Below are 55,648 nucleotides of genomic sequence, written 5' to 3' on the forward strand. Positions count from 1 at the left end.
AGAAGCGGGGGAATTGCGGATTAAACGTTTTTACGTTCGATGGTCTGTTCGCCCCAAAAAAGCGAATCTTTATCGGTTTTGGCAAAGGCTTTGACTAACACTTCATCGCTACCTTCTTCCCAAATTTTTTCCGCCATTTTTTCGTCATACCCGGCGACTTCAAAAATGGCCTCGGCTATTTCCGGCGACGTATTGCGCAGAGATGCCCATTCACCCACGTGATGGGCTTTCGCTTCTTGAGTTGGCATGCGTATCCTCCTGTTGAAGATTAGCCATTAAGTTTGACTGCCAGACCAGCAACATATTCCCCCTGGTAACGTGCGATAGACAACTCTTCCTGGCTGGGCTGGCGCGAACCGTCACCGCCTGCAATGGTGGTAGCGCCGTAAGGCGTTCCGCCGCGAACCTGCGAGACGTCAAATAATTCCTGCGCTGCGTAGCCAATGGGGACAATCACCATGCCGTGATGCGCAAGGGTCGTCCAGGTGGAAGTAATGGTTTGTTCCTGACCGCCGCCAGTTCCGGTAGAGCTAAAGACGCTCGCCAGTTTGCCGTACAGCGCACCGGAAGCCCACAGGCCGCCAGTCTGATCCAGGAAGGTACGCATCTGCCCTGACATATTGCCAAAGCGGGTCGGCGTACCAAAAATGATGGCGTCGTAATCGGCCAGTTCTTGCGGGGTTGCAACGGGCGCAGTTTGCGGTTTACCGCCTGCTTTTTCGAATAATTGCGGCTGCATGGTTTCCGGTACACGCTTAACGACAACTTCTGCGCCATCGACTTTGCTTGCGCCTTCTGCGACTGCACGCGCCATCGTTTCAATATGTCCGTACATGGAATAATAAAGCACCAGAACTTTAGCCATTTCTAACCACTCCTCGTGTTATCTCTATTCCGTAGCGATTCGCTACCACTCATTTAAAGATAAGACGTCCTTTTCAGAGTGCAAATTTCACAACCACTTATTTGATTTATAACAACTTTCACAAGCCTGTAATTTTGTCGCAAAATGATACATTTTTATCTCATAGCGTTTTTTTAATCATAAGAGCGGCTTATGGCTGATTATCAGAAATGATATCTATTCTCGCTAAGAAGCTGTTGCAGGATATTACCAAACGCAGGCTTACCCGCGTCAGTTCACTAAGCTTAGTCCCACGTAGCGAAAATATGGCATCCGCCATACGCCGCGTTAATCCTGGGCACTATGATGACGGAGGTCAGTAATGGCAAACCATCGAGGCGGTTCCGGCAATTTTGCAGAAGACCGCGAAAGAGCATCAGAAGCAGGTAAAAAAGGTGGACAGCACAGCGGGGGGAATTTCAAAAATGACCCGCAGCGCGCATCTGAAGCAGGAAAAAAAGGTGGTAAAAGCAGTCACGGCAAAAGCGACAAATAGCCGGGCTTAATCAATGACGAATGCGTTTTTGTCTGACGCGCGTCATTAGCCACCACCGCCGGAAACCCCGGCGGTTTTTTCGTTCTGGTGTTCTCCTTTATATCCTCACGTTAATACCTTCTCGCTTATTCCATTCATATTGCGAATGTTGATGGTCGAGGCATTGTGCTGATTTTGCTATCCTGTTGCCCATCGACAAGAGGGGAGAGTGCATGACGCAAGGTGCAGTGAAAACAACGGGTAAACGTTCGCGCGCAGTGAGCGCGAAGAAAAAAGCGATTCTTAGCGCGGCACTGGACACTTTTTCACAATTCGGTTTTCACGGCACAAGACTGGAGCAAATTGCAGAGTTGGCGGGCGTTTCAAAAACCAATCTGCTGTATTACTTCCCGTCGAAAGAGGCACTGTATATTGCCGTGCTGCGGCAAATTCTGGATATCTGGCTGGCACCGTTAAAGGCGTTTCGTGAAGATTTCGCTCCGCTGGCGGCGATCAAAGAGTACATCCGGCTGAAGCTGGAAGTTTCCCGTGATTATCCGCAGGCTTCGCGCCTGTTCTGTATGGAGATGCTGGCTGGCGCGCCGCTGTTGATGGATGAACTGACCGGCGACCTGAAGGCGTTAATTGATGAGAAATCGGCGCTGATTGCCGGTTGGGTCAAAAGCGGCAAACTCGCACCGATTGACCCGCAGCATCTGATTTTTATGATTTGGGCTTCCACCCAACATTACGCTGATTTCGCTCCCCAGGTGGAGGCGGTAACGGGTGCGACATTGCGCGATGAGGTGTTTTTCAATCAAACGGTTGAAAACGTGCAGCGGATCATTATTGAAGGGATCCGACCACGTTAATGATGCCGGAGGAGGTTGCGACATCCTCCGGCTACCTGTTTAACCGATCGTCATCAAACTGGCGTTACCTCCGGCGGCAGCGGTATTCACACTCAGCGAGCGTTCAATATACAGTCGTTCCAGCAGGATATTGCTTTCGCCACGGGCAAACCCCTGCACTGAAACAATCGCACCGTCCCGTGCGGCAACCGCTTCACACAACGCCCGAAGCTGATCCGAATCACCGTGGAAGATCACCGCATCAAACGGTTGAGCGGTAATATTTTCCGCTTTCGCCAGTTGAATACGTTCGCTGACTGCCGATGGCAATGCCTTCACTAACTGACGATGCAGCGCGTCATCCGGCCACAGCACCTGGCTGCCCACAGCCAGCACGGCGGCAAGCTGGGTTAATGCATCCTGTTCATCATCCGCAATACACAGCACGCGCTCACGCGGCAGCAGCGTCCAGGTATTACGTTCACCCGTCGGTCCTGGCAGTAATCGCTGTGTTCCTGCCTGTGCCAGCTCGCCATATTGCGTACATAACGCCTGCAATTCTGTTCGGTTTGATGCCCATTCCCGCAGCGCATTCAGTGGCTGAATTAATGCTGCTTTCAGTTGGGCATCAACCGGATACTCTGCATCCTGACGTGCGAGCGTCACCGCCAGTGCACTTTCCGGGCGATTCGCCAGCAGACGGTAGAGATAGAGCGGACCACCCGCTTTCGGGCCTGTACCGGACAACCCTTCGCCGCCGAACGGCTGCACACCAACTACTGCGCCAACCATATTACGGTTAACATAAAGGTTGCCGACATGTGCCGAGCCAGTGACCTGGGCGATAGTTTCATCAATACGCGTATGGACACCGAGCGTCAGGCCATAGCCGGAAGCGTTAATCTGCTCGATCAGCTCCGGTAATTGATTACGGTTGTAGCGCACTACATGTAGCACCGGGCCAAAGACTTCTTTTTGCAATTCAGCAAAGCTATCCAGTTCGATCAGCGTCGGCGCGACAAAAGTGCCGCTTTGCCATTCACGGGCATCTTCACTGTTTTCCCGCACTGTCTGAAACACCGGACGGCCTTTGCTGCGCATGGTCTGAATATGACGCTCAATATTCGCTTTCGCTTCGCTATCGATCACCGGCCCGATATCGGTGGTCAGGCGACCCGGATTGCCCATTCGGCACTCGGCCATTGCGCCGCGCAGCATTTTCAACGTGTGATCGGCAATCTCATCTTGCAAACACAGCACGCGTAGCGCCGAACAACGCTGGCCTGCGCTGTCGAACGCCGAGGCCAGTACATCTATTACTACTTGTTCAGTCAGTGCTGAAGAATCGACAATCATCGCGTTCATCCCACCGGTTTCAGCGATAAGCGGAATAGGGCGACCCTGAGCGTCCAGACGGCTGGCGATATTGCGTTGTAGCAAGGTAGCGACTTCGGTTGAACCGGTGAACATCACCCCGCGCACACGATCATCCCCCGTCAGTTGTGCGCCCACGGTTTCACCCTGACCTGGCAGCAATTGTACTACGCCTGGCGGCACACCCGCTTCCAGCAAAATGGCGATCCCTTGCGCTGCAATCAGCGGCGTTTGCTCCGCCGGTTTTGCCAGTACGCTGTTACCTGCCGCCAGCGCGGCAGCAATTTGCCCGGTGAAAATGGCCAGCGGGAAGTTCCACGGGCTGATACATACCACGGGGCCTAAAGGACGATGCGTTTCGTTAGCGAAATCATCACGTACCTGTCCGGCGTAGTAGTGGAGAAAATCAACGGCTTCACGCACTTCGGCAATGGCGTTACTGAACGTTTTTCCGGCTTCACGCACCAGAATACCAATCAGTTGTTGCATCTGACTTTCCATTAGCACGGCAGCGCGATGCAAAATCGCTGCGCGTTCAGCCGGAGGGGTGGCAAACCAGATAGGCGCATTGTTGACGGCATTTTCCAGTGCCTGGTCCACTTCACGTGGCGTGGCTTCACGCACATAGCCCACAATATCTTTCGGTTCCGCCGGGTTGATAACGGGCGACATTTCGCCTGCCGCAACCGGTTGTTCCAGCATTGGCAAGGCCTGCCACTTTTGCAGCGCACTGTTGAGCAGAGCAGAGGAGAGTGACGCCAGACGGTGTTCGTTGGCGAGATCTAACCCTGCCGAGTTGTCGCGCCCGTGACCGTAGAGATCGCGCGGCAGGGGAATTTTCGGATGCGGTAATCCGGTTTGCCCTTCCTGCTGCGCTATTTTTTCTACGGCAGCGACCGGATCGGCAACCAGTTCATCCAGTGGCAGAGAGGTGTCGGCAATGCGGTTAACGAACGAGGTGTTAGCACCGTTTTCCAGCAGACGACGCACCAGATACGCCAGCAGCGTCTCATGTGTGCCAACCGGCGCATAAATACGACACGGACGGTTAAGTTTGCCGTCGGCAACTTTCCCGGTGACCTGCTCATACAGCGGCTCGCCCATACCATGCAGGCACTGGAACTCATACTGACCCGGATAGTAGTTCTGTCCCGCCAGTTGATAAATCGCCGCCAGCGTGTGGGCGTTGTGTGTCGCGAACTGCGGGTAGATTAAATTCGGCACCGCCAGCAGCTTTTTCGCACAGGCGAGATAAGAAACATCGGTGTACACCTTGCGGGTATAAACCGGATAGCCTTCAAGGCCATCCATCTGTGCTCGCTTGATTTCACTGTCCCAGTACGCGCCTTTCACCAGACGAATCATCAGGCGGCGACGGCTACGGGTCGCCAGATCAATCAGGTAATCAATTACCATCGGGCAGCGTTTCTGATAAGCCTGAATAACAAAACCGATGCCGTTCCAGCCTGCCAGTTCTGGCTCGAAACAGAGTTTTTCCAGCAGATCGAGGGAGATCTCCAGACGATCGGCCTCTTCGGCATCGATGTTAATACCAATATCGTACTGGCGTGCCAGCAGCGTCAGGGATTTCAGGCGCGGGTAAAGTTCGTCCATCACGCGGTCATACTGCGCGCGGCTGTAACGCGGGTGTAGGGCGGAGAGCTTAATTGAGATCCCCGGGCCTTCGTAGATACCGCGTCCGTTAGAGGCTTTACCAATCGCGTGGATAGCCTGCTGATAAGAGACCATATACGCCTGCGCGTCCGCTGCGGTTAGCGCGGCTTCGCCCAGCATATCGTATGAGTAACGGAAACCTTTCTCTTCCAGCTTACGGGCATTGGCTAACGCCTCCGCGATGGTTTCGCCGGTGACGAACTGTTCACCCATCAGACGCATCGCCATATCCACACCTTTGCGGATCAGTGGTTCACCGCTCTTACCGATAATGCGGTTCAGCGAACGGGAGAGGCTGGCTTCGTTATGGGTAGAAACCAGTTTACCGGTAAAAAGTAGCCCCCAGGTGGCGGCATTAACAAACAGCGACGGGCTACGACCAATATGTGACTGCCAGTTACCATTGCTGATTTTGTCGCGAATTAAGGCGTCACGGGTGGCTTTATCGGGGATACGCAGTAACGCTTCTGCCAGACACATCAGCGCTACACCTTCCTGTGATGACAGCGAAAACTCCTGCAATAGTCCCTGAACCATGCCTGCGCGACCACTGGCGTTTTTTTGGTTACGCAGTTTATCCGCCAGTTGATATGCCAGTTTATGCGCCTGTTCAGCAACCGGCTGTGGCAGACGAGCTTGTTCCAGTAACATGGAAACAGCTTCTGTTTCCGGGCGGCGATACGCGGCGGTGATGGCGGCGCGGGAAACCGACTGCGGCAAAATTTGCTCGGCAAAATCGAGGAAAGGCTGGTGTGGTTCATCTGCCGGATTCGGTGCTTCATCGCTCTCATTGGCCGCGCCAGAAAGCAGCGCAGGTAGCTCCGGCAAGGTATCGCTGTTTTCAAGTTGTTCGAGATAAGAAAAAATCGCCTGCTTAATTAACCAGTGTGGTGTGCGATCGATACGTGTCGCGGCAGACTTAATACGCTCACGCGTCGCGTCGTCCAGCTTAACCCCCATAGTGGTGGTTCCCATGCCATTACTCCTGTTGTTCTGAAAGGTGCAACTTAACGTTATCGTGAAATATCCATTATGTTGCAACTTTGTGCAACTGCGTTAAATGTGACCTGCGTAGCAAGCTTAAAAATGAATGAAATGTTAATAAAAGTAATCGTTATGACAGGAATTAAAAAAGTAACGCAGACTTTTTCTCTGCGGCAGTTAACATTTTTGAAAGGTGCAACCGCAAAAAATGTGAGGGAGTGCAACCTGATGGAAAATAGTATCGCTGGGTAATAAAAATTGATGTAAATGATGTGTTAAATCGATTGTGAATAACCAGCGCTTACGGCAGGATACGGTCGCCCTGGTAAACATAAACTCTGTTACCCCGTTCCGGTGGCAGATATAACGGCAAGTTTCGACATTGCCGATAATATTTTTTTGGAGACTTTAGATGGCTATTAGCACACCGATGTTGGTGACGTTTTGTGTCTATATCTTTGGCATGATATTGATTGGGTTTATCGCCTGGCGATCAACCAAAAACTTTGACGATTATATTTTGGGTGGCCGCAGTCTTGGCCCATTTGTAACGGCATTATCGGCGGGTGCGTCGGATATGAGCGGCTGGTTATTAATGGGGTTGCCGGGCGCGGTATTTCTTTCCGGGATTTCAGAAAGCTGGATCGCCATTGGCCTGACATTAGGCGCGTGGATCAACTGGAAACTGGTGGCCGGGCGGTTGCGTGTTCATACCGAATACAACAATAACGCCTTAACTCTGCCGGACTATTTCACCGGGCGCTTTGAAGATAAAAGCCGTATTTTGCGTATTATCTCCGCGCTGGTTATTTTACTGTTTTTCACTATTTATTGTGCTTCGGGCATTGTGGCTGGCGCACGTCTGTTTGAAAGCACCTTCGGCATGAGTTACGAAACGGCTCTGTGGGCAGGTGCGGCGGCGACCATCCTTTATACCTTTATTGGCGGTTTCCTCGCGGTGAGCTGGACCGATACCGTGCAGGCCAGCCTGATGATTTTTGCGCTGATCCTCACTCCGGTGATCGTGATTATCAGCGTCGGTGGTTTTGGTGACTCGCTGGAAGTGATCAAACAAAAGAGCATTGAAAACGTTGATATGCTCAAAGGCCTGAACTTTGTCGCCATTATCTCGCTGATGGGGTGGGGGCTGGGCTACTTCGGGCAGCCGCATATTCTGGCGCGTTTTATGGCAGCGGATTCCCACCATAGCATCGTCCATGCGCGTCGTATCAGCATGACCTGGATGATCCTCTGCCTGGCCGGAGCGGTGGCTGTCGGCTTCTTTGGTATTGCTTACTTTAATGATCATCCGGCGGTAGCGGGTGCGGTAAACCAGAATGCTGAACGCGTATTTATCGAACTGGCGCAAATTCTGTTTAATCCGTGGATTGCCGGAATTCTGTTGTCAGCGATTCTGGCAGCGGTGATGTCAACATTAAGCTGTCAGTTGCTGGTATGTTCCAGTGCGATTACCGAAGATCTGTACAAAGCGTTTCTGCGTAAACATGCCAGCCAGAAAGAACTGGTGTGGGTTGGGCGCGTGATGGTGCTGGTGGTGGCGCTGGTGGCCATTGCGTTGGCGGCAAACCCGGAAAACCGCGTGCTGGGTCTGGTGAGCTACGCGTGGGCAGGTTTTGGTGCGGCGTTTGGTCCGGTCGTGCTGTTCTCGGTAATGTGGTCACGCATGACGCGCAACGGTGCGCTGGCGGGGATGATTATTGGCGCGCTTACGGTTATCGTCTGGAAACAGTTCGGCTGGCTGGGGCTGTACGAAATTATTCCGGGCTTTATCTTCGGCAGCATTGGGATTGTGGTGTTCAGTTTGCTGGGTAAAGCACCGTCAGCGGCGATGCAAAAACGTTTTGCTGAAGCGGATGCGCATTATCATTCGGCGCCACCGTCACGGTTGCAGGAAAGCTAAGGGAAGGCGTTTTACCGAAACATAACAGGCAGCAGGCAGAGGGCAATCAGTGATTGCCCTCTGTGTTTTCTTTCAAAGTATTTTTACATTTCATCATCATTATCACTACATTTCGCTTGTGTTTTCCTTCGCCGTAATGATAATCGCTATCACTGCGATTTACTTTTCTTTGCATAGATTGACTCAGAAAAACGTTTAAGGGTGGGTGGCATGTTTGTTCCGTTTCTCATTATGTTGCGCGAAGGACTTGAAGCCGCGCTGATTGTTAGTTTGATTGCCAGCTATCTTAAGCGTACCCAGCGGGGCCGATGGATTGGTGTGATGTGGATTGGCGTGTTGCTTGCCGCCGCGTTGTGCCTGGGACTGGGCATCTTCATTAATGAAACCACCGGCGAATTCCCACAAAAAGAACAAGAACTGTTTGAAGGTATCGTGGCGGTGATTGCCGTGGTGATCCTCACCTGGATGGTTTTCTGGATGCGCAAAGTGTCGCGCAACGTCAAAGTGCAACTGGAACAGGCGGTCGATAGCGCATTGCAGCGCGGAAACCATCACGGCTGGGCGCTGGTGATGATGGTCTTTTTTGCCGTTGCAAGGGAAGGGCTGGAGTCGGTCTTTTTCTTGCTGGCGGCATTTCAACAGGATGTCGGGATTTGGCCGCCGCTGGGCGCAATGCTTGGTCTCGCTACTGCCGTAGTGCTCGGTTTCTTGCTCTACTGGGGGGGGATTCGCCTGAACCTTGGCGCATTTTTCAAATGGACGAGCCTGTTTATCCTCTTCGTCGCCGCAGGGCTGGCCGCTGGTGCCATTCGCGCATTTCATGAAGCCGGACTGTGGAACCACTTCCAGGAAATCGCCTTCGATATGAGCGCGGTGCTCTCAACTCACTCTCTGTTCGGTACGCTGATGGAAGGTATTTTTGGTTATCAGGAAGCGCCCAGCGTCAGCGAAGTGGCCGTCTGGTTTATTTATCTCATCCCGGCGCTGGTGGCGTTTGCTCTGCCGCCACGTACCGGTACGACAGCGTCTCGCTCCGTGTAACGAATACGACGCAAACTCTTACTTAGTTACAACATACTTTAAAGGGATAGTCTCGTCATGACCATTAACTTCCGCCGTAGCGCACTGTACCTGAGCGTGGCTGCGCTTTTCTCCACCGCTTTTATGGCTAACGCTGCTGATGTTCCGCAGGTCAAAGTGACTGTGACGGATAAACAGTGCGAACCGATGACCATTACGGTCAACGCCGGTAAAACGCAGTTCATTATTCAGAATCACAGCCAGAAGGCACTGGAGTGGGAGATCCTCAAAGGTGTGATGGTGGTGGAAGAGCGGGAAAATATCGCCCCTGGTTTTAGCCAGAAAATGACGGCGAATTTACAGCCAGGTGAATACGATATGACCTGCGGTCTGCTGACTAACCCGAAAGGGAAGTTGATCGTCAAAGGCGAGGCGACGGCGGATGCGGCGCAAAGCGATGCGCTGTTAAGTCTTGGCGGTGCAATTACCGAATATAAAGCGTATGTCATGGCGGAAACCGCGCAACTGGTTACCGATACCAAAGCCTTTACCGACGCCATCAAAGCAGGTGATATCGAAAAAGCCAAAGCACTGTATGCCCCGACGCGCCAGCACTATGAGCGCATTGAACCAATCGCTGAACTGTTCTCTGATCTGGATGGCAGCATTGACGCGCGTGAGGATGATTACGAACAAAAAGCGGCTGACCCGAAATTCACCGGTTTCCACCGTCTGGAAAAAGCGCTGTTTGGCGACAACACCACCAAAGGGATGGATAAGTACGCTGACCAGCTTTATACCGATGTGGTCGATTTGCAAAAACGTATCAGTGAACTGGCTTTCCCGCCATCAAAAGTCGTTGGTGGCGCAGCCGGGCTGATCGAAGAAGTGGCAGCCAGCAAAATCAGTGGTGAAGAAGATCGCTACAGCCATACCGATCTGTGGGACTTCCAGGCAAACATTGAAGGCTCTCAGAAAATTGTCGATCTGCTGCGTCCACAATTACAAAAAGCTAATCCAGAACTGCTGGCGAAAGTTGACGCCAACTTCAAAAAAGTCGATACCATTCTGGCGAAATATCGAACTAAAGACGGTTTTGAAACCTACGATAAGCTGACCGATGCCGACCGTAACGCGCTGAAAGGGCCGATTACTGCGCTGGCAGAAGATCTGGCGCAACTTCGCGGTGTGCTGGGACTGGATTAAGCGTTATGCAGTACAAAAATGAAAACGGCGTGAATGAACCGTCACGCCGACGTTTACTGAAAGGGATTGGCGCGCTGGCGCTGGCAGGGAGTTGCCCGGTCGCTCATGCGCAAAAAGTGCAAAGTGCGCCGGGTACGCTTTCGCCAGAAGCGCGCAATGAGAAACAACCTTTTTATGGTGAGCATCAGGCGGGCATTCTGACACCACAGCAAGCTGCAATGATGCTGGTGGCGTTTGATGTGCTGGCCAGCGATAAAGCCGATCTTGAGCGGCTGTTTCGTTTGCTGACTCAGCGGTTTGCTTTTCTGACTCAGGGCGGAGTGGCACCAGAAACGCCCAATCCTCGCTTGCCGCCACTCGATTCCGGCATTCTCGGCGGATACATTGCGCCTGATAATCTCACTATTACACTGTCTGTGGGGCATTCGTTGTTTGATGAGCGGTTTGGCCTTGCGTCGCAGATGCCGAAAAAGTTGCAGAAGATGACGCGTTTCCCTAACGACTCGCTGGATGCAGCATTGTGTCATGGTGATGTGCTGTTGCAGATTTGCGCTAACACCCAGGACACGGTGATCCATGCGCTGCGCGATATCATTAAACACACGCCAGATTTACTCAGCGTTCGCTGGAAACGGGAAGGGTTTATTTCCGATCATGCGGCGCGTAGCAAAGGCAAAGAGACGCCGATTAATTTGCTGGGCTTCAAAGATGGCACCGCCAATCCCGACAGCCAGAATACGAAACTGATGCAAAAAGTGGTGTGGGTAACGGCAGATCAGCAGGAGCCAGCCTGGACTATTGGTGGCAGCTACCAGGCCGTGCGTTTAATTCAGTTTCGGGTGGAGTTTTGGGACAGAACACCACTGAAAGAGCAGCAGACGATTTTTGGTCGAGATAAACAAACCGGTGCACCGCTGGGTATGCAGCATGAGCATGATGTACCGGATTACGCCAGTGACCCTGAAGGGAAGGTGATTGCGCTGGACAGCCATATCCGGCTGGCGAATCCCCGCACGCCAGAGAGTGAGTCCAGCCTGATGCTGCGTCGCGGCTACAGTTATTCGTTGGGTGTCACCAACTCCGGGCAACTTGATATGGGGCTTTTGTTTGTCTGCTACCAACACGATCTGGAAAAAGGCTTCCTGACAGTTCAAAAAAGGCTGAATGGTGAGGCTCTGGAGGAATATGTCAAACCCATCGGCGGGGGGTATTTTTTTGCGCTGCCGGGGGTGAAGGATGCGAACGATTACCTGGGAAGCGCGTTATTGCGGGTTTAATGTTTGTTTACGCCGCATCTGGTGTTCGTGCTCTGATGCCTGATGCGACGCTTGCGCGTCTTATCATGCCTACGGTTAGGGTACAGAGCACACTAATATCGACCCAAATTGCTCGTTTTTGTCATCACACTGTCATCTTTGCGATACAAGCTAATGTCATCAAAATGGTGGTTTATAGTTAAATATAAGTAAATATATTGTTGCAATGAATAAGAGATCTGTTGTACTTATTATGTAACAGCGGTAGTTCCCGGCAGTGATAGTCAGTCACTATGGAGATCGCGGATGGTAACGTCCTGTACTGGACATGTTTTTGACAATCAACGCTCGACCAAACGCGGAGACTTCTCCTCCGGTAGCAACTGCGTCACTCTACATTCTCATCCACTTCCTTTCTTTATTCGTGTTACCGACGCCTTTAACGGTGCGCGTAGCCGTTTTCGGTGTTATTTCCAAAAGCAAACTATGGCTTACAAGGAAGCCAACCCTCTGATGTTCGTGCGCATAATCGCGCTGCCAACGGCGCGTGTGATGAATACAAACAACTCAAGGTGCTCTCCATGGGAAGACAAAAAGCAGTGATCAAAGCTCGTCGCGAGGCAAAACGTGTGCTGAGACGGGATTCGCGTAGCCATAAACAGCGTGAAGAAGAATCGGTCACCTCGCTTGTGCAGATGAGCGGCGTAGAAGCCATTGGCATGGCTCGCGACAGTCGTGATACTTCGCCAATCGCCGCGCGAAATGAAGCGCAATTGCACTATCTGAAGGCTATTGAGAGTAAGCAGCTTATATTTGCCACTGGCGAAGCCGGGTGCGGCAAAACCTGGATCAGTGCTGCAAAAGCGGCAGAGGCTCTGATTCATAAGGATGTCGACAGGATTATCGTCACCCGTCCAGTATTGCAGGCCGATGAAGATCTTGGCTTCTTACCTGGAGATATTGCAGAAAAGTTTGCTCCTTATTTTCGCCCGGTCTATGACGTGCTTGTCCGGCGCCTGGGGGCTTCCTTTATGCAGTATTGCCTGCGACCGGAAATAGGGAAGGTGGAAATCGCGCCGTTCGCCTACATGCGTGGACGTACCTTTGAAAATGCAGTTGTCATTCTTGACGAGGCGCAGAATGTGACTGCCGCGCAAATGAAAATGTTTTTAACCCGCCTCGGGGAAAACGTGACGGTTATCGTCAACGGTGATATCACGCAATGCGATTTACCTCGCGGCGTGCGATCCGGATTAAGTGACGCTCTGGAACGTTTTGAAGAAGATGAGATGATCGGGATTGTCCGATTCGGCAAAGATGATTGCGTACGTTCGGCACTTTGCCAACGAACGCTACATGCTTACAGCTAAGTGTATTATTGGTTCAAAGCCCGGGCGAGCCGGGCTTTGAGATTGATGACAAACGTAAGATGCCTGATGCGCTACGCTTATCAGACCTACAAGATAATCACAATGTATTGAATTTGCGAGATTTTGTGGGGCGGATAAGACGTTCATGCCACATCCGGCATGAACAAAGCGCACAGTGTCAACAATCTGAGAACCCCGGCCGGGGCTTCTCATCCCCCCGGTGTATGCGATATGCGAAAAAAAAGCCCGTACTTTCGTACGAGCTCTTCTTAAAATATGGCGGTGAGGGGGGGATTCGAACCCCCGATACGTTGCCGTATACACACTTTCCAGGCGTGCTCCTTCAGCCACTCGGACACCTCACCAAATTGTTGTTCCTGTCTTGCTGGAACGGGCGCTAATTTAGGGAAATCATGGCCTGAGGTCAACAAACTTTTTAAAAAAATCGCGCGTTTATTCAAACTTCAATCAATATGCAGTTTTAATAAGCGAAATCTGCTTTTTTTGCCACCGACCGCTGATTTGTTATGCTGGTGGTCTTTGTAGATCATAACGATAAGTGCGAATAAATTTCGCTCAGATTTTTCGGGAGTCAGTATGGATATCATCTTTTATCACCCAACGTTTGATACCCAATGGTGGATTGATGCGCTAGGGAAATCGCTTCCACATGCAAGAGTCAGAGCATGGGAAACCGGCGATAATCATCCTGCGGATTATGCTTTGGTCTGGCATCCTCCGGTCGGGATGCTGGCAGGGCGTGACCTTAAGGCAGTGTTCGCGTTGGGTGCTGGTGTTGATTCGATTTTGAGTAAATTACAGACACACCCTGAAATGCTGAAACCGTCTATTCCGCTTTTTCGCCTGGAAGATACCGGTATGGGCGAGCAAATGCAGGAGTACGCAGTGAGCCAGGTGTTGCACTGGTTTCGGCGCTTTGACGATTATCGCGAGCAACAAAATGCTTCGCTTTGGCAACCACTGCCTGAATATCACCGGGAAGATTTTACTATCGGCATTCTGGGGGCTGGTGTATTGGGCAGTAAAGTCGCACAGAGTTTGCGAACCTGGCGCTTTCCATTGCGTTGTTGGAGTCGCACTCGTAAATCCTGGTCTGGTGTTCAAAGCTTTGCCGGAAGCGAAGAGTTGCACGCATTTCTGAGCCAATGCCGCGTATTGATTAATCTTCTACCGAATACCCCCGAAACGGCCGGCATTATTAATCAACAATTATTAGAAAAATTACCGGATGGCGCGTATCTCCTGAATCTGGCGCGTGGCGTTCATGTAGTAGAAGATGACCTGCTCGCGGCGCTGGATAGCGGTAAGGTTAAAGCGGCGATGCTGGATGTTTTTAATCGTGAACCCTTACCGTCGGAAAGTCGGCTCTGGCAACATCCACGTGTGACAATAACACCACATGTTGCAGCCATTACCCGACCTGCTGAAGCGGTGGAGTATATTGCACGCACCATTACGCAACTTGAACGAGGGGAGACTGCTAGCGGGCAGGTCGATCGCGCTCGAGGCTACTAATAAAGCTTCCGGATTCCTGCTATCCTTGGCGGTAATTGAATACAGGAGAGAGTTATGTATCCCGTCGACCTTCATATGCATACCGTTGCCAGTACGCATGCATATAGCACATTAAGTGATTACATTGCCCAGGCCAAACAGAAGGGCATTAAACTTTTTGCGATCACCGATCATGGCCCGGATATGGAAGATGCACCGCACCATTGGCACTTCATTAATATGCGTATCTGGCCGCGAGTGGTCGATGGGGTAGGGATCCTGCGTGGAATCGAAGCCAACATCAAAAACGTTGATGGTGAAATTGACTGCAGCGGCAAAATGTTTGAGTCGCTGGATTTGATCATTGCTGGTTTTCATGAACCAGTTTTTGCACCACATGATAAAGCCACCAACACGCAAGCGATGATCGCGACTATTGCCAGTGGTAATGTGCATATTATAAGCCATCCGGGGAACCCCAAATATTCCATAGATTTTAACGCTGTTGCCGAAGCAGCGGCTAAATATCAGGTGGCGCTGGAAATTAATAATTCCTCATTCTTACATTCGCGTAAGGGCAGTGAAGAAAACTGCCGTGCAGTGGCTGCGGCGGTGCGCGATGCCGGAGGCTGGGTCGCGTTAGGATCGGATTCTCACACCGCGTTTACCATGGGGGACTTTGCAGAGTGTCGTAAAATCCTCGACGCGGTTGATTTTCCGCAAGAGCGTATTCTGAATGTTTCACCGCGCCGCTTACTGAACTTCCTTGAATCTCGCGGTATGGCACCAATTGCAGAATTTGCTGATCTTTAATTGTTATTAACGGAAATAAATTAATGAACGAGTTTTCTATCCTGTGTCGTGTACTGGGTTCGCTCTATTACCGCCAACCGCAGGACCCTTTACTGGTTCCGCTGTTTACCTTGATTCGTGAAGGAAAACTGGCGGCGAACTGGCCGCTGGAACAGGATGAATTACTGGCGCGCTTGCAGAAAAGCTGTGATATGGCGCAAGTATCTGCCGATTACAATGCACTATTTGTCGGAGATGAATGCGCAGTTTCGCCTTATCGCAGCGCCTGGGTTGAGGGTGCCACTGAAGCAGAAGTGCGTGCTTTTCTTTCCGAACGCGGGATGCCGTTAGCGGATACGCCAGCGGATCATATCGGTACTTTATTGCTGGCAGCTTCCTGGTTGGAAGATCAGTCAACAGAAGATGAAAGCGAAGCGCTGGAAACACTGTTCAGCGAGTATCTGTTGCCCTGGTGCGGCGCATTTCTCGGTAAAGTTGAGGCCCATGCGACCACGCCGTTCTGGCGTACCATGGCACCGCTGACCCGCGATGCCATTAGCGCAATGTGGGATGAACTTGAGGAACAGTCAGAAGAATAAATGTGACTCACGTCACTTATAACTGCAATCTATAATTTGCCGTTGCATAAAATGTGTGCTCGATCTCATTCAATTTCGCGTTTTCTGCTATTATGCGCGGCATGAACATACTTCTCTCTATTGCAATCACAACAGGCATTCTCTCCGGTATCTGGGGATGGGTGGCTGTTTCTCTTGGCTTACTTAGCTGGGCGGGTTTCCTGGGCTGCACGGCCTACTTTGCCTGTCCACAGGGTGGTTTGAAAGGACTGGCAATCTCCGCTGCAACGTTGCTGAGTGGCATGGTGTGGGCGATGGTTATTATTCACGGTAGTGCGCTGGCACCACATCTGGAAATTCTCGGTTATGTCATAACGGGGATTGTGGCTTTTCTGATGTGTATTCAGGCTAAACATCTGTTGTTGTCGTTTGTCCCTGGTACATTTATCGGCGCATGTGCGACGTTTGCCGGGCAGGGGAACTGGAAGCTGGTTTTACCCTCTCTGGCGCTTGGGTTGGTGTTTGGCTACGCGATGAAAAACAGTGGTCTTTGGCTGGCAGCGCGCGGTGCTAAGTCCGCTCAGCGAGAGCAACAAGTCAAAAATAAAGCGTGAGGAGCACTCACGCTTTAGATTGAATAGTAAAGAGCCAGCTTTTTTATGTATCAGGATTCCGGCGGTACTGATAAGTGGCGGTATTTCACCAGAATGTCATTCTGCCGTTCTGCTTTATTCTGCAAATCCCACAGGCCACGGTCGATACCGTCGTTAATCAGGAAGATAACGCCTGTTTCGATGGCTGACATCAGGCACAGCATAACCGGCTCGTTAGAGGTATAACCCACTTCCCCTTCCAGTAACCGTTGGTAGTCAATAAAGCGGAAGACACCCGCCTGGACTTCATAGGAAAGGATTGTCTTACTGGTGTTCACCGAAGAAAGGATCTCACCGGTACTCACATTGACGACGCGCAGGTTCACGGCGATTTGATCAAGTTGGTATTGCGTGTCTGCACCAATACCAAAGTATCTCGCCCCAACACCGCCCGATTTGACGTTGCTTTCATAACCAATAATTGAGCCTTCAACCATGATATTGGCTGCGGTCAGCGATTGAAGCGGGATTCGGTTGTTTACCGCTACAGTACCGTTTTCCTGTGCTGCACGAATAATCTTGCGTTCGTTGAGCAGGTTTTGTAGGCCCTGACGCTCCAGCGGTATAAACCAGCGAGAATCTTTCAATGCCGTGACCAGCATCGCGGTGGCGCTTTGCGGAACAGCAGTGGAGAAGTTACTCGCCGGGTAGGCTTTAAATTGCCCGGTTTCGTCCTGAATGTTGTATACCGAAACAAAGATCTTACCCGTTGGTGCAGGTAAATGGGTCAAATCTTTATAGCTCTGGGCTCGAGGCATTAATGTTGGCTTGGCGGCTTCTTTTGGTGGGGCGGTTAAGCATCCGCTCAGCAACATGACGGCAACCAAAACAAATAAGCGCTGCATGATTAATTTCCTTATGAAGCTGGGGCTTAAAAATCGGTTGAGTTATTTTGTAAACCCGACACTTCAATAGTCGAAGTTTGTCCGGTTTTACGATCTGTCACGTTCAACTGCAATTGACCATCGCGGTTGGCAATATCGATAATATATTCGTTAGTCACCATTCGGCCCGGTTTGCCAGTGTTAATATTCGACAGCAGGCCACCTAAAATTTGTGACTGAATAGCCTGGGTGAAGTTATCCAGCGCTGATGGTGTTTCAATGCCAAAGTCATCGTTATAGCTGGGATCTTTATATGAGTTCTGTGCCTGGGCGCTATTTAATAAAAAAGCGCCGTTATTCGGGTTGCCACCAAAGTTTGGGTTGCGGAACTGAAAGGTCATAGTTCCAGCCCAACTTAATGGAGAAATAAGCATGAGTAGAACTACTGCATGTTTGACACGCATTGCAGCCTCCTGACAAATTTTTTATTTAGAATTCATCATGCGCCAAATCGCCCGTACCCAATAACGCTTGATTTATCTGGCGACGATTTAGTGCTTCTTCAGTTTGTATCAGTGCAAAGACGACAGTTTTCTCGAAGTCTCTTTTCAACGGGAATAAAAATGTCTGGAAAATAACGTCCTGATTCACCGTTATTGTGATCCAGCTTCCCCATCGTGCACTGGGTCTTTCATTAATCGTTAAATTACCGGTGTAGTCACTTTCCCATTTATCACTAAAGGCACGGTAAAAATCGTGCCCAATAGATGAAACAGTATGGTCAGTTAACAATCCCGGTACTTCTACCTCAACGGCGTGAACATTGCCCGCAGCGAAGAGAAGTTCTGCTGCTACAATCCAGCATAAATAACGTTTCATGGCTTTATCGCCTGAGGTTATCGTTTGCCCATGAGACCGCTTGTGTTCGGTTTTTTACAGCTATCTTCTTGAAAAGATTATAAAGATGCGTTTTAACCGTATTTTCGCTGATGAACAGCGAACGAGCAATCTCGTTATTGGAGGCGCCGATACGCAGCTTATTAAGGATCTCTTTTTCCCTATGAGTAAGGAGGGCAGATTCCGTGCTGTTATAACGATAGTTACCGGAATGTGTAATCAGGTAACTGGCAAGCTTTTGCGTAAAGTAGCATTCACCACGTAAGACGCCTTGCAACCCATTGACTACGCGTTCTTGATCCTCCATGGCGTAAAAAACACCATTGATATGTGGCCAGTTTTCAATGTCGCGGTACGGATAATCATCTGGGGTATTTAACAACATTGTTTTAATGTTGTTGTGTTTTCTGCTTAATGTATCCTGCCAGTAATGAATGAGCTTTTTATCTGCTTCCATCATATCCAACAGAATAATGCAGCCAGAAGATATATCGTCCAGAGAACGTTGAATATTATGCAGTTTTCCTGTGATTGCCAGCGATTGTTTTAAATGCTGCAATAACGCTGTCGCCTGCAAGGAAGGTTTAGTGATCAACAGTAAAGTATGACCATGAACACTATGGACTTCATTAAACATGATGAAACCCCGCTTTTTTTTATTAATCGCGCACCTGACAGCTACCTCTAAAAATAGAGGCACCAGAAGTACTGACAGATGTTGCACTGCTGTGTGTAGTAATAAATCAACCCTAAATGGGTAAAATATAAAACTAATGGATTACATCTGATTTCAATCTAGCTATTACAAATCTTAAAGCAAGTGTTAAACGTGTAACAAAATGTAATCTGTCATTTAAAAATGTTAACACTGCGGGGTGATTAAGTTTAGAAATGATAGAAAAGTTGTACATATAGCTTTTATTGCACAATTTTAAAAAATCATACAAATAACGCTAAGTCCATAATTATGCATATAAAATTTATTCCCACATAGTCCTTTTGTTGCGTGGAAATTTCTTAATTTTTCGGAGGTTCTCCCTGGACAAATTTTTGCTGCAAAAAGACGATGTTTGTCACGGCTTGTTGAACAGACATATCGACGTAATCTTCTCGACTTGTGCAGAGAGGCCGTCCGTTGAATTTTTGCGGTCAAAAAATAGCAATTTAAAAGTAAACAAAATATTTTTACGTAAATAACAGCGTATTTACGCGAGTTTTAATACTTTGGTATGAACAAAAAAAGAAAAATACAACGCGTGGGTGAGTTATTAAAAATATTTCTACAGACATACTTTCCATCGTAACGCAGCGTTAACAAAAAGCGGTTTGCGTTAACAACCAAGTTGAAGTGATTTAAATTTCTTTAATGTACGACCAGGTCCAGGGTGACAACATGAAAAACAGATTGTTATTTATGATGTTAACAGTACTGGGTGCGCCTGGGATTGCAGCCGCGGCAGGTTATGATTTGGCTAATTCAGAATATAACTTTGCGGTAAATGAATTGAGTAAGTCTTCATTTAATCAGGCAGCCATAATTGGTCAAACTGGCGCTAATAATAGCGCGCAGTTACGGCAGGGAGGCTCTAAACTTTTGTCGGTTATTTCGCAAGAAGGTAATAGTAACCGAGCCAGGATTGACCAGAAAGGAGATTATAACCTTGCGTATATTGACCAGACGGGCAATGCCAACGATGCCAGTATATCGCAAGGCGCATATGGTAATACTGCAATGATTATCCAGAAAGGTTCTGGTAATAAAGCAAATATTACTCAGTATGGTACTCAAAAAACGGCAATTGTAGTGCAGAGACAGTCGCAAATGGCTATTCGCGTGACACAACGTTAATTTCCATACGACTTTTAAATCAATCCGATGGGGGTTTTACATGAAACTTTTAAAAGTAGCAGCAATTGCAGCAATCGTATTCTCTGGTAGTGCTCTGGCAGGTGCTATTCCTCAGTACGGCGGCGGTGGCGGCGGCAACCACGGTGGTGGCGGCAATAACAGCGGCCCGAATTCAGAGCTGAATATTTACCAGTACGGCGGCGGTAACTCTGCTGTTGCATTGCAGGCTGATGCCCGCAACTCCGATCTGACTATTACCCAGCATGGCGGCGGTAACGGCGCTGATGTTGGACAAGGTTCTGATGACAGCTCAATCGATCTGACTCAGCGTGGTTTCGGTAACAGCGCTACTCTCGATCAGTGGAATGGTAAAGATTCTACTATGACCGTTAAACAGTTCGGTGGTGGTAACGGTGCTGCTGTTGACCAGACTGCATCTAACTCCAGCGTCAACGTAACTCAGGTTGGCTTTGGTAACAACGCGACCGCTCATCAGTACTAATACAGAATTTGTATGACAGAAACAGGGCGTAAGCCCTGTTTTTTTTCGGGAGAATAGTATGAACGCGTTATTACTTCTCGCGGCGCTTTCCAGCCAGATAACCTTTAATACGACCCAGCAAGGCGACATGTACACCATTATCCCTGAAGTCACCCTGACACAATCTTGCCTGTGTCGGGTACAAATATTGTCTCTGCGCGAAGGCAGTTCTGGGCAAAGCCAGACGAAGCAAGAAAAGACCCTCTCAGTGCCCGCTAATCAACCCATTGCTTTGACAAAATTGAGCTTAAATATTTCCCCGGACGATCGAGTGAAAATAGTTGTTACTGTTTCTGATGGACAGTCACTGCATTTATCACAACAATGGCCGCCATCTTCAGGAAAGTCTTAATGCGTTGATATATTGAGCATAAAATGAATCGGGAGAGAATGGTCTGATGCGAATCGGCCAACCTGACAGTATGGATAACAGCAACCCTCAAGGATGATTAATCATTGAGGAAATAGAATAAATGTTCAGACCATTTTTAAACTCTCTTATGCTCGGCAGTCTGGTTTACCCTTTTATTGCCATCGCAGGCAGTAATGCACAAGGTGGCGTGATCTATTTTCGTGGTCAAATTGTAGAACCGACATGTGATGTCAGTACTCTTCAGGCACCACCAGAAATGACCTGTATGCAGAATGGTTCGGTTCCGGACAAAACCTATTCCAGCAAAGAGTTGATGAGCGGTAACGTCAAAAATCCGCAAATTGCCTCAGTAAAAGTGCAGTACCTTGATGAGCAGAAAAAGCTGGCTGTGATGAACATCGAATATAACTAAGTTTCTGAGCAACTCACGTTGCTGACAACAAAAATGCGATTTCCCTAAAAGCCCTGCTGTACACTTAAGGAACAAGATGGTGTAAGGAGGCGTTATGAAATCGCGTATTCATGTTGTGCAGGGTGATATTACCAAACTGGCCGTTGATGTTATTGTTAATGCGGCAAATCCATCATTAATGGGGGGCGGCGGTGTTGATGGCGCTATTCATCGCGCTGCTGGTCCGGCCTTGCTGGATGCTTGTTTAAAAGTTCGTCAGCAACAGGGCGATTGCCCTACGGGACATGCAGTCATTACTCTTGCAGGCGATCTTCCTGCCAAAGCAGTTGTGCATACCGTTGGGCCAGTCTGGCGCGGGGGCGAACAAAATGAAGACCAGTTATTGCAGGATGCCTATCTCAATAGTCTGCGACTGGTGGCTGCGAACGGTTATTCGTCAGTGGCTTTTCCTGCCATTAGCACTGGTGTATATGGTTACCCGCGTGCTGCTGCGGCTGAAATAGCTGTAAAAACCGTTTCGGAATTTATTACCCGTCACGCTTTACCTGAGCAAGTATACTTTGTCTGTTATGATGCAGAAAACGCCCACCTCTACGAAAGACTCCTTACCCAACAAGGAGATGAATGATTTGCCTCGGCTGGCGAGCGCGGTGCTGCCGTTGTGCTCGCAACATCCTGGAAAATGCGGCATTTTCCCTCTTGATAAAAGCCTGGATGCGTTTGCCGCAAGATATTATCTGGCGGAAATGGCGGAACATACGCTGGATGTTCAGTACTACATTTGGCAGGACGATATGTCGGGGCGGTTGCTGTTTTCCGCCCTGTTAGCCGCAGCGAAGCGTGGCGTTCGCGTCCGGTTGTTGCTCGATGACAACAATACCCCCGGGCTTGATGACATTTTACGATTGCTCGATAGTCACCCGCGTATTGAAGTCCGGCTTTTCAATCCTTTCTCGTTTCGTTTGTTGCGCCCGCTTGGCTATATCACCGATTTTTCCCGCCTCAATCGCCGTATGCATAATAAAAGTTTTACCGTTGATGGTGTGGTAACGCTGGTGGGCGGGCGAAACATTGGCGACGCTTATTTTGGTGCGGGGGAAGAGCCGCTTTTTTCTGATTTAGATGTCATGGCAATCGGGCCAGTAGTTGAGGACGTTGCCGATGATTTCGCCCGCTACTGGTATTGCAAATCGGTTTCACCGTTGCAGCAGGTGCTGGATGTTCCCGATGGCGAAATGGCTGACCGCATTGAGCTACCTGCGTCCTGGTACAACGACAGCGGGACACATCGCTATTTGCGCCAAATGGAGTTAAGTCCTTTTATAAATCAACTGGTTGACGGGACATTGCCGCTAATCTGGGCAAGAACGCGTTTATTAAGTGATGATCCCGCGAAAGGGGAGGGCAAGGCAAAACGCCATTCACTGCTGCCGCAACGTCTGTTCGATATCATGGGCTCACCCAGCGAACGTATTGATATTATCTCTTCCTATTTTGTGCCAACGCGCGCGGGAGTGGCGCAGCTTTTACGAATGGTGAGAAAAGGGGTCAAGATAGCTATCTTAACCAATTCACTTGCCGCTAACGATGTCGCTGTCGTTCATGCCGGGTATGCCCGCTGGCGCAAAAAATTGCTCCGCTATGGCGTTGAATTATATGAACTGAAGCCGACGCGGGAACAGAGCGGAACGCTGCACGATCGCGGTATAACCGGGAATTCTGGCGCAAGTCTGCATGCCAAAACGTTTAGTGTCGATGGCAAAATAGTGTTTATTGGCTCATTCAATTTCGATCCGCGTTCAACGCTGCTCAATACTGAAATGGGCCTGGTGATAGAGAGTGAAACGCTGGCGCAATTAATCGATAAACGCTTTATGCAGAGTCAGTATGATGCGGCCTGGCAGCTCCGTTTGGATCGTTGGGGAAGGATCAACTGGGTCGATCGTCATGGGAAGGAAGATATTATCCTCAAAAAAGAACCCGCAACCAGTTTCTGGAAGCGGGTTATGGTCAGACTGGCGTCAATATTGCCCGTAGAATGGTTATTATAAACGTGGCTTAACGGGCTGGCGCTTTATCATTCTCACGCTTCACGTTCGGTTTGCCAGAGAATAAAAACTTCAGCAACGGAATGCGTAAATGAATTTCGTACAGAATTATCGCAATCCCTATCACAAATATCAGACCGCAGAGAAAACCAAGCCAATTTGAGGTGATATGCGGGGTGATGTATGCGCCGAAAAAGAGCGTTAACGGGTGGTGAACCAGGTAGATAAACAGCGACGCGTTGACAAAATAAGTTACCCGTGCCGACTGAAAATTAAGCAGGCGGTGGCCGAAGGAGAAGACCACATTAACCATCCACAGTCCGAGCACCATCGTGATCACCGACTCAGTTTCATACATCCAAGCATCGCCACTGCCGTAACGTTGATTGAGCAAATAAGCCATAAATGCCAGTGCTGCCGCGAGGGTACAGCCGCGAGATGGGGTGGTAAACAAAGCTTTAAGGTTAGGAAAAATGAAAGCCAGTGCACCGAGAATAAAGAACGGCATATAAAACAGCGTCTGCATGAAAATAAAATTGAACATGCCATCGCTTAAAATGGGCGGATAAATGATAAATAGTGTTCTTCTTATTGCTGCATAGCCAACACCCAGACAGAAAAATAATATCGATAGCTTAACCATCGAGAAAGATTTATTCGCCTTATCTGAATTTTCTAAATTATTTCTGATGCGCTTAAATATCCACACGCACAGTGTCGTCATAACGACCAGCACCAGTAAAAACCACAGATGCGAGACTAATTCCCAGGCCAGAGTATTATATTTGTCATACAATGATAGCCCAGGCCAGCTTTCCGCTTTGCCTTTGACATATTGCAGCATAATGAATTGCGGCAAGGTGAGCAGGGGAATTGCCGTTAACATCGGGATACCTACGCGCTCAACGCGCACTTTCCACCATTTTTTCAATGGGTAGCGCAAAAACAGCATGTAGGAAAAATACCCGGAAATAACGAAAAATACCTGCATACGGAAGGCGTGGATAAAATCGTTAAAAAGCGTCAGCCACCATGATGGTTCTGCGCTATTCACATGCCAGGTGTGGCTTGAATAAATTAAAGAAATATGAAAAGGGATCCCTAACAACATCAACCATGCGCGGATGGAGTCGAGGAAATATTCACGCTGCGCGGGTACTGGATTCATATATGGTTAACTAATCTCGGATTTTTCGTCTTATCCCGACCGGGTAATGCCTTTAGGCTTTTGCCGTAGCGACACCGACCTGACCACATGTGGCGCAGATTTCAAGTGTGTTTTTATGCGGCATAACCGCTACCACGAACCAAAATGGAAGCGCCTGTAAGACGGTTGATAAATAAATTTGCTGGCAAACCCTACACGAACTCGCTCCTTCTGTCTTTAGGAGAAGCACGGAAAGTGAAAACGGTTGCAATCAGGTGCTTAATCCATGAGCCGGTACGCCGAATAATACCGGGATTCTGTTGTCGGAATGGCTGGTTATCCATTAAAATAGATCGGATCGATATAAGCACACAAAGGGGGAAGTGCTTACTTATTATGAAACATAAACTACAAATGATGAAAATGCGTTGGTTGAGCGCTGCAGTAATGTTAACTCTGTATACATCGCCAGGCTGGGCCTTCAGCATTGACGATGTCGCAAAGCAAGCTCAATCCTTAGCCGGGAAAGGCTATGAGGCACCTAAAAGTAACTTGCCCTCCGTTTTCCGCGACATGAAATACGCGGACTATCAGCAGATCCAGTTTAATCATGACAAAGCCTACTGGAACAATCTGAAGACCCCATTCAAGCTCGAGTTCTACCATCAAGGTATGTACTTCGACACGCCGGTCAAAATCAACGAAGTCACCGCAACGGCAGTAAAAAGAATCAAATACAGTCCGGATTATTTCACTTTCGGTGATGTTCAGCATGACAAAGACACGGTAAAAGACCTTGGCTTCGCCGGTTTTAAAGTGCTTTACCCGATCAACAGCAAAGATAAAAACGATGAAATCGTCAGCATGCTCGGGGCCAGCTATTTTCGCGTGATTGGCGCAGGTCAGGTTTACGGTCTTTCTGCCCGTGGCCTGGCAATTGATACCGCTTTGCCATCCGGTGAAGAATTTCCGCGATTTAAAGAATTCTGGATCGAGCGTCCAAAACCGACTGACAAACGTTTAACGATTTATGCGCTGCTTGATTCGCCGCGTGCGACAGGCGCTTACAAGTTCGTTGTTATGCCGGGACGTGACACGGTTGTTGATGTGCAATCGAAAATTTACCTGCGCGATAAAGTCGGCAAACTGGGCGTTGCACCGTTAACCAGTATGTTCCTGTTCGGGCCGAATCAGCCATCTCCGGCGAATAACTATCGTCCGGAATTGCACGATTCTAACGGCCTTTCTATCCATGCTGGTAACGGTGAGTGGATCTGGCGTCCGCTGAACAACCCGAAACATCTGGCGATCAGCAGTTTCTCGATGGAGAACCCTCAAGGTTTCGGTCTACTGCAACGCGGCCGCGATTTCTCCCGTTTTGAAGATCTCGACGATCGTTATGATTTGCGTCCTAGCGCCTGGGTAACGCCGAAAGGGGAGTGGGGTAAAGGCAGCGTTGAGCTGGTAGAAATTCCAACCAACGATGAAACCAACGATAACATCGTCGCTTACTGGACACCGGATCAGTTGCCGGAGCCGGGCAAAGAGATGAACTTTAAATACACCATCACCTTCAGTCGTGACGAAGACAAACTTCACGCGCCTGATAACGCCTGGGTGCAGCAGACGCGCCGTTCAACGGGCGATGTAAAGCAGTCGAACCTGATTCGCCAGCCTGATGGCACTATTGCCTTTGTGGTCGATTTCACCGGCGCAGAAATGAAAAAACTGCCAGAGGATACGCCGGTCACCGCGCAAACCAGCATTGGCGATAATGGTGAGATTGTCGAAAGCACGGTGCGTTATAACCCGGTTACTAAAGGCTGGCGTCTGGTGATGCGTGTGAAAGTGAAAGATGCCAAGAAAACCACTGAAATGCGTGCTGCGCTGGTGAATGCCGATCAGACGTTGAGTGAAACCTGGAGCTACCAGTTACCTGCCAATGAATAAGACAACCGAGTACATTGACGCAATGCCCATCTCTGCAAGCGAGAAAGCGGCATTGCCGAAGACCGATATCCGCGCTGTTCATCAGGCGCTGGATGCTGAACACCGGATCTATGCGCGGGAGGATGACTCCCCACAAGGCTCGGTAAAGGCACGTCTGGAACAAGCCTGGCCTGATTCGCTTGCTGATGGACAGTTAATTAAAGACGACGAAGGACGCGACCAGCTTCAGGCAATGCCGAAAGCAAAACGCTCCTCTATGTTTCCCGATCCGTGGCGAACTAATCCGGTAGGGCGATTCTGGGATCGTCTGCGTGGGCGCGATGTGACGCCGCGCTATCTGGCCCGGTTGACCAAAGAAGAGCAGGAAAGTGAGCAAAAGTGGCGTACCGTCGGGACAATCCGTCGTTACATCCTGCTTATCCTGACGTTGGCGCAAACTGTTGTCGCCACCTGGTACATGAAGACGATTCTGCCGTATCAGGGATGGGCGTTGATTAATCCGGTTGATATGGTTGGTCAGGATCTGTGGGTTTCCTTCATGCAGCTCCTGCCTTATATGCTGCAAACCGGCATTCTGATCCTCTTCGCTGTTCTTTTCTGTTGGGTGTCTGCCGGGTTCTGGACGGCGCTGATGGGCTTCCTGCAGTTACTTATTGGTCGCGATAAATACAGTATATCTGCGTCAACCGTTGGTGATGAGCCGTTAAATCCGGAGCATCGCACGGCATTGATCATGCCTATTTGTAATGAGGATGTGAACCGCGTCTTTGCAGGCTTGCGCGCAACGTGGGAATCGGTAAAAGCCACCGGCAATGCTCAACATTTTGATGTCTATATTCTGAGTGACAGCTACAACCCAGACATCTGTGTGGCAGAACAAAAAGCGTGGATGGAGCTGATCGCTGAAGTCGGTGGCGAAGGTCAGATTTTCTATCGCCGTCGCCGTCGTCGCGTGAAGCGTAAGAGCGGTAATATCGATGACTTCTGCCGTCGTTGGGGCAGTCAGTACAGCTACATGGTGGTGCTGGATGCCGACTCAGTGATGACCGGTGATTGCTTGTGTGGTCTGGTGCGCCTGATGGAAGCCAATCCGAATGCCGGGATTATCCAGTCTTCACCGAAAGCGTCCGGTATGGATACGCTGTATGCGCGCTGCCAGCAGTTTGCTACCCGTGTCTATGGGCCATTGTTCACTGCCGGTTTGCACTTCTGGCAACTCGGTGAGTCGCACTACTGGGGGCATAACGCGATAATCCGCGTGAAACCGTTTATCGAGCATTGTGCGCTGGCACCGCTGCCTGGTGAAGGATCATTTGCTGGTTCAATTCTTTCGCATGACTTTGTGGAAGCCGCACTGATGCGCCGTGCAGGCTGGGGGGTATGGATTGCTTACGATCTTCCTGGCTCTTATGAAGAGCTGCCGCCTAATCTGCTTGATGAGCTAAAACGTGACCGCCGCTGGTGCCACGGTAACCTGATGAACTTCCGTCTGTTCCTGGTGAAAGGGATGCACCCGGTACACCGCGCGGTGTTCCTGACAGGTGTGATGTCTTATCTTTCCGCACCGCTGTGGTTTATGTTCCTCGCGCTTTCTACCGCATTGCAGGTAGTGCACGCGCTGACCGAGCCGCAATACTTTCTGCAACCACGGCAGTTGTTCCCGGTGTGGCCACAGTGGCGTCCTGAACTGGCTATTGCGCTGTTTGCCTCGACCATGGTGCTGCTGTTCCTGCCGAAGTTGTTGAGTATTTTGCTCATCTGGTGCAAAGGGACGAAAGAGTATGGCGGCTTCTGGCGCGTGACGTTATCGTTGTTGTTAGAAGTGCTGTTCTCCGTGTTGTTGGCACCGGTACGCATGCTGTTTCATACGGTATTCGTGGTCAGCGCCTTCCTCGGTTGGGAAGTGGTGTGGAATTCACCGCAGCGTGATGATGACTCCACTTCCTGGGGCGAAGCGTTTAAACGCCACGGCTCTCAGTTATTGCTGGGGTTAGTGTGGGCGGTCGGTATGGCGTGGCTGGATCTGCGTTTTCTGTTCTGGCTGGCACCGATTGTTTTCTCGTTGATCCTGTCACCGTTTGTTTCGGTGATCTCCAGCCGTACAACCGTTGGTTTGCGCACGAAACGCTGGAAACTGTTCCTGATCCCGGAAGAGTATTCACCGCCGCAGGTACTGGTCGATACCGATCGTTTCCTTGAGATGAACCGTCAACGTTCTCTCGACGATGGCTTTATGCACGCGGTGTTTAATCCGTCGTTTAATGCCCTGGCAATGGCAATGGCCACCGCGCGTCACCGCGCCAGTAAGGTGCTGGAAATCGCCCGCGATCGCCACGTTGAACAGGCGCTGAACGAGACGCCAGAGAAGCTGAATCGCGATCGCCGCCTGGTGCTGTTGAGCGATCCGGTGACCATGGCACGCCTGCATTTCCGTGTGTGGAATTCCCCGGAGAAATATTCTTCATGGGTGAGTTACTACGAAGGGATAAAGCTGAATCCACTGGCATTACGTAAACCGGATGTGGCTTCGCAATAAAGCGTAGTTACCTGCAATATATTGAATTTGCAAGGTTTCGTAGATCGGATAAGGCGTTCACGCCACATCCGGCAAAAACAACGAGCCAATAAAAATACCGGCGTAATGCCGGTATTTTTTTACAGAAGAGGGTACGAATGCGTTTCATTTTGGTAGGCATCATGGTTGCTTTGCTGAGTGGTTGTGGCAGCATCATCAGCCGCACCATACCGGGGCAGGGGCATGGCAATCAATATTATCCAGGTGTGCAATGGGATGTGCGTGACTCCGCATGGCGCTATGTCACGATCCTTGATCTTCCATTCTCTTTAGTCTTTGATACCTTACTGCTGCCGATCGACATTCACCACGGAGCATATGAGTAATTAACGTTCATCCCACTCATCGGCTGCTGTGCGCCCTTCTTCGGTATCCAGCGGAGGCTCAAGCTGGAATTCGCCTTCGTCCCATTCATGCAGAGTATTTTCTTCCTGCCATTCCTGGCGGATTTCAATCTCATCATAATCGCCATCAAATATGCTCTGTGCGGCTTCTCCACTGAACATTGGCAGGCATTCACCTTCTTCGCCTTCATCGGCGTAAAACTCAACCTGCCACATAATGTCGCCATCTTGCAGAATGTATTTTTGGACATTGAACTGTTGCACATTCGCTTCTTCGGCGTCGATGCCGGGATTGTCAGCAAGAAATTCTTCGCGTGCGGCATCAATGGCTTCTTCAAGCGTTGCGTACATAGTCATCACGATTCTCCCTTTGATTTGATGAGGTATTCAGGGAAAGAATAGCTGATTCTCCGCTTTTGCAAGTATGAAAGGCGAAAAATCAGTTCGATACCTGGGGGAATCGACGGCGACGCAGGCTGTTCCAGGAATAGACAGCGTTAAACAGAACGACTCCGGCAGTAACCAGAAATACTGCCCGGAAGCCATAGTTTGCTGAGATAGCGGCCCCCATCAATGGCCCCGTAACGTTGCCAATATCACGAAACGACTGGTTATAACTGAAAATGCGACCGGCGATTTGGTTGGTCGAATTGTAAACCAGCAGCGTCTGTACGGCGGGGAGCAAAGCACCATCTGCAGCACCGAGTAAAAACCGTAAAATCCCCAGTTGCAATGGCGTCTGGACATAAGACATTGGGATCAACAGCAGTACAGAAAAGATCAGCGCAGTTATCAGAATCTTTTCTGGTCCGATTCGATCGCCAAGTTTGCCGAGTCGTGGTGCGCTAAGTAGAGCTGCCACGCCGGGGACTGAGGCGATCATCCCGCTGATAAACGCGATATTACTGACGTTGCCGGCCAGTTCGCGGACATACAGCGTCAGGATTGGGGCGATTGAACCGGTGGCAATCTGGATAATTAACGTCGTGACAAACAGGCTGAGTACCAGTTTTGGGTTTTTAAGTGACGTTACGACTTCCCGCATGTGCAGCATCTCTTTTTTGCTGACCGGTTGGAATTTTTCTTTGATACAAAGTAGGGTGACAAAAAAACAGAGTAGCAGCACGCTAGCGGTGATAAAGAACACCGGACGTAAGCCGTAGCTATCCGCGAGCAGACCGCCAGCCATTGGGCCGAGCAACGCGCCACTAACCCCACCGGTAGAGAGTGTCCCCAGCGCCCAGCCGCTTTTGTTGCGTGGGACCTGGGTGGCGATTAAGGCGTTGGCGTTGGGAACAAATCCACCGAGCAGCCCCAGTAGCGCCCGCAGGATCAGGAACTGCCAGATATTTTGCGCCAACCCCATCAACACCATCACGATGCCCATCCCGAGAGCCGAGCGCAATAGCATAATTTTTCGGCCTTTGCGATCGGCAAGCCCGCCCCAAAACGGGGAGGCGATAGCAGAAAATAAAAAGGTAATACTGAAGACAATTCCGGACCACATATTCAGCTCACTGTGACCGGTGACGCCAAGTTGCTCAACGTAGAGGGGTAAGAACGGCATCACCAGACTGAAGGCGGCGCCGGTGAGAAAACAACCTAGCCAGGCAACGATCAGGTTTCGTTTCCAGTTTATGGAGGTGTCATTATCAGAGGGTGACATAGCAATCCGCTGTTGGTGCGCCAGGCGCGGTGAACATAAGAAGAAAAAATAAGCACACTAATTATGCGCCTGACTTATAGGTGGTGCAACGCAGAGAGCTTTTATCGCTAAATCAGGGGATTTGATGCTGACAGGCCGGATGTGATGCAGGCATCTTATCCGGCCTGTGAATATGTATTAATAGCGAGAAGGTACGCCTTGCGGGCGCGTTTTAAAGCGACGATGCAGCCACATGTACTGTTCCGGCGCCATCATGATGCATTTTTCTACCACTTTATTCATCCACGCAGCGGTGGTTTCAGCGTTATCCAGCGGAGGTGAACACTCTGGCGGCAGCATGATCAATTGATACCCTTTGCCATCTGGCTTACGACGCGGAACAAACGGCACCAGACACGCACCAGACATTCTGGCCAGCATCCAGGTGCCGCTGGTGGTCGCCGCCTGTTCAACGGCAAACAGCGGCACAAAAACGCTTGAGCGTGGACCGTAATCGTGATCTGGTGCATACCAGACCACTTCGCCTTTCTTCAGTGCTTTAATCATTCCTTTTAAATCTTTGCGATCGAGCATCGATTTATTCGAACGCAGACGCCCCCAGGTTTGCAGCCAGTCGATCAATGGATTATCGTTCGGGCGATAGACACCGATACCCGGTTCCTGCATACCAAATTGCCTTGCGCCCAGTTCCAGAGTCAGAAAATGGATGCCAACTAACAGGATGCCGCGCTTTTGTGCCTGCACGTCACGGATATGTTCCATGCCGATCACTTCTGTCCAACGGGCAACCCGACGGTCCGGCCAGAACCATGCCATGCCAGTCTCCATCAGCCCCATGCCAACGGATTCGAAATTCTTCACCACCATTTCACGGCGTTCCTGTTCACTCATCTCCGGGAAGCACAGTTCCAGGTTGCGGTGCACAATTTTGGCGCGTCGTTTCATAAAACGTAACGCCAGTCGTCCCGCCGCGATGCCGAGGCGGTAGATAATTGGGTAGGGTAACTGAACGACCAACCAAAGTACGCCAATACCCAACCAGGTTAACCAATAACGCGGATGAAGCAGTGCGGTGGAGAACTTGGGTAGATTCGTCATATCAATCCTGTCTTTCAACCTATACGGGCAATTGTATGTATTGTCGCATTTTTTCGTCCGCAACCAAAATTTGTGACCGGGGATTGGGTGAAATTGCCGCGCATGTAAACCATTATTAATTTTTAATGTGCAAATGTAGCGTAAAATGTGTGGATGTTAATTATCGATAATTGCTATATGATGCCGCGGATTTTTACTTACCCACCCGCAGGAACCGTACACCATGCCAGTGTTACACAACCGCATTTCTAATGACGCGCTGAAAGCCAAAATGCTGGCCGAGAGCGAACCACGCACCACCATGTCGTTCTATAAATATTTCCAAATTGCCGATCCCAGGGCGACCCGCGATGCTTTATATCAGCTATTTACTGCGTTGAATGTCTTTGGGCGGGTCTATCTGGCACGTGAAGGGATCAACGCACAAATCAGCGTACCGGCGAGCAACGTAGAGACATTTCGCGCACAGCTTTATGCGTTTGACCCTGCTTTAAACGGATTACGTCTGAATATTGCGCTGGATGATGACGGGAAATCCTTCTGGGTGCTGCGCATGAAAGTCCGCGAACGAATTGTTGCCGATGGTATTGACGATCCTCAATTTGACGCCAGTAACGTCGGGGAATATCTACAAGCGGCGGAAGTGAACGCCATGCTTGACGATCCAGATACGCTGTTTATCGACATGCGCAACCACTATGAATACGAAGTGGGGCATTTTGAAAACGCGCTCGAAATTCCGGCTGATACCTTCCGTGAGCAACTGCCGAAAGCGGTTGAGATGATGCAGGCGCATAAAGATAAAAAAATCGTGATGTACTGCACCGGTGGTATTCGTTGCGAAAAGGCCAGTGCCTGGATGAAACATAGCGGATTCAATAAAGTCTGGCATATCGAAGGCGGCATTATTGAATACGCCCGCAAAGCGCGGGAACAAGGTCTGCCGGTCCGCTTTATTGGTAAAAATTTCGTTTTTGATGAGCGGATGGGGGAGCGCATCTCTGATGAAATTATCGCGCATTGTCATCAATGTGGCACACCGTGCGACAGCCATACCAACTGCAAAAATGATGGTTGCCACCTGCTGTTCATTCAGTGTCCGGCGTGCGCCGAGAAATTCAAAGGCTGTTGTAGTGAGATTTGCTGTGAAGAAAGCGCGTTACCGCCAGAAGAACAGCGACGTCTCCGTGCCGGGCGGGAAAATGGCAATAAGATCTTTAATAAATCACGTGGACGCCTGAACACGACACTGGTTATTCCTGATCCAACAGAATAAACATTCGTGCCGGATGCGTGTCATCCGGCAACATCTCAGCACTACTTCTGTTGTATGCCTTCAACCGAAATAATCAGATCAACTTCCTGCGAAGCCGCGCCTAAATCTGTCTTGATATTGAAGTCTTTTAGCTTAATTTTCCCTTCAGCCTCAAAACCCGCACGTTTACCGCCCCATGGATCGTCGCCCTGGCCAATCAATTTCGCTTCCAGCGTTACTGGTTTGGTCACGCCATTCAGCGTCAGATCACCAGTAATATCCAGCTCGTCACCGTTTTTCTTCACGCTGGTGGAGGAGAAGGTTGCCTGCGGATATTTTGCTGTATTAAGGAAATCCGCGCTGCGGAGATGTTTATCGCGCTCGGCGTGATTGGTATCAACACTGGTGGTGTTAATAGTCACATTCACTTTATCGGCTGCAGGATCCTTTTCATCAAACGTAAATGTACCGTCGAAATCTTTAAATGTGCCGTACAACCAACTGTAACCCAGATGCTGGATGCGGAAATTGACAAAGGCGTGCTGGCCTTCTTTGTCAATTTTATAATCGGCGGCGATAGCTGAACCGGCAGAGAACATCAGTGAAGCGAAGGTTAAACCAAGCAGGCTTTTTTTCATTTTTTAAACTCCATAGTCAGATGACGATTTTCCCAGCATGCGCTTCAGGGTGTCGTCTTTATCGATGAAATGATGCTTCAGAGCCATAAATCCGTGCATAACGGACAGAACGACCACGCTCCACGCCAGCCAAAAATGCAGGGCACCGGCTAAGTCAGCCTGCGCGCCAGTATCGGCAAGGGTTGCGGGAACGTCAAACCAGCCAAAAACGCTGATCGGTTTGCCATCGGCGGTAGAGATCAGATAGCCACTGATGCCAATGGCGAAGAGCAAGAGGTACAGCGCAAGATGTCCAGTTTTTGCACCAAGACGAGTCATAAGCGAATAATTTTGCAACGGACCTGGCGGTGGGGATATGACACGCCACAGAATACGAACAACCAGCCCCATCATTAACAGAATACCGATGCTTTTATGCAGTTCTGGTGCTTTGTGATACCAGCCATCGTAATAACTGAGCGTTACCATCCACAGACCCAAAGCAAACATGCCATAGACAATGATTGCACTTAGCCAATGAAAGGCTGTTGATATAACGCCATAGCGTTCAGGGGTATTTGTAAGTGGCATAAGGGCATCCGAAACATATTTGCGAGAGAATGAAAATGGCGTGTCGGAGAATGAATTGCAACTTAAAAATAACAATTCGGATGATATTTATTTTTATTTCAATAATTTTGATTTAATAATGAAGAGATCTTCATAAGTTTAGTTGTTTCAGGATGAGTGAAATCTGGTGAATGCGGTTATTGCAGGAATAAGCTTATTCAAATTTTCACACCAAATGAAAGAGATATTAAATATTTGTCAATTTATGTCAGTGATTACGGGTTAGAAATAAAATACATAGATGAGATCCATAATCGCCAGCAGTGACCAAAGAACAAGATAAAGCATGAAGTGTTCGCGAATATTATTGATGAGATAGTTCACCAAACGACGCATTAAAAAACTCCTGTAAAAACGGCCTCATTTTGGAGGCCGTAATGATGATTATTGGAAGCGGGAAAGTCTGAATGGCGTCAAATCAAAATTGCTTTTTTTGTCTTGTGCAAAGTCAGCGGCTATTTCCCCTAAAACCGACGCAAATTTAAAGCCGTGCCCACTCAGGCCGGTAATCAGCAGCGTATTATCGTGATCGGGCAGGGTATCGATAATAAAATCTTCGTCAGGCGAATTATCATAGGTGCAGGAAGCGCCGTACAGGCAGCAGCCAATACCTGGCAACACCTGGCGCAAGAATGGGAAGGCTTCAGAACCGTCGCTGGTAATTTCCGCAAATGGAACTCGTTCATCCGCGGAATGAATCACCTGACCACCGTTATGTTTACCAATCTTCAGAGCGTCATTTTCGGCAGGAAAACCGTAATATTGATCGCCATTGGGCAGTTCGCCAGTAAACGCCGGAAATTTATTTTTAATGCTATAACGACCATCTGCCTGATACCAGGCAAATACTTTGCGTACTGGCTGAATCGGGAGTTCTGGTAGCAGGTCTTTTACCCAGGTTCCCGCGCAGACGATCGCTTTCTTTGCCTGATACTCGCCATCAGCCGTTGTAATGGTTACGCCGTTGTCATCATGGTGAATAGCGGTGACCGGGCAATTAAACAGTTGCGCGCAGCCAGCTTCATTCGCCAGTTTGATCCAGGTTTTAATCGCCAGTTCACTGCGCAAAAAGCCGGAATCAGCTTCAAATAAGCCGATGTAGTTGTCCGGGACGCGTATTTCCGGCCAGCGGGCCATAATCGCTTGCGCATCCAGTTTTTCGACGTTGAGTTGCCACTGTTCCGCACTGTGGGCAACGTTGGTGAGGAATTTGGAGTCAGATGGACCAAGGTTGATGACGCCAGAGCGCACAAAAATAGGGTCTTCTTCGTTGTAATGGGAGAGTTCATCCCACAACGTTTGCGCGCGAAGCACTAACGGAACATATTTTTCGCCTTCACCATAAGCATGGCGAATTAATCGCGTATCACCGTGGTGACTGCCGTGTTGATGTGGTGGCATATGGGCGTCGGTCATCAGCACTTTCAAACCGGCCTGGGTGGCATAATACCCGGCTGCAGCACCTACGGAACCGCTGCCAATAATGATGAGATCGTATTTCATTTTTTTCTCTCTGCTCTCATGGTACAAGCAGAGTAATTAAGTGAATGCAGATATACAACCCAGAAATGGTAAAGGCACCGGTCAGGTGCCTTTTGGGTGGATGGTCATGTCATGTTAATGACGCCGATACTCATTTACATGGAAATCACCAGATTCAATTTTGGCGATTCCTGCTTCTAATATCGAAATAAATTGTCTGGCAACATCAGTAGTTAACCAGAGTGTCTGACCAACTTCAGTCCCTTCCTGCTCGGACTTATTTGGGGTCTGGTAGTGCAAACGCAACATCAGCGCATCATAGCTATCAACGGTGCTGATGTCCCACCCTACGAGCGGATGAGTCTGAATGACTTCATTGTTTTTTTCCATCATGGCCCCCTAATTCGTGTTACTAGACAACGTTATTCGAGGTTCAATGCGTTTTTATCTGAAGCAACTTCAGTATACCAATAAGTAAGGGTGTTCACCGAATTTTTAAAGGGGGAAAGAGATATTTTTTTGGTTTTAAGATTTATATGAACAATAAAACAGCATGTCATTCATATTTTTTTAGCATATTGTGCAATTATTTTGAGGAAGTGTAGAAGATTTGTACGCAAAATAAAAAAGCCGGGGCGACCCGGCAAAACAAACATTACTGCATATTATTCGCTAACGAACCAGTCATCTGCGCTTTCCCATGTTTCTTGCAGAATTTCGCTAATACGTTGTTTATCTTCTTTTGTCGCGCCAATAACCGATAAATTATTGGCTGAAGCATAACGAACAGACACATGGCTTTCGTTATCAGGAAACGCATACTGAATACGGCGGGAAAGTTCACCTGCCAGAGCGTCAATAGCCCCGGCAGGTAATGGAGAAGTTTTCGCGATGGTGACTTCAATTCTCATAATAGCCCCCTGTTAAATATACTGGTTATTTATACAGGTAAAATAATCTAATGACAACAGGGTGCTACGTTTTTTTATTGTTTAACTGTCCAGCGAACCGTTTCTCCGGCCAGGAATGGCACCAGCGTGTCGTCGGTCAGAGCGATGCTTTCAGCAACTTGTTGCTCTTCGCGTACCAGTTCAATAAACGATTCGTTGACCGGTAAACCATAGAACTGCGGGCCGTTTAAAGAACAGAACGCTTCAAAGTGCTGCAACGCATCCATTTCTTCAAATACAGTGGCGTAACTGCCCAGTGCCGTTGGTGCATTAAAACAGCCTGCACAACCGCAGCTACTCTCTTTGCGATGACGTGCATGTGGTGCGGAGTCAGTCCCGAGAAAAACGCGATTAAAGCCACTGGCGACCAGCTCACGCAGTGCCTGTTGATGCACATTACGTTTGAGAATGGGCAGGCAGTACAGGTGCGGACGTACACCGCCAACCAGCATATGGTTACGATTAAACATCAGATGCTGGGGGGTAATAGTAGCGGCCAGCAATTCATTACCGTCACGAACATATTCGGCAGCATCTTTAGTGGTGATGTGCTCAAAAACCACTTTCAGCGCAGTCAGGCGCTGGCGCAGTGGCTCCATAACCGTTTCAATAAAGCGGGCTTCACGGTCAAAAATGTCGATATCGGCGTGTGTAACTTCTCCGTGCACCAGCAGCGGCATGCCAATTTTTTCCATTCGCTCAAGTACCGGCATGATAGTGTCAACCGACGTCACACCGTGGCTGGAGTTGGTGGTAGCGTTTGCCGGGTAAAGTTTTGCCGCGGTGAACACGCCTTCGTTAAATCCACGCTCCAATTCATTGGGGGCCAGCGAATCTGTTAAATAACAGGTCATCAGCGGGGTGAAATCGTGTCCGGCAGGTACGGCGTCAAGAATACGCTGGCGATACGCTACGGCAGCTTCGACGGTCGTTATGGGCGGAGCCAGATTGGGCATAACGATGGCCCGGCCATAAGTTTTGCTGGTATACGGCACGACAGTTTTTAACATGTCGCCATCGCGGAGGTGAAGGTGCCAGTCGTCTGGGCGGCGGATCTTTAATACCTGGGATGGTGCAGTCATTAATCTCTATGCTCCGGCTGAAGGGATGTTTTTGCCGGACACAAAGGATAAGCGGAAACGTTTTCCTTTGCACGAAAAATAAAGGGCGCGAATGCGCCCTTCGTGTTTAATCAGTAAACGGAATGACAATTTCGCCAGGTTTCACCTCAATACCTTTCGCCAGTTTTTTCGCCATTGCTTCACCCTGACTACCATCTTCGCGCAGAATGTAAGCCGGTTGCTGGTTGAAGTAATTGCGTAGTGCCTGGTTCAAATAGGGAAGCAATGTTTGCATTACCGTTTGCATTTTTTCTGGCTGCACCGTTGCGTCGACCACTTCCATCTCTTTCAGGAAGATCGCGCCTTTTTCTTTATCAAACACCGGCAGCGCCTTCAGCTTCAGTTTCATGGTTGCTTTCTGGCTGCCGAAAAGAGAGTTCATATCCAGATTGGCATCACCGGTTAAGGTGATCTTATTTGGCTCTTCGCGGCCAATTTGACTGGCCAGATTTGTCAGAACGATATGGGCATCAGCCACACCGGGCAAACCGATATCTTTTGAGAAATTATTATGTTTCGCAAGCGACTGGTTAATTTCTTGTTCGCTAATCGTGTACTGGGTGAGTTGATTACAGCCAACGAGCAGGCCGCTGATGATCAATGCAGTGGCAAATAAAAACTTGTTCATGGTAGTCCTCGACATGAAATCTGCGTCAATATCCTGACACAACGCAGCATGTGTCACCAGCGTTAAACCCGCCAGCAGAAAAAACTGAAAACAGCGGCGACAGGTAATAACAGGTTGCTGCGGCGAGTAGATTGACTGGGCGAACAATGGTAACAGAAAGCATGGCATTTTCAGGCGTCGCGTTCCAGCAACCGACGCGTAGCGCGTTTCTGGCTAAATTGCCACCCCATCGCAACGAAGGTGATAATGCCAATAATGCCCAACATTATCCACGGTAGTTCTGGTTGCTGCGCCGATTTACCCAGGTCAAACAGCCAGCCGCCACCGACATAACCGATAGCACCGCCAATCGCCAGGCCCAGACGACTAAACCCCATATAGCTGCCGCGCGCTCGTGCATCTGCCAGCGAGGCGCTTAGGGTTTCACGCGCAGGTTCGGCAATGATTGAACCGATATAAAATAGACAAATCAGGGTGAAGAGTTGTTGCAGATTGCTGACCATTCCAACCGGTATCATGCTTAACGACATGACCAATAGCCCAGCCATCAATCGGTGTTCCAGACGAAAACGTCTTTCGCTCCAGCGGGCGATAGGGTAAAGCAACGTTAAGGAGAGACACGCTTCAATGGCATACATCCATTTAACGGCAGAGGGCGCTCCGGCGATATCGTTGACCATAATCGGCAGCATCAGCATTACCTGAACGGCCAGCATGTAGTAGCCTGCCAGCGTCAGAACATAGGTGACAAAACGTTTATCGCGCATCACGCGGGCCATGCCTTCGCGGACTGGCGTACGCACGGTAGAAAGTTTCCATGCCGGTAACAACCAGGCATTAAATGCCGCACACAGCACAAACAAAATTGCACCCGTCGCGCAGACCAGGCGGAAATCGTATTGCAACAGCCAGCTACCTAATAATGCGCCAATGACCGCACCAGCACTGTCCTGCATCATCAACAGGGAGAAAAAACGTCCACGCTGTTGCGGGCGGATCAATTTGACCACCAGTGCCGAACGCGGCGGATCGAACAGAGTACCGCCAAGACCTGAGAGAAGGCAGGAAAACCACAGCATCCATGGCTCGTGGGCGATCCCCATAGTGGCAAATCCCGCGGCGCGCATCAGCATTCCGGTGACGATCATCGGTTTTGCGCCAAAGCGGTCGGCAATTGCGCCGCCAAAAATGCCTAAACCTTGCTGAATGAACTGACGCAGACCGAGAGCAATACCGACCATCACGGCTGCCCAGCCCATTTGATCAACGAAGCGGATAGAGATCAGAGGGAAGACAACAAAGAACCCCAGCACGACCAGCATATTATCGATGAGCAGGAAATATTTACCCAGGTTCCTGGCCTGTGAAACGCGCGACATTTCCCCTCCCGGGAAATAAAAGATGAGCACTTTCTATTCTGCATGGTCGCTAATACTTTTCCCATATTTCCCGGGACAATATTTTTTTATCGAAAGTCCTCTTTGATAGAGAGTTTTTATCAAATATGTGAATAATGCAGGAAATGGCATTTTGGACTTTTCACAGGTTCTGGTTGCGCAGGTATAGTAATACTTACAGCGTATTAAAGACGTTACGGGAAGGAGTAGGTATAGAATGTTTGGCTATCGTAGTAACGTGCCAAAAGTGCGCTTAACCACAGACCGACTGGTCGTGCGTCTGGTGCATGAACGTGATGCCTGGCGGCTGGCGGACTATTACGCAGAAAATCGCCATTTCCTCAAGCCCTGGGAACCAGTGCGCGACGAAAGCCACTGCTACCCTTCAGGCTGGCAGGCCAGGTTAAGCATGATTAATGAATTTCATAAACAAGGTTCTGCATTCTATTTTGGGTTGTTCGACCCGGATGAGAAAGAGATTATTGGCGTTGCCAATTTTTCTAATGTGGTGCGAGGATCTTTCCATGCCTGCTATCTCGGTTATTCAATCGGACAAAAATGGCAGGGCAAGGGGCTAATGTTTGAAGCCCTGACCGCCGCTATTCGTTATATGCAGCGTACTCAACACATTCATCGCATTATGGCCAACTATATGCCGCACAATAAACGTAGCGGTGATTTGCTGGCGCGACTGGGTTTTGAAAAAGAAGGTTATGCGAAAGATTATCTGTTGATTGATGGACAATGGCGCGATCACGTGCTGACGGCATTAACCACCCCGGACTGGACGCCCGGCCGCTAAGGAGAATGTTATGAAGTATCAACTTACCGCACTGGAAGCCCGCGTGATTGGCTGTTTACTGGAAAAACAGGTGACGACGCCGGAGCAATACCCGCTCTCCGTGAATAGCGTAGTCACGGCCTGTAATCAGAAAACGAACCGTGAACCGGTAATGAACTTAAGCGAATCTGAAGTGCAGGAGCAGTTGGATAATCTGGTAAAACGTCATTATTTACGCACGGTGAGCGGTTTTGGTAATCGGGTCACCAAATATGAGCAACGCTTTTGTAATTCAGAATTTGGCGATCTGAAACTGAGCGCCGCAGAAGTGGCGTTAATCACCACGTTGTTATTGCGTGGTGCCCAGACGCCGGGTGAACTGCGCAGCCGCGCGGCGCGAATGTATGAATTTAGCGATATGGCGGAAGTGGAGTCGACGCTGGAACAACTGGCGAATCGCGAAGATGGCCCTTTTGTGGTGCGTCTGGCTCGCGAACCGGGTAAACGCGAAAGTCGCTATATGCATCTTTTCAGTGGTGAGATAGATGAGCAACCTGTGGTAACGGAACCGTCGAAGGCGGTTGAAGGTGATTTACAGGCCCGTGTCGAAGCACTGGAAATCGAAGTGGCAGAGCTGAAACAGCGTCTTGATTCGTTGCTGGCCCATCTGGGAGATTAAAGTGAAAAAATTACGTATCGGCGTAGTGGGGTTAGGAGGGATCGCGCAAAAAGCGTGGTTACCGGTGCTGGCGGCAGCGTCTGACTGGACGTTACAGGGGGCATGGTCGCCAACGCGCGAGAAAGCTCTACCCATTTGTGAAAGCTGGCGCATTCCTTATGCCGATTCGTTATCTAACCTTGCTGCCAGTTGCGATGCAGTTTTTGTCCACTCCAGCACCGCCAGTCATTTTGAAGTGGTCAGTGCGTTATTAAACGCTGGCGTTCATGTCTGTGTCGATAAACCCCTGGCAGAAAATCTGCGCGATGCCGAGCGGCTGGTGGAACTGGCGGCGCGGAAAAAACTGACGTTGATGGTTGGTTTTAACCGTCGCTTTGCACCGCTCTACAGTGAGCTAAAAACGCAACTTGCCACCGCAGCGTCGCTGAGAATGGATAAACATCGTACTCATAGCGTCGGGCCACACGATCTTTATTTCACGTTGCTGGATGATTATCTGCATGTGGTTGACACTGCTCTGTGGCTGTCTGGCGGCAAAGCCTCCCTTGACGGTGGTTCGCTGTTGACTAACGAGTCTGGCGAAATGTTGTTTGCCGAGCACCATTTTTCGGTGGGGCCTTTGCAAATCACCACCTGCATGCATCGCCGTGCTGGTAGCCAGCGTGAAACGGTGCAGGCCGTGACCGACGGCGCGCTCATCGACATTACGGATATGCGTGAATGGCGCGAGGAGCGTGGGCAGGGCGTGGTGCACAAACCGATTCCCGGCTGGCAAAGTACCCTCGAGCAGCGTGGATTTGTTGGCTGCGCGCATCATTTCATCGAATGCGTGCAAAATCAGACAGTTCCACAAACTGCTGGTGAGCAGGCAGTACTGGCGCAGCGCATCGTTGACAAGCTCTGGCGAGACGCGATGAGTGAATAAACCCTGTAACATCTGGCGGTAGCAATTCACCATAATCCAGGTAGACTATTCGCCTCTTTCAGCGCCTGCGTTGCAGGCGTTTTGTTCGTGGGTCTGGATTAGAACACCAATGAATTTATTAAAATCGCTGGCCGCTGTCAGCTCGATGACCATGTTTTCGCGTGTGCTTGGCTTTGCACGTGACGCTATTGTCGCCAGAATTTTTGGCGCAGGGATGGCAACCGACGCTTTTTTCGTCGCTTTCAAACTTCCTAACTTGTTGCGCCGTATCTTTGCCGAAGGGGCATTCTCCCAGGCATTCGTGCCGATTCTGGCGGAATATAAAAGCAAGCAAGGTGAAGATGCAACTCGGGTCTTTGTCTCTTATGTCTCGGGCCTGCTGACGCTGGCACTGGCGGTTGTGACCGTTGCCGGGATGCTCGCCGCACCGTGGGTGATAATGGTGACCGCGCCGGGCTTTGCTGACACCGCCGACAAATTCGCGCTGACCACTCAGCTATTGCAGATCACTTTTCCCTATATTTTGCTGATCTCCCTGGCATCGCTGGTGGGGGCTATTTTGAATACCTGGAACCGTTTCTCGATTCCGGCATTTGCCCCGACGTTACTTAACATCAGCATGATTGGTTTTGCGCTGTTTGCTGCACCGTACTTTAATCCGCCGGTGCTGGCGCTGGCGTGGGCTGTTACGGTGGGCGGTATACTGCAACTGGTGTATCAGCTACCGCACCTGAAGAAGATCGGCATGTTGGTTCTGCCGCGCATTAACTTTCACGATGCAGGAGCAATGCGCGTGGTGAAACAGATGGGTCCGGCGATCCTTGGTGTTTCTGTTAGTCAGATCTCCTTGATCATCAACACCATTTTTGCTTCGTTTCTTGCCTCAGGTTCCGTGTCGTGGATGTACTACGCCGACCGTTTAATGGAGTTTCCGTCTGGCGTACTGGGCGTGGCGCTGGGGACTATTTTGCTGCCGTCGCTGTCGAAAAGTTTTGCCAGCGGTAATCATGATGAATACAACCGCTTGATGGACTGGGGCCTGCGTCTTTGTTTCCTGCTGGCGCTGCCGAGCGCGGTAGCGTTGGGTATTCTCTCAGGTCCATTAACTGTTTCGCTGTTCCAGTACGGTAAATTTACCGCCTTTGATGCGCTGATGACTCAGCGGGCATTGATTGCCTATTCAGTGGGGTTGATCGGCCTGATTGTGGTGAAAGTGCTGGCTCCGGGTTTTTATTCCCGCCAGGATATTAAAACACCGGTGAAAATTGCCATCGTCACGCTGATTTTGACGCAGTTGATGAACCTGGCGTTTATCGGCCCGTTGAAACATGCCGGACTGTCGCTTTCCATTGGTCTGGCAGCTTGCCTGAATGCCTCGCTGCTTTACTGGCAGTTGCGTAAGCAGAAAATCTTTACCCCGCAACCCGGTTGGACTGCGTTTCTGCTGCGTCTGGTGGTAGCAGTGCTGGTGATGTCTGGCGTACTTTTAGGTATGTTGCACATCATGCCGGACTGGTCATTGGGTACTATGCCCTGGCGCTTACTGCGTTTGATGGCGGTAGTTGTCGCGGGAATTGCGGCGTACTTTGCCGCGCTGGCGGTGCTGGGCTTTAAAGTCAAAGAGTTTGCCCGTCGGACGGCTTAATAACCAATCCCGGCCTGCATTGCAGGCCGGAGAAAATCTTCAGATAGATATCTTTTTACCGCCGCGATGGGGCGTTGAGGTTTGACCGTTGGCCCCGTACAGCGTCGGCTCCTGATGTGGTTTCAGCATTTCCAGCGCCTGTTGATTGCGCTCAATCTGTCCTTCCAGTAGCCAGCCGTTATGTTGATTTAACTGACGCAGTTGCTGCGTTTTTACGGTAATTTCCTGCCGGCATTGTGCGATATCGTTGCTGTTTGCGGCATCCGGTATTTGCCGACGTAACTGCTCGAGGTAATCCAGCGTCGCCAGCAGTGAGCTTTTTTGTTCTGTAATCCGTTGTAACTGACTGCCGTTGATCTGCCCCATAGAGAGATGTTGCAGCTCTTGCTCCATCACCATTTTAAGATCGTTAAGCACTGCGGACATCTGGTCGAGGATCTCTGCAAGACGCGTCATACGTTTATTTACTCAGTAAGTCTTGTTGCACTTCGCTGATCAGTGCATCGGCAATTTTGCCGACATCTATCTTTAGTTCACCGTTACGAATCGCCAGTTTCAACGCTTCTACGCGCTCAAGATTGATATCACTGCTGCCTGGTTGCATCAGCTTTGCTTGTGCATCGCTTAATGTCACACTGGTACTGGCGGCGGCGGTCGTTTTTGTCGAGCGGGTATTGGCTACCGGAGTGTCACTGGTTTCGCGTGGCTGAACGGTGCTTATGGGCTTCAGGGGAGCGGTGCGGTCAATACTCATGGTTTATTCCTCATTGAGGGCGCTTTTATCATTTGTTGCTTATTTATCGGCAATAGTCGGTCAATCTTTAACAGATTACAGGTTTATAAGAATATTCCCATCCGCATCCACCACACCACTGACCACCTGACCCGACACCATGCGGACACGAGCATTTTGCGCAACCGCCGCGTTGTTCAGCGCCTGACCTTCAGCATTAGCGCTGAAACCATCGCCACTGGCGATCACGTTGACACGCTGTCCGGCTTTTACTCGCCAGGCCTGGCGCAGCATGGTTAGTTGTATTGGCTGCCCGGGCGTCAGATCGCGCAGACTGACTGCATCAACCAGTTGATTAACATCCAGTACAGTACGTGGCGGTAAGGTATCCAGCCGTCCGCGTTTCAGTTTGACGCTGGCAGATTCCAGTTTTCCTCCCCGCACAATGGGCATCGCGGCAACGACATAATTCCCGGTGGCCTGCACATTGACTTGCACATATCGTTTGTCGTTGCCGCAGCGTACCAGCACATTCACATTGCCCCACAGGCGGGAATTACTGGTGATGGAAAACAATGGCTGTTCACACGCAGGCAGTAAATGGGGGGGCGTGCGAATAGAGATACGAACCTCATCACTCAACCCCGCCAGTTGTACCACAAAAAAGGTTTTCAATTGTGATGTGAAATCGCCAGCCGTACTCAGCGGGCTGAACAGTATCGCGATGAGTACCACGCCATGCTTCATTATTTGCATTTCCGCCCCCAGCCATTTCTACAGGCTAAATTGTACCCGCGCGGCGTGACCATCAACGGCATAAATAGCGACCCATTTTGCGTTTATTCCGCCGATAACGCGCGCCTAAAGCCTTTAAGCTGACGGCAGAATTTTGATATCTGCGGAGGAGATATGCTCGATATGCTCGATAAGCTCGACGCCGCCTTACGTTTTCAACAAGAGGCGCTCAATCTGCGCGCCCATCGTCAGGAAGTGCTGGCGGCAAACATCGCCAACGCCGATACCCCTGGTTATCAGGCGCGCGATATAGATTTTGCCAGTGAGCTTAAAAAAGTAATGCTGCGTGGACGGGATGAAACCAGTGTGGTGGCCCTGACCATGACCTCAACGCAACACATTCCGGCGCAGGCGCTGACGCCTCCTTCCGCAGAACTGCAATACCGTATTCCGGATCAGCCTTCGCTGGACGGCAATACCGTCGATATGGATCGCGAACGCACCCAGTTTGCCGATAACAGCCTGCAATATCAGATGAGCCTTAGCGCGTTGAGTGGGCAAATCAAAGGCATGATGAACGTTTTACAGAGCGGAAATTAACGGATGGCACTGCTGAATATTTTTGAGATCGCCGGGTCGGCGTTAACTGCCCAGTCCCAGCGTCTGAACGTAGCGGCCAGTAATCTGGCGAATGCCGATAGCGTGACAGGGCCAGACGGACAACCTTATCGGGCGAAACAGGTGGTGTTTCAGGTGAACGCCGCGCCGGGAACCGCGACAGGTGGGGTGAAAGTGGCTGACGTGATTGAAAGCCAGGCGCCAGACAAACTGGTATATGAGCCGGGAAATCCACTGGCGGACGCGAAGGGTTACGTGAAAATGCCAAACGTGGATGTGGTTGGGGAGATGGTTAACACCATGTCGGCATCACGCAGTTATCAGGCCAACGTTGAAGTCCTCAACACGGTGAAAAGCATGATGCTGAAGACCCTCACGCTCGGTCAATAAAGGAGAAAACCATGTCCATTGCGGTAACCACTACCGATCCGACAAACACTGGTGTCAGTACTACCAGCAGTAGTTCGCTCACTGGCAGTAACGCTGCAGATTTGCAAAGCAGTTTTCTGACGTTGCTGGTGGCGCAACTGAAAAATCAGGATCCGACCAATCCGATGGAGAACAACGAGTTGACATCGCAACTGGCGCAAATCAGCACGGTTAGCGGGATTGAAAAACTCAATACTACACTCGGTTCGATTTCCGGACAGATAGACAACAGTCAGTCGCTACAGGCCAGTAACCTGATTGGTCATGGTGTGATGATCCCCGGCACCACCATTCTTGCCGGTACTGGCAGTGAAGAAGGGGCGGTAACCACGACCACGCCGTTTGGTGTTGAACTGCAACAGGCGGCAGACAAAGTCACCGCCACGATCACTGATAAAAATGGCGCGGTTGTACGCTCGATTGATATCGGTGAACTGACCGCCGGAGTCCACAGTTTCACCTGGGACGGCACATTAACTGACGGCACAACCGCACCGAATGGTTCTTATAACGTGGCGATTAGCGCCAGTAACGGTGGTACGCAGTTAGTTGCGCAACCGCTGCAGTTTGCTCTGGTGCAGGGCGTGATCCGCGGTAACAACGGTAATACGCTGGATCTCGGCACTTACGGCACCACCACTCTCGACGAAGTACGGCAGATAATTTAAGCCTTCACATTTCAGGAGTCAGTCATGGCCTTTTCTCAAGCGGTTAGCGGATTAAACGCAGCCGCCACCAACCTCGATGTTATTGGCAACAATATCGCCAACTCCGCCACCTATGGTTTTAAATCCGGTACGGCTTCTTTTGCTGATATGTTCGCGGGTTCTAAAGTGGGGCTGGGGGTAAAAGTTGCCGGCATTACCCAGGATTTTACCGATGGAACGACCACGAATACAGGACGTGGTCTTGACGTTGCCATCAGCCAGAACGGTTTCTTCCGCCTCGTAGACAGTAACGGCTCAGTGTTTTACAGCCGTAACGGGCAATTTAAACTCGATGAAAACCGTAATCTGGTGAATATGCAAGGTTTACAGTTAACGGGTTATCCGGCAACCGGCACACCACCGACTATTCAGCAGGGGGCGAATCCAGGCAATATTTCGATTCCGAATACCCTGATGGCGGCGAAAACGACGACAACGGCGTCAATGCAGATCAACCTTAACTCCAGTGATCCTCTTCCGACAGTCAAAACTTTCGATGCCAGCGATGCGGATAGCTATAACAAAAAAGGTTCGGTAACGGTATTTGACAGCCAGGGGAATGCTCATGACATGAGCGTCTACTTTGTGAAGACCGGGGATAATAACTGGGATGTTTACACCCAGGATAGTAGTGATGCAGCCAGTATCGCTAAGCAAGTAACAACACTGGCGTTTGATGCGAATGGAACTCTGACATCTGGTGCTTCTGCGTTAGTTGCCACCGGTGCAATTAACGGTGCAGATCCCGCCTCATTCTCGTTAAGTTTCCTCAACTCCATGCAACAAAACACCGGTGCGAACAACATCGTGGCAACCACCCAGAACGGCTACAAACCGGGCGATCTGGTGAGTTACCAAATCAACGATGACGGTACGGTAGTCGGCAACTATTCCAACGAACAAACCCAACTGTTGGGGCAGATTGTGCTGGCTAACTTCGCTAACAACGAAGGACTGGCGTCCGAAGGCGATAATGTCTGGTCTGCGACGCAATCTTCTGGCGTGGCGCTGTTGGGGACTGCCGGAACAGGCAATTTTGGCACGCTGACCAATGGTGCGCTGGAAGCGTCCAATGTCGATCTCAGCAAAGAACTGGTCAATATGATTGTCGCCCAGCGTAACTATCAGTCCAACGCCCAGACTATCAAAACCCAGGACCAGATCCTCAACACGCTGGTTAACTTACGCTAATCGCTGACGGGATAGCTCAATGGATCACGCAATCTATACCGCGATGGGGGCCGCCAGCCAGACGCTGAATCAGCAAGCGGTAACTGCCAGTAATCTGGCGAATGCATCTACACCTGGTTTTCGCGCGCAGATAAACGCCTTACGTGCAGTGCCGGTAGAGGGACTTTCGCTGCCTACACGCACGCTGGTGACGGCATCTACGCCAGGGGCAGACATGACGCCCGGCAAGATGGATTACACCTCACGTCCGCTGGATGTTGCGTTACAGCAAGACGGCTGGCTGGCCGTGCAGACTGCTGACGGTAGCGAAGGATATACGCGTAATGGCAGCATTCAGGTTGATCCCACCGGGCAACTGACGATTCAGGGGCATCCGGTGATTGGTGAGGCGGGGCCGATTGCTGTGCCGGAAGGGGCGGAAATCACTATTGCTGCCGATGGTACTATCTCGGCGCTGAATTCTGGCGATCCGGCAAATACCGTCGCTCCAGTCGGGCGGCTGAAACTGGTGAAAGCTACGGGCAGTGAAGTGCAGCGCGGCGATGACGGCATTTTTCGTTTGACTGCTGAAAGTCAGGCCACACGTGGAGCGGAACTTCAGGCAGACCCGACGTTACGGGTGATGTCGGGCGTGCTGGAAGGCAGTAATGTCAATGCTGTTGCGGCGATGAGCGACATGATTGCCAGCGCGCGGCGTTTTGAAATGCAGATGAAGGTTATCAGCAGCGTTGATGATAACGCAGGCCGTGCCAATCAACTGCTTTCGATGAGTTAATTGAAAGGATAAGTGACAAGCATAAGTTACCTGATGCGCAATTTTATCGGGCTTACGAGTTGCATCGCAATGTATTGAATTTGCGAGATCTTGTAGGCCGGATAAGGCGTTTACGCCGCATCCGGTAAAAAGACATATGCACGTGGTCAGCACTCCACTACAGGACATTTTATGATCAGTTCATTATGGATCGCCAAAACCGGCCTCGACGCCCAGCAAACCAATATGGACGTCATTGCCAACAACCTGGCAAACGTCAGTACCAACGGTTTCAAGCGTCAGCGGGCGGTGTTTGAAGATCTGCTTTATCAAACCATTCGCCAGCCTGGAGCGCAGTCTTCCGAACAAACCACCTTGCCGTCCGGGTTACAAATCGGTACTGGTGTGCGTCCGGTTGCCACTGAACGCCTACACAGTCAGGGCAACCTGTCGCAAACCAATAACAGCAAAGATGTGGCGATTAAAGGGCAGGGCTTTTTCCAGATCATGCTGCCGGATGGCTCATCGGCCTACACCCGCGACGGCTCTTTCCAGGTGGATCAGAACGGGCAGTTGGTGACGGCGGGTGGTTTTCAGGTACAGCCTGCGATCACCATTCCAGCGAATGCGTTAAGCATCACCATCGGTCGTGATGGCGTGGTCAGCGTAACCCAGCAAGGCCAGGCGGCTCCGGTTCAGGTTGGGCAGCTTAATCTCACTACCTTTATGAACGACACTGGGCTGGAGAGCATTGGCGAAAACCTCTACACCGAAACGCAATCCTCCGGCGCACCGAACGAAAGTACACCGGGTCTGAACGGCGCGGGGCTGCTGTATCAAGGGTATGTTGAAACATCTAACGTCAACGTGGCGGAAGAACTGGTCAACATGATTCAGGTACAACGTGCCTACGAAATCAACAGTAAAGCGGTATCTACCACCGATCAGATGCTGCAAAAACTGACGCAACTCTAAGGCATAACCGGTGGCTGGTTCACCGGTTTACTGATTTTTAAAGATGATAGCCATGCAAAAAAACGCTGCGCGCATTTACGCCATTTCCAGCTTGTTGGTGTTTTCACTGACCGGCTGTGCCTGGATACCCTCCACGCCGTTGGTACAGGGGGCGACTACTGCACAGCCGGTTCCTGGTCCGACACCCGTCGCCAACGGTTCCATATTCCAGTCTGCTCAGCCGATTAACTATGGCTATCAACCGCTGTTTGAAGATCGCCGCCCACGTAATATTGGCGATACGCTGACCATTGTGTTGCAGGAAAACGTCAGTGCCAGCAAGAGTTCTTCCGCTAATGCCAGCCGCGACGGTAAAACCAATTTTGGCTTTGATACTGTGCCGCGCTATTTGCAGGGGCTGTTTGGTAATGCCCGCGCTGATGTCGATGCCTCTGGCGGCAATAGCTTCAACGGGAAAGGTGGAGCCAATGCCAGCAATACCTTCAGCGGCACGTTGACGGTGACGGTCGATCAAGTGCTGGTAAACGGTAACCTGCATGTGGTGGGTGAAAAACAGATCGCCATTAATCAGGGCACCGAATTTATTCGCTTCTCCGGCGTGGTCAATCCACGCACTATCAGTGGTAGCAACACCGTACCGTCTACCCAGGTGGCGGATGCGCGCATTGAGTACGTTGGCAATGGCTACATTAACGAAGCACAAAATATGGGCTGGTTACAGCGTTTCTTCCTTAACCTGTCGCCAATGTAAGTGAGGCTGTGGTGATTAAATTTCTCTCTGCATTCATTCTTCTGCTGGTTGCGGTCGTGGCGCAGGCCGACCGTATTCGCGATCTCACCAGCGTTCAGGGCGTACGGCAAAACTCGCTGATTGGTTATGGGTTGGTAGTTGGCCTGGATGGTACGGGTGACCAGACGACCCAGACGCCGTTTACCACGCAAACGCTAAATAACATGCTCTCGCAGTTGGGAATTACCGTTCCGACAGGCACCAATATGCAGTTAAAAAACGTCGCTGCGGTAATGGTGACGGCGTCACTTCCGCCTTTTGGACGCCAGGGGCAAACCATTGATGTCGTGGTGTCGTCGATGGGTAACGCCAAAAGTCTGCGTGGCGGTACGCTGCTGATGACACCGCTTAAGGGTGTCGATAGCCAGGTGTATGCGCTGGCGCAGGGCAATATTCTGGTCGGCGGCGCAGGCGCATCGGCGGGGGGCAGCAGTGTTCAGGTTAACCAATTGAATGGCGGACGGATCACCAATGGTGCAATTATTGAGCGCGAATTGCCCCGCCAGTTTGGTGCTGGCAATACCTTCAATTTGCAGCTAAATGAGGAAGATTTCACCCTGGCGCAGGAAATTGCCGATACCATCAACCGCACACGCGGATACGGCAACGCGACGGCGTTAGATGCGCGAACTATTCAGGTACGCGTGCCGAGTGGCAACAGTTCCCAGGTGCGTTTCCTTGCCGATATCCAGAACATGCAGGTCAATGTCACTCCGCAGGACGCCAAAGTGATTATTAACTCGCGTACCGGTTCAGTGGTGATGAATCGTGAAGTGACCCTCAATAGCTGCGCGGTGGCACAGGGCAACCTCTCGGTTACGGTGAATCGCCAGGTGAATGTCAGCCAGCCAGATACGCCGTTTGGTGGTGGAGAAACCGTGGTAACCCCACAAACGCAGATCGACTTACGTCAGAGAGGTGGTTCGCTGCAAAGCGTGCGTTCAAGCGCCAGCCTCAATAACGTAGTGCGCGCGCTCAATGCATTGGGGGCTACGCCGATGGATCTGATGTCCATACTGCAATCGATGCAAAGCGCGGGATGTCTGCGGGCAAAACTGGAAATCATCTGATGATTAGCGACAGCAAACTGCTGGCCAGTGCCGCCTGGGATGCACAATCGCTTAATGACCTGAAAGCGAAAGTGGGTGAAGATCCGGCGGCAAATATTCGCCCGGTGGCTCGTCAGGTAGAAGGGATGTTCGTGCAGATGATGCTGAAAAGTATGCGTGAAGCCTTACCGAAAGATGGCCTGTTCAGCAGCGAGCATACCCGACTCTACACCAGTATGTATGACCAGCAGATTGCCCAACAGATGACAGCAGGCAAAGGTCTGGGGCTGGCGGAGATGATGGTTAAACAGATGACACCAGAGCAGCCGTTGCCAGATGAAGCAACGCCAGCGGCACCGATGAAATTCCCGCTTGAAACTGTGATGCGTTACCAAAACCAGGCGCTCTCGCAACTGGTGCAAAAAGCCGTACCACGTAACTACGATGATTCGCTACCTGGTGACAGCAAAGCGTTCCTCGCGCAACTCTCGCTTCCCGCCCAACGGGCAAGCCAGCAAAGTGGTGTGCCGCATCATCTGATCCTTGCCCAGGCGGCGCTGGAATCAGGCTGGGGACAACGGCAAATCCGTCGTGAAAATGGTGAGCCAAGCTATAACCTGTTTGGCGTCAAAGCCTCCGGCAATTGGAAAGGGCCGATCACTGAAATTACCACCACCGAATATGAAAATGGCGAAGCGAAGAAAGTAAAGGCGAAGTTCCGGGTTTACAGCTCATATCTTGAAGCGCTTTCAGATTATGTCGGTCTATTAACACGTAATCCGCGTTACGCCGCCGTGACGAATGCCAAAAGCGCTGAGCAGGGGGCGCAGGCATTACAGGACGCGGGATATGCGACCGATCCTCATTATGCCCGCAAACTAACCCATATGATTCAGCAGATGAAATCGGTAAGCGACAAAGTGAGCAAAACTTACAACATGAGTATCGATAATCTGTTCTGAAGAACTCAAGTCCGGCGGGTGTCTGCCGATAATGCTCTGTAATTGAAGGCTTATAAGGAACCTCCATGTCCAGCTTGATCAATAACGCCATGAGCGGACTTAACGCGGCGCAGGCAGCGTTAAATACGGCGAGTAATAATATTTCCAGCTATAACGTTGCCGGATATACCCGCCAAACCACCATTATGGCGCAGGCCAACAGCACTCTGGGTGCAGGTGGTTGGGTTGGCAATGGTGTCTACATATCCGGTGTGCAACGTGAGTATGATGCGTTTATTACCAACCAGTTACGTGCGGCGCAAACCCAGAGTAGCGGTCTGACTTCCCGCTATGAACAGATGTCGAAAATCGACAATATGCTCTCTGGCAGCACGACCTCGCTGGCAACACAGATACAGGATTTCTTCACCAGTCTGCAAACACTGGTCAGTAACGCGGAAGATCCGGCGGCACGTCAGGCGCTGATCGGTAAAGCAGAAGGGCTGGTAAACCAGTTTAAAACCACCGATCAGTATCTGCGCGACCAGGATAAACAGGTCAATATCGCGATAGGTGCCAGCGTTGACCAGATCAACAATTATGCTAAACAAATCGCCAGTCTGAACGATCAAATCTCACGCCTGACAGGTGTGGGGGCAGGGGCGTCACCTAACGAACTGCTGGATCAACGTGATCAACTGGTGAGCGAATTAAACCAGATCGTTGGTGTAGAAGTCAGCGTTCAGGATGGCGGCACTTACAACATCACGATGGCCAATGGTTACTCACTGGTACAGGGCAGCACGGCGCGTCAGTTGGCGGCAGTACCGTCCAGCGCCGATCCTTCCCGCACGACAGTCGCTTATGTTGATAGTACTGTGGGCAATATCGAGATCCCGGAGAAATTACTGAATACCGGGCCGCTGGGCGGCCTTCTGACATTCCGTTCTCAGGATCTCGACCAGACGCGCAATACGCTCGGACAACTGGCGCTGGCATTTGCCGGGGCTTTCAATACTCAACACAAAGACGGGTTTGATGCCAATGGCGATACAGGGAAAGATTTTTTTGCCATCGGGAAACCGGCTGTGCTGGAGAATACTAAAAACCAGGGTAGTAGCGCGATCAGCGCCACGGTGACCGACGGCTCCGCGGTGCTGGCAACAGATTACAAAATCTCTTTCAACAATAATCAGTGGCAGGTCACCCGCCTTGCCAGCAATACTACTTTTACGGTGACGCCAGATACCGACGGTAAAGTTTCGTTTGACGGTCTGGAGTTGACGTTTACCGGCACACCAGATGCTAATGACAGCTTCACGTTGAAACCGGTAAGCGATGCCATCGTCAACATGGACGTTTTAATCACCGACGAAGCGAAAATCGCCATGGCGAGCGATAAAACCGCTGGTGAGAGCGATAACCGTAATGGTCAGGCGCTGCTGGATTTGCAAAGCAACAGTAAAACGGTGGGCGGGGCGAAATCCTTCAACGACGCCTATGCCTCGTTAGTGAGTGATATCGGCAATAAAACTGCTACGTTGAAAACCAGCAGTACGACGCAAGGTAATGTGGTGACGCAACTCTCTAATCAGCAGCAATCTATTTCCGGCGTCAACCTTGATGAAGAGTACGGCAACTTGCAACGTTTTCAGCAGTACTACCTGGCGAATGCGCAGGTTCTGCAGACGGCGAACGCCATTTTCGATGCGCTTATTAACATTCGCTAAGGGAGAGAAAAAATGCGTTTCAGTACCCAGATGATGTACCAGCAAAATATGCGCGGTATCACCAGTTCCCAGGCGGAATGGATGAAGTATGGCGAACAGATGTCGACGGGTAAGCGAGTTGTTAACCCTTCTGACGATCCCATTGCTGCATCACAAGCTGTCGTGCTCTCACAAGCGCAGGCGCAAAACAGTCAGTACACGCTGGCGCGTACTTTCGCGACGCAAAAAGTGTCGCTGGAAGAGAGTGTGCTTAGCCAGGTTACTACGGCAATCCAGAACGCCCAGGAAAAAATTGTCTACGCCAGCAACGGCACGTTAAGTGACGATGATCGGGCATCGTTAGCCACGGATATTCAGGGACTCCGCGACCAGTTGTTGAATCTGGCGAATACCACTGACGGTAACGGGCGCTACATTTTTGCTGGTTATAAAACCGAATCCGCACCGTTTAGCGAAGCGAAAGGTGAATATGTCGGCGGAACTGAAAGTATTAAGCAACAGGTTGATGCTTCGCGTTCGATGGTGATAGGGCATACCGGCGACAAAATTTTTAATAGCATTACCAGTAATGCGGTAGCGGAACCAGATG

At 50.3% G+C, this 55,648-nt stretch carries 60 protein-coding genes and 1 tRNA gene (1 of these 61 only partly in view); 37 read left to right on the forward strand and 24 right to left on the reverse strand.

Translation table 11 applies throughout. From position 1 onward, the window contains the following. Nucleotides 1–20 precede the first annotated feature (20 nt). Nucleotides 21–248, reverse strand: coding sequence for a YccJ family protein (locus A31E_RS17350; protein ID WP_001143120.1), 228 nt, complete (start codon nt 246–248; stop codon nt 21–23). Between the two features lie 20 nt (nt 249–268). Then, on the reverse strand, nt 269–865 hold the full coding sequence (gene wrbA, locus A31E_RS17345; RefSeq protein ID WP_001151439.1) for an NAD(P)H:quinone oxidoreductase: 597 nt from the start codon (nt 863–865) through the stop codon (nt 269–271). Between the two features lie 361 nt (nt 866–1,226). On the opposite strand from wrbA, the gene A31E_RS17340 reads away from it, so the two are divergent. Both A31E_RS17340 and rutR read left to right on the forward strand, forming a co-directional pair. Continuing rightward, the gene (locus tag A31E_RS17340; RefSeq protein WP_001273657.1) at nt 1,227–1,400 is read left to right on the forward strand and encodes a con-10 family general stress protein; all 174 of its coding nucleotides are present in this window, start codon (nt 1,227–1,229) and stop codon (nt 1,398–1,400) included. A gap of 212 nt (nt 1,401–1,612) precedes the next feature. Next, nucleotides 1,613–2,251, forward strand: a complete 639-nt coding sequence (rutR, locus tag A31E_RS17335) for an HTH-type transcriptional regulator RutR (RefSeq protein WP_000191701.1) — start codon at nt 1,613–1,615, stop codon at nt 2,249–2,251. 39 nt (nt 2,252–2,290) lie between these two features. Here the strand turns inward: rutR and putA are convergent, their stop codons facing one another. After that, nucleotides 2,291–6,253, reverse strand: coding sequence for a trifunctional transcriptional regulator/proline dehydrogenase/L-glutamate gamma-semialdehyde dehydrogenase (putA, locus tag A31E_RS17330; protein WP_010377195.1), 3,963 nt, complete (start codon nt 6,251–6,253; stop codon nt 2,291–2,293). 57 nt (nt 6,254–6,310) lie between these two features. Here putA and A31E_RS0122295 point away from each other — a divergent pair, with 57 nt between their 5' ends. From A31E_RS0122295 to phoH, 6 genes are all read left to right on the forward strand, one after another. Continuing rightward, nucleotides 6,311–6,514, forward strand: a complete 204-nt coding sequence (locus A31E_RS0122295) for a hypothetical protein (protein ID WP_000939659.1) — start codon at nt 6,311–6,313, stop codon at nt 6,512–6,514. Between the two features lie 160 nt (nt 6,515–6,674). Next, nucleotides 6,675–8,183, forward strand: coding sequence for a sodium/proline symporter PutP (putP, locus tag A31E_RS17325; protein ID WP_001018482.1), 1,509 nt, complete (start codon nt 6,675–6,677; stop codon nt 8,181–8,183). Nucleotides 8,184–8,393: 210 nt separating this feature from the next. Next, the gene (gene efeU, locus A31E_RS17320; RefSeq protein ID WP_000497945.1) at nt 8,394–9,224 is read left to right on the forward strand and encodes an iron uptake transporter permease EfeU; all 831 of its coding nucleotides are present in this window, start codon (nt 8,394–8,396) and stop codon (nt 9,222–9,224) included. Nucleotides 9,225–9,281: 57 nt separating this feature from the next. After that, on the forward strand, nt 9,282–10,409 hold the full coding sequence (gene efeO, locus A31E_RS17315; RefSeq protein ID WP_016248579.1) for an iron uptake system protein EfeO: 1,128 nt from the start codon (nt 9,282–9,284) through the stop codon (nt 10,407–10,409). 5 nt (nt 10,410–10,414) lie between these two features. Next, a complete protein-coding gene (efeB, locus tag A31E_RS17310) occupies nt 10,415–11,686 on the forward strand; it encodes an iron uptake transporter deferrochelatase/peroxidase subunit (protein WP_016248580.1) in 1,272 nt (423 codons plus the stop codon). A 560-nt stretch (nt 11,687–12,246) separates the two neighbouring features. Continuing rightward, complete coding sequence (phoH, locus tag A31E_RS17305; protein ID WP_000533531.1) at nt 12,247–13,035, forward strand: phosphate starvation-inducible protein PhoH; 789 nt, start codon at nt 12,247–12,249, stop codon at nt 13,033–13,035. Nucleotides 13,036–13,312: 277 nt separating this feature from the next. Here the strand turns inward: phoH and A31E_RS17300 are convergent. After that, a tRNA-Ser gene (locus tag A31E_RS17300) sits at nt 13,313–13,400 on the reverse strand. Between the two features lie 232 nt (nt 13,401–13,632). Between A31E_RS17300 and ghrA the strand changes: the two genes are divergently transcribed. The 4 genes from ghrA (at nt 13,633) to A31E_RS17280 (ending at nt 16,534) form a co-directional block, all read left to right on the forward strand. After that, complete coding sequence (gene ghrA / locus A31E_RS17295; protein ID WP_016248581.1) at nt 13,633–14,571, forward strand: glyoxylate/hydroxypyruvate reductase GhrA; 939 nt, start codon at nt 13,633–13,635, stop codon at nt 14,569–14,571. 54 nt (nt 14,572–14,625) lie between these two features. Next, nucleotides 14,626–15,363 carry a zinc-binding phosphatase gene (ycdX, locus tag A31E_RS17290; RefSeq protein ID WP_000283676.1) on the forward strand — a complete coding sequence of 246 codons (738 nt, stop codon included), beginning with the start codon at nt 14,626–14,628 and terminating at the stop codon, nt 15,361–15,363. A 23-nt stretch (nt 15,364–15,386) separates the two neighbouring features. Further along, nucleotides 15,387–15,941 (forward strand): molecular chaperone YcdY, encoded by a 555-nt coding sequence (gene ycdY / locus A31E_RS17285; RefSeq protein WP_001516162.1) that lies wholly within the window; start codon nt 15,387–15,389, stop codon nt 15,939–15,941. 101 nt (nt 15,942–16,042) lie between these two features. Further along, on the forward strand, nt 16,043–16,534 hold the full coding sequence (locus tag A31E_RS17280; protein ID WP_010377210.1) for a DUF1097 domain-containing protein: 492 nt from the start codon (nt 16,043–16,045) through the stop codon (nt 16,532–16,534). Nucleotides 16,535–16,584: 50 nt separating this feature from the next. Here A31E_RS17280 and csgG read toward each other — a convergent pair whose 3' ends face one another. From csgG to csgD, 4 genes are read right to left on the reverse strand one after another with little or no spacing between them, the layout of a single operon-like run. Next, nucleotides 16,585–17,418, reverse strand: coding sequence for a curli production assembly/transport protein CsgG (gene csgG / locus A31E_RS17275; RefSeq protein ID WP_001189334.1), 834 nt, complete (start codon nt 17,416–17,418; stop codon nt 16,585–16,587). A gap of 26 nt (nt 17,419–17,444) precedes the next feature. Then, a complete protein-coding gene (csgF, locus tag A31E_RS17270; RefSeq protein WP_001264092.1) occupies nt 17,445–17,861 on the reverse strand; it encodes a curli production assembly/transport protein CsgF in 417 nt (138 codons plus the stop codon). A 25-nt stretch (nt 17,862–17,886) separates the two neighbouring features. Continuing rightward, the gene (csgE, locus tag A31E_RS17265) at nt 17,887–18,276 is read right to left on the reverse strand and encodes a curli production assembly/transport protein CsgE (protein WP_000833232.1); all 390 of its coding nucleotides are present in this window, start codon (nt 18,274–18,276) and stop codon (nt 17,887–17,889) included. Between the two features lie 4 nt (nt 18,277–18,280). Beyond that, nucleotides 18,281–18,931: a biofilm master transcriptional regulator CsgD gene (gene csgD, locus A31E_RS17260; protein WP_000481523.1), complete on the reverse strand. Its 651-nt coding sequence runs from the start codon at nt 18,929–18,931 to the stop codon at nt 18,281–18,283. 756 nt (nt 18,932–19,687) lie between these two features. Between csgD and csgB the strand changes: the two genes are divergently transcribed. From csgB to clsC, 6 genes are all read left to right on the forward strand, one after another. Further along, nucleotides 19,688–20,143: a curli minor subunit CsgB gene (gene csgB / locus A31E_RS17255; protein WP_001516164.1), complete on the forward strand. Its 456-nt coding sequence runs from the start codon at nt 19,688–19,690 to the stop codon at nt 20,141–20,143. 40 nt (nt 20,144–20,183) lie between these two features. Then, entirely contained in the window at nt 20,184–20,645 is a 462-nt protein-coding gene (csgA, locus tag A31E_RS17250) for a curli major subunit CsgA (protein WP_000771420.1), read from the forward strand. A gap of 58 nt (nt 20,646–20,703) precedes the next feature. Beyond that, nucleotides 20,704–21,036: a curli assembly chaperone CsgC gene (gene csgC, locus A31E_RS17245; RefSeq protein WP_000992824.1), complete on the forward strand. Its 333-nt coding sequence runs from the start codon at nt 20,704–20,706 to the stop codon at nt 21,034–21,036. 121 nt (nt 21,037–21,157) lie between these two features. Then, entirely contained in the window at nt 21,158–21,469 is a 312-nt protein-coding gene (locus A31E_RS17240; RefSeq protein WP_000489594.1) for a type 1 fimbrial protein, read from the forward strand. A 94-nt stretch (nt 21,470–21,563) separates the two neighbouring features. Beyond that, the gene (gene ymdB / locus A31E_RS17235; protein WP_000842235.1) at nt 21,564–22,097 is read left to right on the forward strand and encodes an O-acetyl-ADP-ribose deacetylase; all 534 of its coding nucleotides are present in this window, start codon (nt 21,564–21,566) and stop codon (nt 22,095–22,097) included. After that, nucleotides 22,039–23,520 (forward strand): cardiolipin synthase ClsC, encoded by a 1,482-nt coding sequence (clsC, locus tag A31E_RS17230; RefSeq protein ID WP_001516165.1) that lies wholly within the window; start codon nt 22,039–22,041, stop codon nt 23,518–23,520. Before ymdB ends, clsC begins: the two co-directional genes overlap by 59 nt. A 7-nt stretch (nt 23,521–23,527) precedes the next feature. Here the strand turns inward: clsC and mdoC are convergent, their stop codons facing one another. Further along, the gene (gene mdoC, locus A31E_RS17225) at nt 23,528–24,685 is read right to left on the reverse strand and encodes a glucans biosynthesis protein MdoC (protein ID WP_001516166.1); all 1,158 of its coding nucleotides are present in this window, start codon (nt 24,683–24,685) and stop codon (nt 23,528–23,530) included. Nucleotides 24,686–25,078: 393 nt separating this feature from the next. Between mdoC and mdoG the strand changes: the two genes are divergently transcribed. The 3 genes from mdoG to A31E_RS17210 all read left to right on the forward strand — a co-directional run bounded on the left by mdoG (nt 25,079) and on the right by A31E_RS17210 (nt 29,515). After that, the gene (gene mdoG / locus A31E_RS17220; RefSeq protein ID WP_010377222.1) at nt 25,079–26,614 is read left to right on the forward strand and encodes a glucans biosynthesis protein MdoG; all 1,536 of its coding nucleotides are present in this window, start codon (nt 25,079–25,081) and stop codon (nt 26,612–26,614) included. Next, complete coding sequence (gene mdoH, locus A31E_RS17215; protein WP_010377224.1) at nt 26,607–29,150, forward strand: glucans biosynthesis glucosyltransferase MdoH; 2,544 nt, start codon at nt 26,607–26,609, stop codon at nt 29,148–29,150. The genes mdoG and mdoH overlap by 8 nt, the downstream gene beginning before the upstream one ends. A 137-nt stretch (nt 29,151–29,287) precedes the next feature. Further along, a complete protein-coding gene (locus A31E_RS17210; RefSeq protein WP_001211026.1) occupies nt 29,288–29,515 on the forward strand; it encodes a YceK/YidQ family lipoprotein in 228 nt (75 codons plus the stop codon). On the opposite strand, the gene A31E_RS17205 is transcribed toward A31E_RS17210, so the two are convergent. The 3 genes from A31E_RS17205 to lpxL form a co-directional block, all read right to left on the reverse strand. Further along, on the reverse strand, nt 29,516–29,890 hold the full coding sequence (locus A31E_RS17205) for a MysB family protein (RefSeq protein WP_001516169.1): 375 nt from the start codon (nt 29,888–29,890) through the stop codon (nt 29,516–29,518). Nucleotides 29,891–29,972: 82 nt separating this feature from the next. After that, nucleotides 29,973–31,199, reverse strand: coding sequence for a multidrug efflux MFS transporter MdtG (gene mdtG / locus A31E_RS17200; protein ID WP_016248582.1), 1,227 nt, complete (start codon nt 31,197–31,199; stop codon nt 29,973–29,975). A 177-nt stretch (nt 31,200–31,376) separates the two neighbouring features. Beyond that, nucleotides 31,377–32,297: a kdo(2)-lipid IV(A) lauroyltransferase gene (lpxL, locus tag A31E_RS17195; protein WP_001516170.1), complete on the reverse strand. Its 921-nt coding sequence runs from the start codon at nt 32,295–32,297 to the stop codon at nt 31,377–31,379. 223 nt (nt 32,298–32,520) lie between these two features. Between lpxL and A31E_RS17190 the strand changes: the two genes are divergently transcribed. After that, entirely contained in the window at nt 32,521–33,573 is a 1,053-nt protein-coding gene (locus A31E_RS17190; RefSeq protein WP_001144620.1) for an oxygen-dependent tRNA uridine(34) hydroxylase TrhO, read from the forward strand. Between the two features lie 41 nt (nt 33,574–33,614). Here A31E_RS17190 and A31E_RS17185 read toward each other — a convergent pair whose 3' ends face one another. The 9 genes from A31E_RS17185 to mdtH all read right to left on the reverse strand — a co-directional run bounded on the left by A31E_RS17185 (nt 33,615) and on the right by mdtH (nt 40,359). After that, nucleotides 33,615–34,190: a YceI family protein gene (locus tag A31E_RS17185; protein ID WP_000749251.1), complete on the reverse strand. Its 576-nt coding sequence runs from the start codon at nt 34,188–34,190 to the stop codon at nt 33,615–33,617. Between the two features lie 3 nt (nt 34,191–34,193). Continuing rightward, on the reverse strand, nt 34,194–34,760 hold the full coding sequence (locus tag A31E_RS17180) for a cytochrome b (RefSeq protein WP_010377234.1): 567 nt from the start codon (nt 34,758–34,760) through the stop codon (nt 34,194–34,196). Between the two features lie 261 nt (nt 34,761–35,021). Further along, nucleotides 35,022–35,135: a YceO family protein gene (locus A31E_RS23950; protein WP_001253738.1), complete on the reverse strand. Its 114-nt coding sequence runs from the start codon at nt 35,133–35,135 to the stop codon at nt 35,022–35,024. Nucleotides 35,136–35,183: 48 nt separating this feature from the next. Further along, nucleotides 35,184–36,302, reverse strand: coding sequence for an N-methyl-L-tryptophan oxidase (gene solA, locus A31E_RS17175; protein ID WP_016248583.1), 1,119 nt, complete (start codon nt 36,300–36,302; stop codon nt 35,184–35,186). Nucleotides 36,303–36,416: 114 nt separating this feature from the next. Beyond that, nucleotides 36,417–36,671: a biofilm formation regulator BssS gene (gene bssS / locus A31E_RS17170; protein WP_000414435.1), complete on the reverse strand. Its 255-nt coding sequence runs from the start codon at nt 36,669–36,671 to the stop codon at nt 36,417–36,419. Nucleotides 36,672–36,946: 275 nt separating this feature from the next. Beyond that, complete coding sequence (dinI, locus tag A31E_RS17165) at nt 36,947–37,192, reverse strand: DNA damage-inducible protein I (RefSeq protein ID WP_001217758.1); 246 nt, start codon at nt 37,190–37,192, stop codon at nt 36,947–36,949. 74 nt (nt 37,193–37,266) lie between these two features. Next, a complete protein-coding gene (pyrC, locus tag A31E_RS17160) occupies nt 37,267–38,313 on the reverse strand; it encodes a dihydroorotase (protein WP_000126569.1) in 1,047 nt (348 codons plus the stop codon). Nucleotides 38,314–38,419: 106 nt separating this feature from the next. After that, entirely contained in the window at nt 38,420–38,980 is a 561-nt protein-coding gene (locus A31E_RS17155; protein ID WP_016248584.1) for a lipoprotein, read from the reverse strand. 170 nt (nt 38,981–39,150) lie between these two features. Next, nucleotides 39,151–40,359: a multidrug efflux MFS transporter MdtH gene (gene mdtH, locus A31E_RS17150; RefSeq protein ID WP_000092221.1), complete on the reverse strand. Its 1,209-nt coding sequence runs from the start codon at nt 40,357–40,359 to the stop codon at nt 39,151–39,153. Nucleotides 40,360–40,594: 235 nt separating this feature from the next. Here mdtH and rimJ point away from each other — a divergent pair, with 235 nt between their 5' ends. The 4 genes from rimJ to murJ all read left to right on the forward strand — a co-directional run bounded on the left by rimJ (nt 40,595) and on the right by murJ (nt 44,407). Beyond that, the gene (rimJ, locus tag A31E_RS17145; protein WP_000468210.1) at nt 40,595–41,179 is read left to right on the forward strand and encodes a ribosomal protein S5-alanine N-acetyltransferase; all 585 of its coding nucleotides are present in this window, start codon (nt 40,595–40,597) and stop codon (nt 41,177–41,179) included. 10 nt (nt 41,180–41,189) lie between these two features. After that, a complete protein-coding gene (locus tag A31E_RS17140; protein ID WP_000877132.1) occupies nt 41,190–41,837 on the forward strand; it encodes a YceH family protein in 648 nt (215 codons plus the stop codon). A gap of 1 nt (nt 41,838) precedes the next feature. Then, nucleotides 41,839–42,762, forward strand: coding sequence for a Gfo/Idh/MocA family protein (locus tag A31E_RS17135; RefSeq protein ID WP_000736170.1), 924 nt, complete (start codon nt 41,839–41,841; stop codon nt 42,760–42,762). Nucleotides 42,763–42,871: 109 nt separating this feature from the next. Then, the gene (murJ, locus tag A31E_RS17130; protein WP_001050690.1) at nt 42,872–44,407 is read left to right on the forward strand and encodes a murein biosynthesis integral membrane protein MurJ; all 1,536 of its coding nucleotides are present in this window, start codon (nt 42,872–42,874) and stop codon (nt 44,405–44,407) included. 39 nt (nt 44,408–44,446) lie between these two features. Here the strand turns inward: murJ and flgN are convergent, their stop codons facing one another. The 3 genes from flgN to flgA all read right to left on the reverse strand — a co-directional run bounded on the left by flgN (nt 44,447) and on the right by flgA (nt 45,896). Beyond that, nucleotides 44,447–44,863 carry a flagella biosynthesis chaperone FlgN gene (gene flgN, locus A31E_RS17125; protein ID WP_016248585.1) on the reverse strand — a complete coding sequence of 139 codons (417 nt, stop codon included), beginning with the start codon at nt 44,861–44,863 and terminating at the stop codon, nt 44,447–44,449. Nucleotides 44,864–44,867: 4 nt separating this feature from the next. Next, on the reverse strand, nt 44,868–45,161 hold the full coding sequence (flgM, locus tag A31E_RS17120) for a flagellar biosynthesis anti-sigma factor FlgM (protein WP_000020864.1): 294 nt from the start codon (nt 45,159–45,161) through the stop codon (nt 44,868–44,870). Between the two features lie 75 nt (nt 45,162–45,236). Beyond that, nucleotides 45,237–45,896, reverse strand: a complete 660-nt coding sequence (gene flgA / locus A31E_RS17115) for a flagellar basal body P-ring formation chaperone FlgA (RefSeq protein ID WP_024193563.1) — start codon at nt 45,894–45,896, stop codon at nt 45,237–45,239. A gap of 162 nt (nt 45,897–46,058) precedes the next feature. On the opposite strand from flgA, the gene flgB reads away from it, so the two are divergent. From flgB to flgL, 11 genes are all read left to right on the forward strand, one after another. After that, complete coding sequence (gene flgB, locus A31E_RS17110; RefSeq protein ID WP_000884689.1) at nt 46,059–46,475, forward strand: flagellar basal body rod protein FlgB; 417 nt, start codon at nt 46,059–46,061, stop codon at nt 46,473–46,475. A gap of 3 nt (nt 46,476–46,478) precedes the next feature. Then, entirely contained in the window at nt 46,479–46,883 is a 405-nt protein-coding gene (flgC, locus tag A31E_RS17105) for a flagellar basal body rod protein FlgC (protein ID WP_001196470.1), read from the forward strand. 11 nt (nt 46,884–46,894) lie between these two features. After that, on the forward strand, nt 46,895–47,590 hold the full coding sequence (gene flgD / locus A31E_RS17100) for a flagellar hook assembly protein FlgD (protein WP_016248588.1): 696 nt from the start codon (nt 46,895–46,897) through the stop codon (nt 47,588–47,590). A 24-nt stretch (nt 47,591–47,614) separates the two neighbouring features. Then, a complete protein-coding gene (gene flgE / locus A31E_RS17095; protein WP_000885838.1) occupies nt 47,615–48,820 on the forward strand; it encodes a flagellar hook protein FlgE in 1,206 nt (401 codons plus the stop codon). A gap of 19 nt (nt 48,821–48,839) precedes the next feature. After that, nucleotides 48,840–49,595: a flagellar basal-body rod protein FlgF gene (gene flgF, locus A31E_RS17090; protein WP_000349270.1), complete on the forward strand. Its 756-nt coding sequence runs from the start codon at nt 48,840–48,842 to the stop codon at nt 49,593–49,595. Between the two features lie 171 nt (nt 49,596–49,766). After that, a complete protein-coding gene (flgG, locus tag A31E_RS17085) occupies nt 49,767–50,549 on the forward strand; it encodes a flagellar basal-body rod protein FlgG (RefSeq protein WP_000625823.1) in 783 nt (260 codons plus the stop codon). Between the two features lie 52 nt (nt 50,550–50,601). After that, nucleotides 50,602–51,300 carry a flagellar basal body L-ring protein FlgH gene (gene flgH, locus A31E_RS17080; RefSeq protein WP_016248589.1) on the forward strand — a complete coding sequence of 233 codons (699 nt, stop codon included), beginning with the start codon at nt 50,602–50,604 and terminating at the stop codon, nt 51,298–51,300. An 11-nt stretch (nt 51,301–51,311) separates the two neighbouring features. Continuing rightward, a complete protein-coding gene (gene flgI / locus A31E_RS17075; protein WP_016248590.1) occupies nt 51,312–52,409 on the forward strand; it encodes a flagellar basal body P-ring protein FlgI in 1,098 nt (365 codons plus the stop codon). Then, the gene (gene flgJ, locus A31E_RS17070) at nt 52,409–53,350 is read left to right on the forward strand and encodes a flagellar assembly peptidoglycan hydrolase FlgJ (protein WP_001516180.1); all 942 of its coding nucleotides are present in this window, start codon (nt 52,409–52,411) and stop codon (nt 53,348–53,350) included. The genes flgI and flgJ overlap by 1 nt, the downstream gene beginning before the upstream one ends. A 65-nt stretch (nt 53,351–53,415) precedes the next feature. Beyond that, nucleotides 53,416–55,059, forward strand: a complete 1,644-nt coding sequence (flgK, locus tag A31E_RS17065) for a flagellar hook-associated protein FlgK (protein ID WP_016248591.1) — start codon at nt 53,416–53,418, stop codon at nt 55,057–55,059. Between the two features lie 12 nt (nt 55,060–55,071). Beyond that, nucleotides 55,072–55,648, forward strand: partial view of a flagellar hook-associated protein FlgL gene (gene flgL, locus A31E_RS17060; RefSeq protein WP_001212793.1) — the 5' portion only. Its footprint extends 377 nt past the window's final position; only the first 577 of its 954 coding nucleotides appear in the window; the start codon lies at nt 55,072–55,074; its stop codon lies off the right edge, out of view.

This window comes from Escherichia sp. KTE159 (assembly GCF_000408805.1).
In the GTDB taxonomy this organism is placed as follows: domain Bacteria; phylum Pseudomonadota; class Gammaproteobacteria; order Enterobacterales; family Enterobacteriaceae; genus Escherichia; species Escherichia marmotae.

What these genes read in the sequence shown, in the direction of transcription:
- mdtG (WP_016248582.1), bottom strand. Translation starts at nt 31,199, where the DNA reads ATGTCACCCTCTGATAATGACACCTCCATAAACTGGAAACGAAACCTG.
- efeB (WP_016248580.1), top strand. Translation starts at nt 10,415, where the DNA reads ATGCAGTACAAAAATGAAAACGGCGTGAATGAACCGTCACGCCGACGT.
- rutR (WP_000191701.1), top strand. Translation starts at nt 1,613, where the DNA reads ATGACGCAAGGTGCAGTGAAAACAACGGGTAAACGTTCGCGCGCAGTG.
- clsC (WP_001516165.1), top strand. Translation starts at nt 22,039, where the DNA reads ATGATGCAGAAAACGCCCACCTCTACGAAAGACTCCTTACCCAACAAG.
- mdoH (WP_010377224.1), top strand. Translation starts at nt 26,607, where the DNA reads ATGAATAAGACAACCGAGTACATTGACGCAATGCCCATCTCTGCAAGC.
- mdoC (WP_001516166.1), bottom strand. Translation starts at nt 24,685, where the DNA reads ATGAATCCAGTACCCGCGCAGCGTGAATATTTCCTCGACTCCATCCGC.
- mdoG (WP_010377222.1), top strand. Translation starts at nt 25,079, where the DNA reads ATGATGAAAATGCGTTGGTTGAGCGCTGCAGTAATGTTAACTCTGTAT.
- efeO (WP_016248579.1), top strand. Translation starts at nt 9,282, where the DNA reads ATGACCATTAACTTCCGCCGTAGCGCACTGTACCTGAGCGTGGCTGCG.
- flgK (WP_016248591.1), top strand. Translation starts at nt 53,416, where the DNA reads ATGTCCAGCTTGATCAATAACGCCATGAGCGGACTTAACGCGGCGCAG.
- flgJ (WP_001516180.1), top strand. Translation starts at nt 52,409, where the DNA reads ATGATTAGCGACAGCAAACTGCTGGCCAGTGCCGCCTGGGATGCACAA.
- flgM (WP_000020864.1), bottom strand. Translation starts at nt 45,161, where the DNA reads ATGAGTATTGACCGCACCGCTCCCCTGAAGCCCATAAGCACCGTTCAG.
- A31E_RS17340 (WP_001273657.1), top strand. Translation starts at nt 1,227, where the DNA reads ATGGCAAACCATCGAGGCGGTTCCGGCAATTTTGCAGAAGACCGCGAA.
- A31E_RS0122295 (WP_000939659.1), top strand. Translation starts at nt 6,311, where the DNA reads ATGTTGCAACTTTGTGCAACTGCGTTAAATGTGACCTGCGTAGCAAGC.
- phoH (WP_000533531.1), top strand. Translation starts at nt 12,247, where the DNA reads ATGGGAAGACAAAAAGCAGTGATCAAAGCTCGTCGCGAGGCAAAACGT.
- bssS (WP_000414435.1), bottom strand. Translation starts at nt 36,671, where the DNA reads ATGGAAAAAAACAATGAAGTCATTCAGACTCATCCGCTCGTAGGGTGG.
- pyrC (WP_000126569.1), bottom strand. Translation starts at nt 38,313, where the DNA reads ATGACTGCACCATCCCAGGTATTAAAGATCCGCCGCCCAGACGACTGG.
- A31E_RS17180 (WP_010377234.1), bottom strand. Translation starts at nt 34,760, where the DNA reads ATGCCACTTACAAATACCCCTGAACGCTATGGCGTTATATCAACAGCC.
- lpxL (WP_001516170.1), bottom strand. Translation starts at nt 32,297, where the DNA reads ATGACGAATCTACCCAAGTTCTCCACCGCACTGCTTCATCCGCGTTAT.
- dinI (WP_001217758.1), bottom strand. Translation starts at nt 37,192, where the DNA reads ATGAGAATTGAAGTCACCATCGCGAAAACTTCTCCATTACCTGCCGGG.
- A31E_RS17140 (WP_000877132.1), top strand. Translation starts at nt 41,190, where the DNA reads ATGAAGTATCAACTTACCGCACTGGAAGCCCGCGTGATTGGCTGTTTA.
- csgG (WP_001189334.1), bottom strand. Translation starts at nt 17,418, where the DNA reads ATGCAGCGCTTATTTGTTTTGGTTGCCGTCATGTTGCTGAGCGGATGC.
- flgG (WP_000625823.1), top strand. Translation starts at nt 49,767, where the DNA reads ATGATCAGTTCATTATGGATCGCCAAAACCGGCCTCGACGCCCAGCAA.
- csgC (WP_000992824.1), top strand. Translation starts at nt 20,704, where the DNA reads ATGAACGCGTTATTACTTCTCGCGGCGCTTTCCAGCCAGATAACCTTT.
- A31E_RS17190 (WP_001144620.1), top strand. Translation starts at nt 32,521, where the DNA reads ATGCCAGTGTTACACAACCGCATTTCTAATGACGCGCTGAAAGCCAAA.
- flgC (WP_001196470.1), top strand. Translation starts at nt 46,479, where the DNA reads ATGGCACTGCTGAATATTTTTGAGATCGCCGGGTCGGCGTTAACTGCC.
- A31E_RS23950 (WP_001253738.1), bottom strand. Translation starts at nt 35,135, where the DNA reads ATGCGTCGTTTGGTGAACTATCTCATCAATAATATTCGCGAACACTTC.
- ghrA (WP_016248581.1), top strand. Translation starts at nt 13,633, where the DNA reads ATGGATATCATCTTTTATCACCCAACGTTTGATACCCAATGGTGGATT.
- solA (WP_016248583.1), bottom strand. Translation starts at nt 36,302, where the DNA reads ATGAAATACGATCTCATCATTATTGGCAGCGGTTCCGTAGGTGCTGCA.
- efeU (WP_000497945.1), top strand. Translation starts at nt 8,394, where the DNA reads ATGTTTGTTCCGTTTCTCATTATGTTGCGCGAAGGACTTGAAGCCGCG.
- flgH (WP_016248589.1), top strand. Translation starts at nt 50,602, where the DNA reads ATGCAAAAAAACGCTGCGCGCATTTACGCCATTTCCAGCTTGTTGGTG.
- A31E_RS17240 (WP_000489594.1), top strand. Translation starts at nt 21,158, where the DNA reads ATGTTCAGACCATTTTTAAACTCTCTTATGCTCGGCAGTCTGGTTTAC.
- A31E_RS17210 (WP_001211026.1), top strand. Translation starts at nt 29,288, where the DNA reads ATGCGTTTCATTTTGGTAGGCATCATGGTTGCTTTGCTGAGTGGTTGT.
- murJ (WP_001050690.1), top strand. Translation starts at nt 42,872, where the DNA reads ATGAATTTATTAAAATCGCTGGCCGCTGTCAGCTCGATGACCATGTTT.
- flgF (WP_000349270.1), top strand. Translation starts at nt 48,840, where the DNA reads ATGGATCACGCAATCTATACCGCGATGGGGGCCGCCAGCCAGACGCTG.
- flgD (WP_016248588.1), top strand. Translation starts at nt 46,895, where the DNA reads ATGTCCATTGCGGTAACCACTACCGATCCGACAAACACTGGTGTCAGT.
- ycdX (WP_000283676.1), top strand. Translation starts at nt 14,626, where the DNA reads ATGTATCCCGTCGACCTTCATATGCATACCGTTGCCAGTACGCATGCA.
- flgN (WP_016248585.1), bottom strand. Translation starts at nt 44,863, where the DNA reads ATGACGCGTCTTGCAGAGATCCTCGACCAGATGTCCGCAGTGCTTAAC.
- csgD (WP_000481523.1), bottom strand. Translation starts at nt 18,931, where the DNA reads ATGTTTAATGAAGTCCATAGTGTTCATGGTCATACTTTACTGTTGATC.
- flgE (WP_000885838.1), top strand. Translation starts at nt 47,615, where the DNA reads ATGGCCTTTTCTCAAGCGGTTAGCGGATTAAACGCAGCCGCCACCAAC.
- putA (WP_010377195.1), bottom strand. Translation starts at nt 6,253, where the DNA reads ATGGGAACCACCACTATGGGGGTTAAGCTGGACGACGCGACGCGTGAG.
- A31E_RS17280 (WP_010377210.1), top strand. Translation starts at nt 16,043, where the DNA reads ATGAACATACTTCTCTCTATTGCAATCACAACAGGCATTCTCTCCGGT.
- putP (WP_001018482.1), top strand. Translation starts at nt 6,675, where the DNA reads ATGGCTATTAGCACACCGATGTTGGTGACGTTTTGTGTCTATATCTTT.
- A31E_RS17350 (WP_001143120.1), bottom strand. Translation starts at nt 248, where the DNA reads ATGCCAACTCAAGAAGCGAAAGCCCATCACGTGGGTGAATGGGCATCT.
- ycdY (WP_001516162.1), top strand. Translation starts at nt 15,387, where the DNA reads ATGAACGAGTTTTCTATCCTGTGTCGTGTACTGGGTTCGCTCTATTAC.
- csgF (WP_001264092.1), bottom strand. Translation starts at nt 17,861, where the DNA reads ATGCGTGTCAAACATGCAGTAGTTCTACTCATGCTTATTTCTCCATTA.
- csgA (WP_000771420.1), top strand. Translation starts at nt 20,184, where the DNA reads ATGAAACTTTTAAAAGTAGCAGCAATTGCAGCAATCGTATTCTCTGGT.
- flgA (WP_024193563.1), bottom strand. Translation starts at nt 45,896, where the DNA reads ATGCAAATAATGAAGCATGGCGTGGTACTCATCGCGATACTGTTCAGC.
- csgB (WP_001516164.1), top strand. Translation starts at nt 19,688, where the DNA reads ATGAAAAACAGATTGTTATTTATGATGTTAACAGTACTGGGTGCGCCT.
- csgE (WP_000833232.1), bottom strand. Translation starts at nt 18,276, where the DNA reads ATGAAACGTTATTTATGCTGGATTGTAGCAGCAGAACTTCTCTTCGCT.
- A31E_RS17205 (WP_001516169.1), bottom strand. Translation starts at nt 29,890, where the DNA reads ATGACTATGTACGCAACGCTTGAAGAAGCCATTGATGCCGCACGCGAA.
- mdtH (WP_000092221.1), bottom strand. Translation starts at nt 40,359, where the DNA reads ATGTCGCGCGTTTCACAGGCCAGGAACCTGGGTAAATATTTCCTGCTC.
- A31E_RS17155 (WP_016248584.1), bottom strand. Translation starts at nt 38,980, where the DNA reads ATGAACAAGTTTTTATTTGCCACTGCATTGATCATCAGCGGCCTGCTC.
- rimJ (WP_000468210.1), top strand. Translation starts at nt 40,595, where the DNA reads ATGTTTGGCTATCGTAGTAACGTGCCAAAAGTGCGCTTAACCACAGAC.
- flgB (WP_000884689.1), top strand. Translation starts at nt 46,059, where the DNA reads ATGCTCGATAAGCTCGACGCCGCCTTACGTTTTCAACAAGAGGCGCTC.
- ymdB (WP_000842235.1), top strand. Translation starts at nt 21,564, where the DNA reads ATGAAATCGCGTATTCATGTTGTGCAGGGTGATATTACCAAACTGGCC.
- wrbA (WP_001151439.1), bottom strand. Translation starts at nt 865, where the DNA reads ATGGCTAAAGTTCTGGTGCTTTATTATTCCATGTACGGACATATTGAA.
- A31E_RS17185 (WP_000749251.1), bottom strand. Translation starts at nt 34,190, where the DNA reads ATGAAAAAAAGCCTGCTTGGTTTAACCTTCGCTTCACTGATGTTCTCT.